This is a genomic window from Campylobacter showae, assembly GCF_963515975.1.
In the GTDB taxonomy this organism is placed as follows: Bacteria; Campylobacterota; Campylobacteria; order Campylobacterales; family Campylobacteraceae; genus Campylobacter_A; species Campylobacter_A showae_F.
Map to the genome: position 1 here is coordinate 57,286 of NZ_CAUPZM010000005.1, position 47,342 is coordinate 104,627.

Sequence of the window (47,342 nt, forward strand, 5' to 3'; positions counted from 1 at the left end):
GCTTTTTTTAGAGCTTCGACGCTAGCTTTGCCGTACGGAGCGGTCTCAGGATTTGCGATCGCGATGGCTTTTAGGCCTTCTACCGCATTTATGCCCTTAGCTAGATCGATATCTCTGATCGTAAATAGCGCAAGCGCGCCCTGGGCGTATACTACGGGCTCTGTTACGGCAAATTTGGTGTCGTATAGATCCTCTACGAATTTCATATTCGCCGCCATGAAAACGTCGGCAGGAGCGCCGTTTTTGACCTGGGTAGATAGCGCGCCGCTAGCTCCTAGAGTGACGGTTACTTTGGTGTCGGGATTTGTTTTAGCAAACTCCGCTTTTAGCTCGTCGAAAGCGTAAGTGACGTTTGCTGCGGCAAATACGTTGATCTCGCCAGCGTTTAGATGAAAAGCCGCGAGAGCCGCGACGACTAACGAAAAAAATGTTTTTTTCATTTTTATACTCCTATTATGATTTGACTTGCTTTGATTATAGCGGTGAGCTCGTCGCCCACGCCGATGCGCATTTGCATCGCGCTTTCTTTGGTGATGATGGAGGTTATCGTCTGATGATTGCTGATTTCTAGCACGATTTCGGCGTTTACGGAGCCGATTTTAGCCTCGATAACGCGTCCTTTTAGTAAATTTGCCGCGCTTAGTTTTAGATTTTCCTCTTTTGCGAGCATTACGCTTGGGGCTTTAAAGATAAATACGACCTTTTTGCCTACCTTTAAATTTAGATTTTTTTCAGACTCGACCGTGACGTTGGCGCGTAAAATTTCGCCGTTTGAGAGTTTGGCGCTTATTTGCGAATTTACCGCGCCCGTTTTTACGTCCGTGATCTCGCAGCTTAGCTGGTTTCTGGCGCTTAGACTCATGCTCATGCGTTGTAAATTTAAAATTTCGTTCGTATCGACGTTTATATTTGAACAAACTTTTTCTAAAAATATCTTTTGGCTCTCTAGCATCGCGTCGTATAGCGCGATCATCTTTTTGCCGTATGGCGTGAGTTCCGAGCCGCTGTTTTTCTTGTTGCCTTCGGCTCTTGCGATTAGCGGTTCATCCGAGCGGTTATTTAGCGCGTCCAGGCTATCCCATGCGTTTTTGTACGAGATGCCGACGTACTCGGCGGCTTTGGTTATGCTTTTAGTGTGTTCTACGGCCTTTAAAAGCTCTATATGTTTAGCCAGCACCGATACGCCGCTATCTAAAAATAGCTCTAAACTAACGTCTGCTTTCATGAAAATCCCCCAAATTCTATCAATATAAAAAAATAATTTGCTAGGAAGTATATTTAAATATATATGAAAAATAACTTAAACAAACTTCGTAATACCGGGCATTTTGAAATTTATAAATTTAAAAGCTACATTGAGATAAAATCTCAGGTTACTGCCTTTGCAGACTTAAAATTCGGAGATTTGATGAGAAAATTTTTACTCTCTTTTTTGCTCATTTTTAGTTGCGTTTTTGCCGAACAAACGCAGGAAAAGAGCGAATTTGACGACGAATTTACGCAGCCTAGCGAGATTTTCGATCCGCTTAACGGCTATAATAGAATGATGACGGGGTTTAATGATTTTATGTACGTAAACGCCATCCACCCCGCGATAAAAGGCTATAACTACATAGTGCCCGAGGCCGCAAGAACCGCTGCTGGAAACTTTTTTGACAACCTTTTATATCCCGTTCGCTTCGTAAATAATCTCTTGCAGTTTAAATTTAGCGAGGCCGGTGAGGAGACGCTGAGATTTTTGGCAAATACGATTATCGGCTTTGGCGGGCTAACCGACGGCGCGAAATACTACAATCTGCAACGCCACGACGAGGACTTCGGTCAGACGCTAGGCTACTGGGGCGTAGGTAGCGGCTTTCACGTGGTGCTGCCTTTTATCGGACCCTCAAATTTACGCGATATCGCAGGCCTAGTCGGCGATTATTACCTTGATCCCATCAGCTACGTAAAGCCGGCGCTAGACTCCTTTGCTATAAAAACATTCCGTCAGGGTAATCTTTTGTCTTTGCATCCAGACGCTTACGACAAGCTTAAAAAAGACGCGATCGATCTGTATCCGTTTCTACGCGACGCATATGAACAGCGCCGAAATCATTTAATAAAGGAATAAAATGAAGTTTTTAAAAATCATCCTACTTGCGCTTTTTAGCGCGGTTAGCCTCTTTGCGATCAGCGAAGAGCAGATAAAGCCTACGATGCAAAAAGCGACGCAAGACGCCATCGAGGTGCTAAAAAATGCAAATTTGAGTAAAGACGAGAAAATAAGCAAAATTTTCGCTGTTTTTGACCCGTATTTCGACTACGAGCAGATGTCTAAAATTGCTCTAAGCAAACGCTATAACAACCTAAGCGCCGAGCAAAAGGTCAAATTTAACAAAGCTTTTGAAGAGAGATTGAAATCAAGCTACGTCGATAAGCTTTTAAGCTACAAAAACCAAACTATAAATTTTAAAGACGTAACCAAGCCGAACGAAAATCGCTACTTTCTAAACGCAGATTTAGTCGGCGAGGACGGCAAAAACTACGGCTTTACGTATAAATTTTACAATGCTAAAGAGCGCGGTTGGCTCATCTACGACGTCGAAATTTTAGGCGTTAGTATCATTCAGACCTACCGCAGCCAGTTTGACAGCCTGATGGAAAACGAGAGTTTTGAAAATTTGCTTAGCAAGCTAAACTCCGTCCAAGCTCCGCAATAAGGCGCTGATGAAGCGGATTTTTAAATTTATCGTCGACTTTCCAAAAAGCGTTATCGCGGGCGTACTAGCCGCGACGCTGGTTTTTGGATATTTTAGCGCCAAGCTCGAGGTGGACGCCTCTACCGAGACGCTGCTACTTGAAAACGATAAAGATCTAGCCGTCTTTAGAGACGTTTCTAAACGCTACGTTAGCCCAAACTACCTAGTCATCGCCTATACGCCAAAAGACGATCTGCTCGCGCCTTCCACGCTTAAAAAGATAGAAAATTTAAGCCGCGAACTTGAAAAAAACGAGCTCGTCTCAAGCGTTATTTCGGTACTAAACATCCCGCTGCTTCAAAGCGGGACTAGCGATCTTAGCGAGCTGGTTAAGCATGTACCGAGCCTCGCCGATGCCGATATAAACAAAACCTTGGTGCGCCGCGAGTTTGAGGATAGCCCGCTATATACGAACAACCTCGTTAGTCGCGATCTAAAAACTACCGCGATCGTGCTAAATTTAAAGACCGACGAGAAATATCAAAGCATACTAAACGAGCGAAACACCCTGCTAAACGCCAAACTCGACGGCAATATCACGAGCGAGCAAAAACAGCGTCTAAGCGTCGTAAATGCTCAGTTTAAGGCTCACCGCGACGAAGCGCGTATAAAAGAGCACGCCGCGATCGAGCAGATCCGCGAGACGATAGCGAAATTCGGCGGGGGCGAGAGTCTGTTTTTAGGCGGGGCAAATATGATCGCCGATGATATGGTGAACTTCGTGCGCTCGGATCTTGCTACATACGGCATCAGCGTGACGCTGCTTTTGGTCTTTTGCCTTTGGCTGTTTTTTAGGCAGATTCGCCACATCGTTATGCCGATTTTTATATGCGTGATTAGCGTTATTTGGGCGAGCGGGCTGTTTGGGTTTTTTGGCTGGGAGATTACCGTCATCAGCTCAAACTACATCGCTCTTCAGCTCATCATCACCATCTCCGTCGTCATCCATCTGATCGTGAGCTACCGCGAGTTTTGCATCACAAAACCGCATCTTAGCAACCGTCAGCTAGTCTATCTCACGCTGCGCGATAAGGCCAGTCCGTCGTTTTTTGCGATATTTACGACCGTTATCGGCTTTTTGTCGCTTGCGCTTTCTGATATCAAGCCTATCATAATGCTAGGCATCATGATGAGCGCGTCGATCTCCATCTCGCTCGCGCTCGCGTTTTTGCTATTTGGCTCCGCGATGGCACTGATGCCAAAGCTTGCTCCGGTTAGGACGTTTGAGGATAAATTTAGCTTTACTAAGCACTGCGCCGCATTTGCGCTAAATCACAGCCGCGCGGTTTACGCAATCAGCATTGCGGTGCTTATTTTCGGGCTTTACGGTATCTCAAAGTTAAAAGTCGAAAACAGCTTTATAAGCTACTTTAAAGATACGACCGAAATCCACAAAGGCATGCAGGTGATCGATACGAAGCTAGGCGGCACGGTGCCGGTCGATATATTGATCAAATTTAATAAGCCTAAATTTGAGCAAAGCGCGACCAAAAACGAGCCTAAAGACGAATTTGACGACGAATTCGCTGCTAGCGCGAACGAGGATAAGTATTGGTTTAATCAGCACAAAATCGACGTCGCGAAAAAAGTACATAACTATCTAGAAAATAAGCGCTTCGTCGGGCACGCCAGCAGCCTAAATACCGTCGTAAAGATCGTCGAGCGCATCACGCAAAAGCCCGCCGACGGCCTCATGCTCTCGATCCTATACGAACAGATCCCGCAAAAATACAAAGACATCATCCTAAGCCCCTACGTAAGCATAAAAGATAACGAGCTTCGCTTTACCGCGCGAACTCTTGATAGCGACGACGCGCTACGCAGGGACGAGTTTTTGCGCGAGCTTAGAACCGATATCGCAAATTTGATCGCAAACGACAATGCAAGCGTTCAAGTTAGCGGCGCGATGGTGCTTTATAACAATCTCCTTCAAAGCCTCATCGCCTCGCAGGTGGATTCTTTCGGTTTCGTGATCTTGTCGCTTTTTATCGTTTTTTGCATTATTTTTAAAAGTGTTAAGCTCGCCGCCATTGCCATCGCGTCAAATTTGATCCCGCTTTGCGCGGTGTTTGGCGTCATGGGCGTGATGGGTATCCCGCTTGATATCATGAGTATTACGATAGCAGCTATCAGCATAGGCATCGGCGTGGACGACATCATCCACTACATACACCGCCTAAAAATCGAGCTTCGCAGCAAAAACGTCGCCGAGTCGATCAAGGCCTCGCACGCAAGTATCGGCTATGCGATGTACTACACCTCGTTTGCGATTATCCTCGGCTTTAGCATAATGGTAACTAGCAACTTTATCCCGACGATATATTTCGGACTTTTAACAGATCTTGTTATGATAATGATGTTGCTGGGGGCGCTGGTGCTGCTGCCGACGCTAATCAAAACCTTTTACCGGCCTAGAATTCCCCGCTGATTCCCCGTAAACGACGGATTTCTAATAATTTTTGGCTAGGGTGCTCAATCATGTATTTTATATACACTCATATCGCACCCGCCAAAAATTATTAAAACTACGCCTATTCCGTCTGGAATATTTTTCTCTTGTCCTGGTAAATTTGCAAATTTGGCTTCTAATTTTAAACGTGCGGTGTGTGCCTTGGATGATAAAATCTTTAAATTTAACTCAAATTTGAAGGAGAAAACTACTCTTTCATGACCTTAAGAAAAGAGTAAACGTCTCTCACCCCGTCGATGTGCTTGGCGTACCAGATCGCGTGTTTTTCCTGCTCGATATCGGTGATGATGCCCGTAAATACGACGTTGCATTGTACTACGCTTACTCTTACGCTTGTGCCGCTGATTATGCTGTCTTTAAAAAAGCTATTTTTTAGTTTTAGCATTATGGCGAGGTTGCTTTCGCATTCGCCGCCGTCGCTAGGAAAGCGAATATAGGTGTAAATTTTGCTCACGCCGTCGGTGTTTTTGGCTAGCTCTACGAGTTTGGTTTTGTGCTCGGCGTCAGGCACCACGCCGATGAGATACACATCGCCGTAAAAGCTCTCGACATCCACGTTTAGGTTGCTAAGCCCGCTTGAGGCTAAAATTTTAGTCTGGATTTTCGTTTTTATAAATTTATCTTTCGTTATCGAATAGATACCGCGCTCGTCTTTGCTGATCTGGTAGGCGTCGTAGACGTTTATGCCCGTTAGCGGCGTCACGGTCGTAAAGAGCTCGAGGCAACCGCCAAGGAAAAAAATCGGTGAAAAAATGAGAAGGTTTTTAAAAAAAAATCGCGCAAATAGCTTTTTCATCGCCGACCTATAAAATTTTCTCCAAATACTATAAAAATCAAACTAAAATTTATATAAATTTAGCTATAATCGCGCTCATCATCCAACGACGCGGAGGATAAAGCGATCTGGTGGCGCTCGCGGACTTCAAATCCGATGGCGGGGCGGTTGACCGCTTCGCGGGGAGTTCGATTCTCTCATCCTCTCGCCAAAACTTCTACGTTTATTATCTTAAAACAAGCAAAATTCAGCTACAATAAGCCGTTTATATTAAATTAATTTAAGGTTTTTCTTTTGGCTAGTTCATCCGCCTCTAAATTTCCTCTCGCACGCGCCGTTTTAGGCAGGATATACGTGGTGCTTTTTGCTACCGCCGTATTTCTCATATGCGCGGCAAGCTTTGGGTTAAATTTAAAATTTGAAGGCGTAAAAGAGGATATTTACGCTGCGAATTCTAACTTTAAAATTTTCCTCAAAGAGCGCGCCTCAATCATAAATAACGAGCTAAGGCTCATCGAAATCTACATCGACGCGCCCGAATTTGACGCAAACGTTATTTTCGACTTTGCCGTAAAAAATAATAACGAATACATGGCCTTTTTCGTCGTAAACGAACGCGGCGAGATAGAGTTTGTCAGCGATGAAAATTTGCGCGATACGTATTCCGCCTTTTTCCTATCAAAGCCTTGGGAAAACGAGCCTGAGGATAAAATTTTAAGATCAGAGTTTATGTTTGACAAAAGCGACGTACCGACGAGACTCGTCGCAAAAAAGATGAAAAACGGCAAAATGGTGGCTACGCTCATACGCTTTACGGCGATTTACGAGGAGTTTGCGCGCGGATACGAGAGGATCGGCGTAAATTCGTTCGCGATAGACAAAAGCGGCAGAATCGTATTTCACCAAAACCCCGAGCTAGTTTTAGAGCGCAAAAATATCTTTGATCTTTACGACGTGGACGTTGATTATCTAGACAGCGACGAAGTAAAATTTGCAAATTTAGGCTCGCTAAATAGCGAGATTTATTATATCCAAAGAGTTCCCGGGATCGGTTTGGCCGTGGTTTCAAGCTATTCTATGGGTAAATTCGTAAAAGAAAATTTAATATTTTTACTAATCTGCGTCGCATTTTTGGCCGCGGGCGCTATCTTTACGATTCGTTACGTCAAATTCGTCAAAAACTCCGTCATAAAGCCCGTTTTATCTATCAAAAATTTAGTCGCAAAAGCCGGCGACGGCGAGGAGATCAAGACCTACGCGAAGTTCGGCTCGGTAGAGGAATTTGATCAAATCTCGGACGAGATCGTCAAATTTTACGGAGATTTCGGCGAGAAAAAGGCGAAATTTGAAGAGTACTCGCGCAAATTCGGATTTTTGTTTGAAAAAGGACCTTTTATCTTGCTGCTAATCGACGCAAAAAGCGGCAAGATCGTCGAAGCAAGCGCAAGGGCGTGCGAGTTTTACGGATTTAGCGAGGAAGCGATAAAAAGCAAAAATTTAGCCGAGCTAAACGCGTCAAATTTGACCGATATGAAAACGCTGCAAGAAGACGAAGGCGAAATTTACGAAACGAACCATTTTGTCGCGGGCGGCGAGATAAAACAGGTGCGCATCTACAAGCAAAACTACGAGCTATCTAACGGCGAAAAGATCGGCTTGTGCGTCGTAAAAGACATTACGAAGAGCAATACTCTAAAGAAAAACGCGCAAAAACAAAGCGAGATAGACGCCCATTCACCGCTGTTTAGCGTAGTTTGGAAGGACCGCTTTATAGGCGATATATCAAGCGTTTCGGACAATATCGAGCGCGCGCTGGGATACAAAAAAAGCGAAATACTCTCAAACGAATTCGAGTTTAAAAACATCATCCATCCAGAAGACCGAGATAGGCTCGCGAATGAATTTAACATCAAATTTAGCTTATTTAACGCGGCTTCGCTCAAAAAAGAGAACGAGTCGCTGCAGTCTTGCAGGCTGATAAGGAAAAATCTAGAGGTCATAAACTGCAGCGTATTTATCAAATTTATCTCAAAAGACGGCAGAACCGTGGACGAGGTGATCGGGTATTTTATCGAGAGCAAGCTAGCGGCAAATTTGACCGCAAAAACCGGCATGGAGATAGCGCGACTAAACGATAGCAAAGAGTACGCGTATAAAAATACCATTTTAAGCCTATTTGCAAACGCGCAAGAAGCCGTCGCCGTAGTCGGGCTAGACGGAGTATTTTTAGACGCCAACGAAGCATTTTGTAAGATGAGCGGCTACACCAAAGAAGAAGCCATCGGCAAGCCGTCGAATTTACTAAAATCAGGCGTGCACGACGCTAAATTTTACGAGCACATGTGGCAAAGTTTGCTAACGAAGGGCTTTTACAGCAGAGAAATTTACAACAAGCGCAAAAACGGCGAAATTTATCTTGAGCAGCTTGACATCGCGACCGTTTATAGCGGCTCAAAGCCTAGCTACTTCGTGGCGGCGTTTCACGAGCTGCCGTGGAGAGAGCCGGAGGCAAACCCGGACGAATCAAAAGCAAAGGAGCAAGAGTGAGCGAATTTGACGCAAACGTTTACGAACACGAGATACCGAGCGGCACGAGGCTGTATTTCGGGCAAAGCGCGAAACTAAAAAGAAAGATCGAGCGCACGGCGAGCGAAATTTTGGAAAAAAACGGATTTCACGAGATCGTGACGCCCTTTTTTTCGTATCATCAGCACCTAAGCGTGCAGCCCACGGCTCTGGTACGCTTTAGCGATCACGAAAATCACCAAATCAGCCTGCGCGCCGATAGCACCGTAGACGTCGTTCGCATAGTGCTTAGGCGCCTAAAAGACACCGAGCCTAAACGCTGGTTTTATATCCAGCCCGTTTTTAAGTACCCGAGCGCCGAAATTTATCAAATCGGCGCCGAGCTAATCGGCGAAAGCGATCTGGCTACTAGCGTCAAGATCGCAAAGGAGCTTTTTGAGTCGTTTGACCTCGCGCCCGTGCTGCAAATCAGCCACATCGCGATCCCGCAGATCGTGTGCAGGCTCTTAAATTTACCTATTTCGATATTTGAGCACGGCGAGATCGAAAAAATCCTAAATCAAAACGAGGAGTGGCTAAAAAGGCTAGCCTTCGTAAATACCGTCGCGGATATCGATGAGATTTTGCCGCTAGTGCCGAACGAGATAAAAACCGCGCTACTTGAGATAAAAGAGCTGGCGCAGGCGGTAAAATATGAAAATTTAAGAATTGTTCCGTTATATTATTCAAAGATGAGGTATTATGACAAGCTGTTTTTTAGATTTTTAGACGGCAACGCCGTGCTAAGCGGCGGCGGCAACTACGAGATAGAAGGCATAAAAAGCAGCGGCTTTGGCGTATATACCGACGCGTTAATCGAAAATTTAGATCAAAAGGAGAGAGAGTATGAGCAAGGCTGACGTGATAGTGGGCGTGCAGTGGGGAGACGAAGGCAAGGGCAAGATCGTAGATCTGCTAAGCGGCGGCTACGATATGGTGTGCAGGTGTCAAGGCGGGCACAACGCGGGCCACACGATCGTCGTGGATGGCGAGAAAATCGCGCTGCATCAGGTTCCTTCGGGCATACTTCATAAAAACATAATCAACATCATCGGCAACGGCGTCGTGCTCTGCCCGGCCGAGATAATCGAAGAACTAAAGCAGTTTGGGGATGTCTCGGGGCGGTTATTTATCAGCGACAAGGCGCATTTAAATTTGCCTTATCACGCGCAAATAGACCAAGCCAAAGAAAAGGCTAAAGGCGTACACGCTATCGGCACGACGGGCAAGGGCATAGGGCCTGCGTATAGCGACAAAATCAGCCGCAGCGGACACCGCGTAGGGGAGCTAAAAAACCCCGAAAAGCTTTGCGACGCAATTTTGGCCGATTTTGCGGCAAATAAAGCGTTCTTAGACGTTTTAGGCGTAAAAGCGCCCGCGCGCGAGGAGCTTTTGGGCGAACTAAAGAGCTATGAGGCGGCGCTGGGTAAATTTATAGTAGATACCACGCACATGGTGTGGGAAGCTATAGACGCGGATAAGAAAATTTTACTCGAGGGAGCGCAGGGTACGCTGCTAGACATCGATCACGGCACCTATCCTTTCGTAACCAGCTCAAACACCGTAACAGCAGGCAGCTGCAGCGGTATCGGACTAAGCCCTAAAAACGTCGGCGAGGTAATCGGCATCATCAAAGCCTATACGACTAGAGTCGGCAACGGCGCCTTCCCGACCGAGGACATGGGCGAAGACGGCGAAAAGATACGCGATATCGGACGCGAATACGGCGCAACGACTGGCAGACCGCGCCGCACGGGTTGGTTTGACGCGGTCGGCGTGAGATATGCCGCTAGGCTTGATGGCGTGGATAAATTTGCGCTGATGAAGCTTGACGTTTTAGACGGCTTTAAAAAGGTAAAAATCTGCAAAGCCTACGAGAAAAACGGCAAGATAATCGAGTATTTCCCAAGCGATTTGGAGGGCGTAAAGCCGGTCTACGAGGAGCTTGACGGCTGGGATAAGGTAGCTGGAGCGCGCAAATTTGACGATCTACCCGCAAATGCCAAGGCCTTTATCAAACGCATCGAGGAGATCACGGGCGTAAAGGTCGGCATAGTATCTACTAGCCCGGAGCGCGAAGACACGATAGTTCGATAAGATGAAAAGCAAATTTACGCAAATCGTAAATATAAAAAAGCGAAATTTAGACAAAATCGAGCTAAATTTGGCAAGAACCAGAAACGAAGCGGCGATGATAGAGGGCTTCATAGCGCAGGCCGCCGAGCAAATTTCAAAATTTGAAATGCCTTCAAGCGGCTCTGCGGCCGATCTGCGCGGTTCGCTAGAGCTTTTGGGCGCTATGCGGCGAGAGAAAAATCTGCTAACCGAGCGGCTCGAGCTAACGAAAAAAAGCATCGCGCACCTCGAGCGGCAGTACAAGGCGGCCAATCTGGAGTACGAAAAGATGAAATACCTGCAAACGCAGGACTTTAGCGCGCAAATAGAAAAGATAAAAAAGGCCGAAGCGGCGGCTCTGGACGAGTTTGCGACGATGAATTTTACTAGGCAAAAAGAGGCGAAGGCTTGAAAAAATTTTTGATTTTACTAACTTTAAATTTATGCGTTTGGGGCGCAAACGACGTAAACGCTCAAAGCGCGAGCCAAAGCGGCTTTAAGATCCCGGTGGACTGCGTTTCGATCTTTGAAACCAGAAAAGACGAGCTAAAAAGAGAGCTTGCTAAAATAGACGAAGCAAGGCAGGCTTTGGAGGCTTTTAGAGCGAGTTCGGCGGCGCTTTTTGAGGAGCGAAACGCCAAACTAGCCGCCAAAGAGGCCGAGATAAACGCGACTCTAGCCCGCGCGCAAGAGGAAAAAAAGCAGACCGAGCAGCTGATAAAGAAAAACGACGAAATCCTAAAAGAGCTAAAAGCGATGACTAGCGACAAGGTCGGCGAGACCTACGGCAAGATGAAAGACCAAGCCGCCGCCGACGTGCTAAGCGCGATGGATAGGGCGGACGCGGCTAGCATCATGTACTCGCTAAGCCCTAAAAAAATCTCCGCCATAATGGCTAAAATGGAGCCTGCCGCAGCGTCTGAAATCACGCTTTTAATCAAGCAGGGCCCGCCGTTTATAAAGGCTGAGAAAAACGTAACGCAAGAAGTCTCTCCAACCTCGCCAGACGGCCCTGCTGGAAATCTGCTAAATTTGTAAATTTAGAGCCACGGCGCTCTAAATTTATCTTGGCTTGCGTCTAAATTTGACCTCAAATTTACTGCGGTCAAATTTAACGCTAAAGCCTAAATTTAGCTAACATCCAGTCTTAAAAACACCAAAAATGCTTTTATCCGCGCGTAAAATTTGGATTTGAATTTTACTAAAAACAAACGCCCGCCAAAACAAAAACGCCGTGAGATTTTAGGTATTTCTTACCAAATTTTGGTTAAAATCAAGCCCAAAAAGAGAGGTAAAAATGCGTATAAAACTCCCACACACACCCTACATCGCGCACAAAATCGCTATTGATTTATTGAAGTCCGGATTCGTAAATTTAACGCGCGGAGTAGAGCCCGTAGCGGCATGCGCGAAAGAAATTTTAGATAACGATTTACAAAAAGAAAAATCTCTTGAAGAGCGCGTAAACGAGGTGCTTGCCGAGAACGAAGACGATATGGAGAGCATGCAAGTCGATAGAAAAAATATGTTTTGGCTCGTAAAAAAGAAACTCGCCAAAGAGTACGGCGTGATACTTACGTACGAAGACCGCTTTAGCAACGTCGCCCACCTCGTGCTTGAAAGTGCTTGGAAAAAGGGACTCATCGACTACACGGTCTCTGAAAACCGTATCAAAAACATCATCTACGGCTCGATCGAAGAGTATCTAAAAACGTATGAAATTTTACAAGACGTGGTCATCGACAAGATCGACGGCTACAAGCGCAAATTGATCCCGGGCACCGAGGAGTACGACATCGTATTTGAGCGGCTGTACGAGGACGAGCTAAGAAAACGAGGCATGTTGTGAGAGCTTATATCTACCTTGAAAACGGCGTTTTTTTGCAGGCTAAGGCCTTTGGCGCGAGCGGTACGGCTAGCGGCGAAATGGTCTTTAATACAAGCCTAACCGGCTATCAAGAGATCATGAGCGATCCTAGCTATGCGGGGCAGTTTATCGTCTTTACGATGCCCGAGATCGGTATAGTAGGCGTAAACGAAGACGATATGGAGAGCGCCAAAATCCACGCTAGCGGCGTTTTGATGAGGGATTTTAACTCTACCGCGTCAAATTTCCGCTCACAAAAAAGCTTGGAAGAATTTTTCAAAGAGCAAGGTAAATTCGGCGTTTACGACATCGACACGAGATTTTTAACCAAGATGCTACGCGATAACGGTGCGTTACATGCAGTGATCTCGACTGAAATTTCAGACGAAAAAGAGCTAAAAAAACTGCTCAAAAACTCGCCTAGAATCTCAGAGATAAACTACGTAGCAAAGGTGAGCACCGAGCAAATTTATGCTCACGAAAAGGGCGGTTGGGATCACGCGAGTAAATCATATGCTCCGCTAAAATCAAATGGCAAAAAGATAGCCGTCATCGACTACGGCGTAAAGCGCAACATCCTAAACGAGCTTTGCGAAATGGGTCTTGAGACGCAAATTTACCCGCACGACGTGCAAGCAGACGAGCTCATCGCTAAATTTAAAAGCGGCGAGATAAACGGCGTGTTTCTCTCAAACGGTCCAGGCGAACCAAAGGCCCTAAAAAACGAGATCGCGCAGATAAAAAAACTGATCGAAGCAAGGGTGCCGATTTTCGGTATTTGCCTCGGCCATCAGCTACTTAGCAACGCATTCGGCTTTGAGACGTACAAGCTAAAATTCGGTCAGCACGGCGCAAATCACCCTGTTTTAAATTTGCAAACCAAGGCCGTCGAGATAACGGCGCAAAATCACAACTATAACGTTCCAGAGGAGATCGCGCAGGTCGCCGAGATCACGCATAGAAATCTTTTCGACGGCACGATCGAGGGCGTGAAGTACAAGGATTATCCCGTATTTTCGGTGCAACACCACCCCGAGGCTAGCGGCGGACCGAGCGAGAGCAAATATATTTTTAAGCAATTTTTAGAAATTTTATAGTTGCTAGTTGCGGTCAAATTTGAGCAAAATTTAGAGTTAAATTTGCGAGTCAAATTTAACTCTAGCGCGGCTAAAATTTATAAATGAAATTTTACGGTCAAATTTGATGAGCGGTGCGGAGTTTGTTTCGATTTTGAGCGTCGCGGCGCTTAGCTCGGTGGGCCACTGCGCGGGTATGTGCGGCGGTTTTGCTATCTTGCTCGCGCGGTTTTTGAGCGGTAAAGGTAAATTTTTTAGCGCGGCGATGATAGCGGGATATAACCTGGCTAGAATTTGCGCTTATATGCTACTTGGCTTTATTTTCGGGTCGTTTGGTGGCGTATTTACGCTATCTCTTGCGGCGCGAGGCTACTTGTTTTTTGCCGTCGGCGTTTTTATGGCGGTTTTGGGCGTCGCGCTCATTAGACGCGGGACGCTACTTAATTTCATCGAGAAAAACGCGTTTTTATCCAAAATTTTAAACGAAAAAATGAAATCCGCGATCGCGAAAAATAGCGTGCTCGGGTTTTTAACGCTTGGGTTTTTAAACGGACTGCTGCCGTGCGGAGTGGTTTATTATTTTTTAGCTTTGGCCGTAGCTAGCGGCAGCGGGGCAAAGGGCGCAGCCATCGCAGCGACTTTCGGCGCGGTTAGCTTTTTTGCGATGAGTTTTTACGCGCTGGTTTTAAAAGCCGCGAGTGAAAAATTTAAAAAACACGCGCTAAATTTAAGCGGCGCGGCGATAATAATTTACGGAATTTATCTGGCTTTTATAGGATTTACGGCGAGCAATGGATAACATCAAAGCAAGATTTAAGCAGTATCAAGAGGCTATCGAGGCTAGCAACATCGTCTCAAAGACCGACACCAACGGTACTATCACCTTCGTAAACGACGAGTTTTGCAAGATGTCGGGCTTTACGCGCGAGGAGCTAATCGGTGCAAATCACAACATCGTGCGACACCCTGAGGTGCCAAAGGACGTTTACGCGCGGCTTTGGGAGACGATTTTAGCTAAAAAAGTGCACAAAGGCACGATAAGAAACCGCACCAAAGACGGCCGCGACGTCTATCTAAACACGACCATCATACCGATTTTAAATTTAAGCGGGCAGATCGAGGAGTTTCTTGCGATCAGGCATGACGTGACGGACGTGATAAACCTAAACAACGAGCTTGAAAAGGCGAAAAAAGAGCTGCTAAATTTAAACGAAAATCTCGAAAACAGAGTCGCCGAACAGACGGCCAAGCTCGTAAATTTAAACCAAAATCTAGAAAATTTGGTAAAAGCCGAGATCAAGAAAAACGAGGAAAAAACCAAAATGCTCTTTTTGCAGTCGCGTCTAGCCTCGATGGGCGAGATGATCGCAAACATCGCTCACCAGTGGCGCCAACCGCTAAACGAGCTTAGTATCACGCTTTTTAAACTAAAAGAGGGCGTCAAAACAAACGAGAAATTCGAGGCTGGCTACGAGCACGCAAAGCGCGTGATAAAGGGCATGTCGCAGACGATCGAGGATTTTAGGAACTTTTTTAACGTCGAGCGCGAGAAGGAGACTTTCTTGCCCTCGGCCGCGATAGAAAACGCGCTAAAGATGGTGCAGGGAACCTACGAAAAAGAGGGCATAGACGTAAATTTGGAGCTAAAAAGCGAGGGTCAAATTTACGGTTTCGAGTCGCAACTTTGCCAGGCTGTGATCATACTGCTTTCTAACGCCAAAGATGCGCTGGCAAATAAAAAAAGCGATAAAAAAGTAACGCTAACGTTAGAAACAAAGGATAAATTTGCTATCATAAGAGTAACGGATAATGCAGGCGGCATAAAAGAGGAGATAATGGATAAGATTTTTGAGCCGTATTTCACTACCAAGCACCCAAGCTTAGGCACCGGTATCGGCCTATATATGCTAAAAAGCATAGCCAAAAATCACGGCGGAAGCGCCGGCGCTAAAAACGTAAAATTTGGAGCGGAATTTGAGATAAAGCTGCCGCTAAAGGATGAAAAATGAAAAATTTTAAAGAGCTAACGCTACTGCTAGTTGAAGACGAGGATAGCATAAGAGAGTCGATGCAAGAGGTTTTCGCAGGCGTATTTCAAAAGGTCATATCGGCCTCAAACGGCGACGAAGGTCTTAAGAAATTTAAAAAATTTAGCCCCGATATCGTGATAGCCGATATCATGATGCCTATCATGGACGGACTTGAGATGTCAAGGCAGATAAAAGAGTTCTCAAAAAACACGCCCGTAGTAATCCTAAGCGCGTATAGCGAAAAGGAAAAGCTGCTAAAAGCTATCGACGTGGGCATCGATAAATACGTGATCAAGCCAATCGACATGGACGAGCTTTTTGCCCTGCTGGAGCAGATCGTAAAAACTAAAATCATAGGCGCCGATATCATCGAGATTTCGGGCGGATATTCGTTTAATCAAACCAAAAAAGTGCTCGTAAAAAACGGCGTCGAGATCGCGCTAACCAAAAAAGAGCTGGCCTTTATCTCGCTTTTAGTTAAACGCATAGGTACGCTCGTTTTAACCGAGGAGATCAGAAACGTGGTGTGGTTTGGCGAAAAGGTAAACGATCCGGCCGTTAGAACATTTATCAAGCGAATACGCGATAAAGTAGGCGCCGGTCTCATCAAAAACTCGCCCGGCCTAGGCTATAAAATCGAGCTGAAAAAGTAAAATTTAAAGTAGCGTAAATTTAAAACGATTAAGCGATTTTGTGGTTAAATTTTAATAAAATAACATTTTCGTAATAAAATAAACAAAGGAGGATATCGATGCGACTAGACAGGGCGCTAAGCTACGACTACACGGTCGCCAAGTATTTTATGTTCGCGACGATACTGTTTGGGATAGTCGGCATGGGCATAGGCGTGCTGATAGCCTTTCAGATGGCATATCCCGATCTAAACTATCTCGCGGGCGAATACGGCACATTTAGCCGCCTAAGACCGCTACACACGGCGGGCGTGATATTCGGATTCATGCTTTCGGGCGTTTTTGCAACGTGGTACTATATCGGACAGAGGGTTTTGAAGGTCTCGATGAGCGAGTCGCCGTTTTTGATGACGGTGGGCAAGCTACACTTTTGGATATATATGCTCGTGATGGCCGGCGGCGTGTTTAGCCTCTTTGCCGGCGTTAGCACGTCAAAAGAATACGCCGAGCTAGAGTGGCCCCTAGATATCGGCGTGGTCGTGCTTTGGGTGCTTTGGGGCGTTAGTATATTCGGCCTTATCGGTATCCGCCGCGAGAGGACGCTTTATATCTCGGTTTGGTACTTTATCGCGACGTTTCTGGGTATCGCGATGCTTTATTTGTTTAACAACATGGCCGTGCCGACTAAGCTGGTTTCGGGCTACGGCAACTGGTGGCACTCGGTCTCGATGTACGCGGGAGCTAACGACGCGCTAGTGCAGTGGTGGTACGGGCATAACGCCGTGGCGTTCGTGTTTACCGTGCCGATAATCGCTCAAATTTACTATTTCCTTCCTAAAGAGAGCGGTCAGCCGATATTTTCTTACAAGCTTTCTATTTTCTCGTTTTGGAGCCTCATGTTCCTTTACCTTTGGGCGGGCGGACACCATCTGATCTACTCTGCGGTGCCTGACTGGATGCAGACGATGGGTTCTGTGTTTTCGGTGGTTTTGATACTACCGTCTTGGGGATCTGCGATAAATATGCTTCTAACGATGCGCGGCGAGTGGCAGCAGCTTAGAGAAAACCCTCTTATCAAATTTATGATTTTAGGCTCGACATTTTATATGTTTTCAACTCTTGAGGGGCCGATTTTAGCGATCAAGTCCGTAAACGCCCTAGCGCACTTTACCGACTGGGTGCCGGGCCACGTGCACGACGGTACGCTAGGCTGGGTCGGCTTTATGACGATGGCGGCGCTTTATCACATGACGCCTCGCGTATTTAAACGCGAAATTTACTCGAAATCCTTGATGGAAACTCAGTTTTGGATACAGACTATCGGCATAGTGCTTTACTTTTCGTCGATGTGGATCGCGGGCATCACTCAGGGTATGATGTGGCGCGCGACGGATGAATACGGAAATTTAGCCTACTCGTTTATCGATACGGTGATAAACATAGTGCCGTACTACTGGATCAGAGCCGTGGGCGGGCTGCTATATCTGCTTGGATTTTTTATATTTGTTTATAACATCTACAAGAGTTTTGGCGCCAAAGCGCTCGTAAAAGAGCCGCTAAGCGCGAGTCCTGCGGGCGTAAAGGAGGTTGCTAATGTTTAGTTGGTTAGAAAAAAATCCCTTCTTTTTCGCGGTTATGGTTTTTATATTTATCGCCTATGCGGGCGTGATTGAGATTTTGCCTGATTTTGCCAACAGAGCTAGGCCGCTTGAGGGCACCAAGCCGCCGACGGTTTTACAGCTTGCGGGCAAACACGTGTATATGAAAGATAGCTGTAACGCCTGCCATACGCAGCAAATTCGCCCTTTTAAGGCAGAGACCGACAGATACGGTATGTATTCGCTTAGCGGCGAGTATGCGTTTGACCGCCCGCATCTTTGGGGTTCAAAGAGGACCGGCCCCGACCTTTGGCGCGTGGGTAACTACCGCACCACCGACTGGCACGAAAATCACATGAAAGAGCCGGCCTCTGTGGTGCCCGGTTCTATAATGCCTGCTTATAAGCATCACTTTAGCAACAACGCCGACATCGAGACGGCATACGGCGAAGCGGTAACGACGAAAAAGGTATTTGGCGCACCGTACGACGTAGAGGGCATGCCAAAACTCGGCACCTACGAGCAGGCACAAGCAGCCGCCAAAGAAGAAGCCGCCGCTATAGTTGAAGAGATGAAAGATGAAGAGGTCAAAAAGGCCTTTGAGCGCGGAGAGATCCGCGAGATAGTGGCGCTCATCGCCTATCTAAATAGCTTAAAATAGGCAAATTTATGGACGCGCAAACTCTAAGAGAGCTCCAAGGATACGGAGCTTTTATCTTTCTAGCCGTGTGCGCCGCGCTTCTTTACGGGTACTATTTTCATCTGTATAGATCCGAAAAGAGCGGCAGGCGAAACTACGAAAGATACTCCGACCTCGCCCTAAAAGACGGTATCGACGAGGAAATTTTAGAGTCTGCGTCCATAGAGCAAAACGCTAAAAAGGAAAAATAATGCAATGGTTTAATTTAGAAGATAATGTAAATTTACTGGGGCTTATCGGAGCTATTGCTATCGTTTTAGCCACGGCTTTCGTCGTAAGTCGCTTGGTCGGGCAGATGAAGGTAGCAAAACCTAAGGCCGAGCTAAGCGAGCATAGCTGGGACGGCATAGGCGAGTACAAAAATCCTCTGCCGCTGGGCTGGGCGATAGTTTATGCGATATGTATCGTCTGGGCCTTGTGGTATATGATCGCCGGCTATCCGGTAAACTCCTACTCGCAAATCGGCGAATACAACGAAGAAGTCGCCGCCGCAAACGCTAAATTTGAAAAACGCTTCGCAAACGTGGACGCCAAGACGCTTCACGCCATGGGCGAAAGCCTGTTTTTGGTGCAGTGTTCCTCCTGCCACGGCATAACGGGCGACGGTATAAACGGCAAGGCCGCAGACCTTTCCAAATGGGGTAGCGAAGAGGGGATATATGATACGATAATGAACGGCTCAAAAGGCCTAGAGTATCCGATGGGCGAGATGCCTGCCGGTATGGCCGACGAAGAGGGCGCAAAGGCGATCGCGGCCTACATCGCTAAGGAAATTTCCGGTATAAAAAAGACTAAAAACGAAAATTTGGTAGCTAGCGGCAAGGAGCTATTTGCGACCTGCGCAGCTTGCCACGGCGAGGACGGCAAAGGCATGGAGGGCAACTCTCCCGATCTATCTAAATACGGCACAGCCGAGTTTGTCGAGGACGTGTTGCAGCGCGGTAAAAAGGGCGCTATCGGTACGATGCCTAAATTTAGCGACGGCAGGCTAAACGCCTTGCAGCAAAAAGCCGTCGGCGAGTACGTCATCTCGCTTTCTAAAGGAGAATAAATGGAAAACACGAATCGAAATGTTTTTGGCCTACACGGCGTGACCGGGCTACTCATCGCGACCGGGCTACTGCTAGCGATCCTGGCGGCACTCACGTACTACGCGATCAAGCTGCAGCAAGAAGTCGCGCAAAAGCCTTACTCGCTAAACGCCTCCGAGCTAAAGATGAAAAGCGCGGATAACGCCAAACAAGTGCGCGTAAAGGAGTAAATATGCAAGCGATTTTGGAGAAATTTATCGTCGCGGGACTCATTGCGGCGGCGGCATTTACGGCGTGGGCAGTGCTAACGCCAAATCACCTTTTTGTAGGATGAAAGTTGATAAATCAAAGAGCGCAGAATTTGCCGCTCTTTTTCAAATTTTAAGCTTAAACCATAGAGGCGCGCTTTGCTTTTTGCTCGAAAATGCTCAACTTGGCCGATGCAATTTATAAATTACGCTCGCTCAAATTTAACTATCCTTTGCCGCTTCCTCGCGCTCAAATTTTCAAATTTAACCCGCGCATTTTTTATCTTTTTGCTTTTTATTTACGGCGCGGCGACTCTGTATGGCTTAAATTTGCCCCGCGAGATAGTTTTAGTAAATCAAAACATCCTAAGCCCGGCCGTAAGCGAGAAAGTCGCGGTTTTAGGCGAGGAGCTAGCGAGTAAAAGCGGCGTGTTTGCAGGAGTCGCGGTTTATGAGAGCTTGGATGGCAAAACGCTAAAAGAAGCGGCCGCGCAGTTAAATTTGACTCCGCCTTACGCTCTTTTGATGCTTGCTAAAACGGAGCATAAGGTGGAAATTTTTGCCGACCCGCAGACGCTTAAGCTTTTTGATAAAGAGAAAATTTTAAGCCCTTATCCTAGCTCGGGCTCGATTTTACCGATACTAGCGTCCAAAAACGGCAAAGATATCTTTAACGCTGCCGTACTAAACGGCTACGCGGATCTTGCCGAACAGATCGCCGCGAGCAAGGGCGTGAGCTTGCAAAACGCTATCGGTAGCCAAAATCGCCGCACGCTTGATGCGTTTAGGATTTTTATCTACGGCTCTATCGTGCTTGTCGTTTGCGTCGCCGCGTTTAGAAAATTTAGGAGGAAAAATGGCTAAAAACTACTGGCCTCACGCTATCGTTATATCGCTTATTTTGATAGTCGCCTCCTGTGTAGCGACGGTCGCCCTGGCCGTGAAAAACCCCGTGGAGATGGACGAGTTTTACTTCGAGCGCTACCAAAACGTCGATGAAAATATAAACGAGATCGAGGCTAGCCAGCGCAGGTTTGACGCCAAGTACGCCCTTAAATTTGAGCCGGAATTTGACGGATTAAGCGGATACTTTAAGATCGCCGTCACGCCAAAAAACGGCTCGCTAGCGTCAAATTTCACGCACGAGATGTTACTAACCAGACCCGCTACGAACGAGCAAAATCAAAATTTAAACGCCAAATTCGACGGGCAAATTTTAAAAACTCAGCCCGTAACGCTCCCAAAAAAAGGCAAATGGCAAATTTTGCTAAAAATCTCCGACGCAAACGATACGGGCTTTTATAAATTTAGCTTCGAAGCGCGCTAGTTTTCTTTGATTTTCAGCCGTTCTGGGTTATCATTGCGCCAAAAAACAAAGAGCCTCTATGCAAAATTTAGACAAACTTTATATCTTTACCAACTCCCGAAAGATCCGCGAATTTAACGCGAAATTTCAAAACGAACTCGTGCCAAAGGCCATGACGATAGCGCAGTTTGAGCAAAAGGCCGTGCTGGTGCCGGGGCGCTTTGAGGCGGACGAGGCGTACGCGCTGGTGCTGATGCAGCGAGCCTGCGCGAGCGTGAGAGAGGCCTCCGAGCGGCTGCGTATCCCGTCCGAGTTCTTCGCGTTTTTAAAAAACAACGACTATCTTTTTAGCTTTTTTAAGGAGCTAGCCATCAGCAAAAAGAGCGTGGCGGATCTGAAATTTAGCGATATTTACGCCGATTACGAGGAGCATTTGGGCATCCTCGAGGTGGTGCTTGCGCGATATAAGGAGCTGCTCGCGGCCGAAAATCTATACGACGGCATCGCGCTGCCTGAAATTTACGAGTTAAACGGCGGATTTGTAAAGGAATTTCGCGAGATTTATCTTGAAGTAGACGGCTTTTTGAGCGAATTTGAGTGGGAGCTGTTTAGCGAGATCGCAAAGCTAACGACGCTAAAAATCATCTTTCAAACCAGTAAATTTAACAAAAAACTGATCTCAAAACTGGCTGAAATTTCCGGCATTGAGGCGAGCGAGTTTAGCCTATACGGCGAATTTGAGCTAAATTTGAGCTCGCGCGAGCTAAAAAAAACGGGCGCCGTGCGCAAAAATCCGCTCGTTTTAAAAAGAAGCTTTAGCGCTAGAAGCTTGCAGGCGGCCTACGCGATGGCAAAGGCTAGCGAGTTTGTGGCTGATGGCATCAAACCCGAAAACATCGCCGTTATCCTACCCGATGAGAGCTTTGCCGAGATATTGCGCCTGCACGACCGCGGCAAGATGTTTAACTTTGCGATGGGCGAGAGCTTCACGCGCACGCGATTTTTTCAAATTTTAAAGTGCCTGGCAACCGCGATAAACGACAAAATCCGCGTAAATTTGAACGAAGATAACTATAAAAATTTCAACGAATTTGAGTTTAATCTAAATGAATTTGGCGTTAGCGGCGAGCTGTTTGCGAAATTTAAAAACGGCTTTGAGGTGCCTTGCTCGTTTGAAGATTTTAGGGCGCTTATGGAGGAGATTTTGGCGCTTGAGAGCGATCACGCCGCCGCGCAAAAAGCGCGCGAGGAGCTATTTTACGCACAGAGTTTGGCGCGATATTTTAGCTTTACGCTGCGTCAAATTTGCGAGATATTTTTGATAAAGCTAGCTAGGCTTAGGCTTGATCACGTAGGCGGCGGTAAGATCGGCGTTATGGGCGTTTTGGAGAGTCGCGGGCTTAAATTTGAAGGCGTCATAGTGCTTGATTTTAATGACGATTTGGTGCCAAAGCGCAGCGTAAACGAGATGTTTTTAAGCTCGCGCGTGCGCCAAAAGGCGGGGCTCATCGGCTACGTAGACCGCGAAAATTTGCAGAGATTTTACTACGAGAGCCTAATCGGCGGCGCAAAAAAAGCGGCGATATGCTACGCGGCAAACGAGGAGAAAATCGCGTCGAGATTTCTCGGCGAATTTAACGCCGTGGAGGACGCGAGATTTAGCGACGAGAGCTATGCGGCGCTGTTTAACGGCGAATTTGCGGACGAGCAAAAATTTGAGGCCGAGACGAACCCGCATCTTGACGAAAGAAACGAGGCTAAATCTAAACAAGCAAAAACCGCCAAGGAGCGGAGTTTGTTTGAATTTGATGCGCAGGGCGAGCTAAATTCGGACGCAAATTTAGTTAGTAAATTTGACGAAAACGCCGCGCAAAACGAAACGTCGAGCCAAAATCCGCGAGCGCTAAATTTTATAAAATTTACTCGAAAAACGCCCGCAAAACCTAAAATTTTCGAGCAAGACATCATCGTCAAGCACGATTTTTTCGCTATCCCGCTCTCTTTTAGCAGGCTAAACACCTATTTGCAGTGCCCGCGGCGGTATTATTACAGATATATTTTAAACGTAAATCCGCCCGTTATGCCGCAAACGACGTCCGCGGCGGACTTTGGTAACTCGCTACACAGGGCGCTTTTTGAGTATTATTCCAAATTTGAGCGATTTGACCTCGCTAAATTTGAAACGGTGCTAAGAGAGCTAAATACTCCGCCGCTAGAGCGCGAGATAACGATGATAAAGATGGAAAAATTTAAGGCCATAGAAGATGCGAGATATGAGGCGGGATGGCGCGTGCAGGGACTTGAAAAAGAGCTTGATAGCGTGTTTGCAGGCGTGCGCATAGCGGGTAAAATCGACCGCATAGACGGGCGCGGCGGCGAGCTAGCGGTGATTGATTATAAAAGCGGAAAAATTGACGCAAAATCCTTGCAATTGCCGTTTTATGAGGCGCTCGTTGGTAGGCCTTGCGAGGGGTGCTTTTATGATCTAAAAGATAATATGAACTTGGTGGCGGGCGAAGCTAGCACGGAGACGCTTGCAGAGGCGATCGAGCAGCTAAAATCCATCAATAATACGCCGATAAATTTCGGGGAGGCCAAGGGCGCGATGAGCGAATACGAAGACTATAAAATTTTAGTGAAAGGTGAGCTATGAAGCCGTTTTTGGCCCTCGAGGCGAGTGCGGGTAGCGGCAAGACCTTTGCGCTTAGCGTGCGTTTTATCGCGATTTTGCTATCAGGCGCCGACGCGCGCGAGATCACGGCGCTGACCTTCACCAAAAAGGCCGCTAATGAGATGAAAGAGCGCATCGTGCAGACATTTTTGCGGCTCGAGGAAAAGGGCGCGGAGCTAGCCGAGCTGGAGCAAATTTTGGGCGCGGGCAGGGATGAAATTTTAGCTATGCGCGATGCTCGGGCGACGCATTTTTTAGAAAGCGATCTAAAAATCGGCACGTTTGACTCGTTTTTTGTCGGTATCTTGCGCAGCTTTTGTTTAAATTTGGGACTAAGCGCGGATTTTGAAGTGAGCGAAAATTTAAACGAACTGCAACGAGGCGAGTTTGTCGCGAGCGTGAGCAAGGATATGCGGCTGCTAAAAGCGCTTGCGAATTTGATAGCGACGGCAGAGCGCAGTCAGAGTAGCTTTTTTGAGAGTTTGGAGATGTTTTACGAAAATTTCGGCGAGCTTAAAAGCAGCGAAAATGCGGCGTTTCCAAACGAAAGCGGCGTCGCAGAAGCGCTAAAAAATATGCGCGAATACGTCCTAGCTAGAGGCGGCGGCAAAGACGCGCAAAGCGCCGTGAAAGAGGGCAGCCCGAGCGAAATTTTAGCTCGCTCTTTTATGTCGCGCGCGAGCCTTGATTATCGCACGTTTTCTAAAATTTATACGTCGGAGCTTGACGAGATGTTTCTTGAGTTAAAAGCGCGGCTAAAACGCTATTTTGACGCGCTTGAGGAGTATAAAATCGCCGAGCTGGCTAGGTTTTTAAAAATCTACAAAGAGTGCAAAATCTCGCTAAATAAAAGGCTAAATTCGCTCGCCTTTAGCGACGTGACGCGCCTAGTTTACGAGCTTTTAAGGGGCGGCGAGACGGACGCGCAGATGCTTTATTTTAGGCTCGACGGGCGTATAAATCACCTGCTCATCGACGAGTTTCAAGACACCAACGTAGCGCAGTACGAGATCATGCGTCCACTCATCGAAGAAATCGTTGCCGGATACGGACAAAACGGGCTTGGTAGCTTTTTTTACGTAGGCGACGTAAAGCAGAGTATTTACCGTTTTCGCGGCGGCAAAAAGGAGCTTTTCGGCAAGCTGATGCGAGATTTTCCGCAGATCAAAACGCAAAATTTGGAGGTAAATTACCGCAGTAAAAAGGCGCTGGTTAGATTTACGAACGCCGTGTTTGCGGGTAAAATCGAAAATTTTAAACCGCAAAGAACGCCGCAAAAAGAGGGCGAGCGGGTAAATTTGGTAGGGCAGATGCCGTATTTTGAGGCACAGGAGGACGATCTTGGCTTCGTGCGGGTAAGCAGCGGCGATGACGTGGCGATGGAGGCTGCGCAGCAGGTTAAATTTCTCCTGCAAAAAGGGGTCAGCAAGGACGATATCACCGTGCTTTGCTGGAAAAACGACGATATAAATAAAATCGCAAATTTGCTGAGCGAGGCGGGCGTAAAAAGCGTGAGCGAGGGCGTGATGCCGCTACTAGCGAGCAAAAACGCGCGCGCGGTAGCGGAATACGCTAAATTTTGCTTATTCGGCGAGCGAATTTACAAGCTAAATACCGAAGCGATCCTAGACGTAAACGCCGTAAAACTAAGCGTAAATCCGCAAAAATCGGCGCTTGAGAGCTTGCACTATCTAGCGGTCAGGCTCGGCGTAGATATGAGCGATGCGGACGTTTTGCGACTACTTGAGCTGGCGCAGCCGTATTCAAATTTGACCGAGTTTGTCTATAATCTTGATAGATTTGAAGCCAAAGCAAGCGCAAAAAGCGGCGAGGGCGTGAAAATCATGACCGTGCACAAGTCAAAGGGGCTGGAGTTTGAAAACGTGATCGTGTGCGATAAAATGGGCGCAGGGCGGCACGACGGGTCAAATTTTATCGCGGAATACGATGCGGATACGGGCTCCTGGCATGTGCGCCATAACGTCAAAAAACAGTGTATCGACGAGGATTTTGCAAGGTTAAAAGAAAAGGCGGCGCGGCTCGAGCGCGAAGAGGATATGAACAAGCTCTACGTCGCGCTAACTCGGGCGATTGGCGGGCTAATCATCGTAAAAAAAACGGGTGCAAACGGCAGAAATCCGAGCTTTTTTGGGGCGTATGAGAGTAGCGGCGAGGTTATAGAGTATCTTGATTTGGTCGATTTTAGCTTTGGCGAACCGACTCCTAGCAAGGCGCGAAATTTGACGCCGGCGGGCAAATTTGAGCCTATAGTGCTAGTTCAAATTCCAAAGCAAATCGTAGATGAAACGCCAAAATCCGAGGGCAAAAATCAAAAGGCGATTTATTTTGGTTTGGCGCTGCACTATCTGCTCGAGATGGCGGAAAAATTTGACGAGGACTCGCTAAAAACGGCGCAAATTTCGATGCGAAATGCGTTTTATAAATTTTTAGACGAGGGCGAGCTGGATGAAATTTACGCTCGCGGGCTAAATTTGATAAACGAGCCTAAATTTAAGCAAATGACGCAGGCAAAGAGGGTGTTTAAAGAACAGCCTTTGCGTTATGAAGGCATGCTAAAGCAGCTTGACCTGCTCTGTTTGGACGAGACCGAAATCTGCGTGATCGACTACAAAACGAGCGATAAAAATATAGATGAAAACATCGCGCAAGTAGGTGAATATAAAAAAATACTAGCTCAAATTTATCCGAATTTGAGCGTGAAAGCAGCGATATTTTACGCTTTGCGGGACGAAATTCGAAGCATTGATATTTAAATATAGCTTAAATTAAGCTATCTGTAAGGTGCATTTGAATACAATCACGACTTAAAATTATCTAAAGGGTAAGAAATGACGAAAATAACAAAACCAAACGAAGTGGAGCGCGAGTGGATCGTGCTTGACGCGGCAGGCAAGCGTTTTGGTAGATTGCTAACCGAGGTAGCTACGCTGCTTCGCGGTAAGCATAAACCAAATTTCACTCCGAATGTCGATTGCGGCGATTACGTTATCATAATCAACGCTTCTAAAGCCGAATTTACAGGCAACAATAAAGCCGAGCAAAAGCTTTATCACCGCCATTCAGGATATTTCGGTAGCACAAAAAGCGAGAAATTCGGCGAGCTTTTGGCCGATAAGCCGGAAAAACTGTTTAAGCTAGCCGTTCGCGGAATGCTTCCAAAAACAAAACTCGGCAGAGAGATGATAAAAAAACTAAAAGTTTACGCCGGCAGCGAGCATCCGCACACGGCTCAAATAGCTAAAAAAGAAGGAAAATAATCATGGCGAAAGTTTATGCAACCGGTAAAAGGAAAACTGCCGTAGCAAAAGTCTGGCTAAAACCGGGCAGCGGTAAAATTTTAGTAAACGGGCTTGATCTAAACACTTGGCTCGGCGGACACGAAGCTATCAAGCTAAAAGTGGTTCAACCTCTACTTTTAACAAAACAAGAGGGTTCTGTGGATGTAACCGCAACGACTCTAGGCGGCGGATACTCTGCTCAAGCTGAGGCGCTAAGACACGGCATATCAAGAGCATTGGCTCTATTTGACACCGACTTTAGAGCAACTCTAAAACCAAAAGGCCTACTAACTCGCGACTCACGCGTTGTCGAGCGTAAGAAATTCGGTAGAAGAAAAGCTAGAAGAAGCCCGCAATTCTCTAAACGCTAATAGTTTTTGGGGTAGCGCGAATTTAAGGTGCATTGATATTTGCGGTTGGTTTTTTGTAAACTCGCAAATATCAAATGTTTAAACGAAATTTATAATTTTTGTGTTATCATTGAAACATACATTTCACTTGAAAGGATTTTCTATGAAAAAGATTGCTATTGCTTTAGTTGCTGCTACAGCTCTTTTTGCTGCTGATTCAGCTTACAAATATGAATTAACTCCAACCATCGGCGGAGTTCATCCTGAGGGTAACCTTGGAATGAACGATCAAGCTGCTATCGGTTTAAGACTTGGTAGAAACCTTGAGAATTTCTTCATCAACCAAGTAGAGCTAGGTTTTAGCCATGCAGATAAGGTTAGAGAGTACGGCGTAAAAGGCAAAGCTACTAGATATTTCGTAAATGCCATCAAAGATTTCGGTATCACTGACAATCTTTCACTTTATGGATTACTAGGTGCTGGATATGAGGATGTTTCAAAAAGATTCGTTAAAAATGACGACGGCGGCTTCGGTCAATACGGTCTTGGTTTAAGATACCAAATCACCGACAACTTTGCGTTGCGTGCTGAAGCTGTTGATGCTATCAAATTTAACCACGGAGATCACAATCTATTCTATACTCTAGGTTTTGCAGTAGGTTTTGCTCCTAAAAACGCTCCTGTAGTTGCAGAAGCTCCAAAAGTTGAGCCTGCTCCTGCTCCTGTTAGCCTTGACGATGACAATGACGGCGTTTTAAACGATGTCGATCAATGCCCAAATACACCGGCAGGCGTAGTGGTTGACGAGACTGGATGCGAGAAGGTTATCGTTCTTAGAGATATCGGCGTAAACTTCGCATTCGATAGCTACAAAATAACTCCAAAATATCTTGAGGAGATCAAAAAAGTAGCTAACTTTATGGGTGAAAATCCAGGTTACCGCGTAGTTCTAAGCGGACATACAGATAGCGTAGGCGCTGAGGCTTACAACCAAAAACTATCTGAAAAAAGAGCAAACGCAGTTGCTAAAGCTCTTGAAGAGCTTGGCGTAAGCGCAGACAAGATCACATCTATCGGATATGGCGAGCTTAAACCTATCGCTTCAAACAAAACAAAAGAAGGACGCGCTGAAAATAGACGCGTTGAAGCTAGATTTAACAAATAATTAGCCTAGCTTAATTAATGCATGGACGAGATTAAATTCGAACTTATTTGGTCGTTAATCTCGTCCTATTCTTTAAAAATTTTAGGCTCTATCACCATATTGCTTATCGGCAAATGGCTAGTAGCTAAAATCTCAAATCTTATATCAAAATTAATCATTTCCTCTCGACTTGACGAAACTCTTTCGAATTTTTGCTAAATATCATCAAAACGCTTCTTATGGCTTTCGTAATCATAGCTGCGATTGCAAATTTGGGCGTCGAGACGTCTATGTTCGTTGCTGCGCTAGGTGCCATCGGTCTTGCTATCGGTATGGCGTTTAAGGATACTTTTTCAAACATCGGCGCAGGATTTTTGATAATATTTTTTAGGCCGTTTAAACTCAAAGACCACATCGAAGTCGCAGGCGTGCAAGGCGCGGTCAAAGAAATCAATATGTTTAGCACTGTTTTGCGTACGACCGATCACAAAACCATCATTATCCCAAACGGACGTATCATAAGTAGCAATATAATAAACTTCTCAAAAGAGGGCACTAGGCGGGTTGAGCTCGTATTTTCCATAGATTATAAAGACGATTTAAAGCTTGCAAAAGAGATTATTTAAACCTAGCTGACAAAAACAAAAAGATCCTAAAAGAGCCAAAGCCATTCGTCGGCGTCGGAAGTTTGGGTGAAAATAGCGTAAATTTGACCGCTAGATTTTGGTGCGCGAGCAGTGATTTTTCGGATGTGCAGTTTGCTATTCTAGAAAGCGTCAAGCTCGCATTTGACGCTAAAGGCATCTCTATACCGTCGCCGCAGCTTAGCATCCGCTATCAAGACAAAAGACAAGACTAGCAAATTTAATCACTCGGTTTTCTTGTATATTTTATACTTATTTGCTTGTATGGTTGATAGGTTAAATTTAACCTGCAATTCCGTGCTGTTAAATTTGTGTAAAAGTATATAACTATCATAAATTTTGCCTGCAATATTTTAAACAGTATCCTTACATAAAAGTTAAATTTGACATCATGGTATTTTAAGAAAACCGTAATTTCAGTACCTAGCCTACAATAAGGTAAAACGAAATAAAAACCCATAATGATTAAAATTTGAAATTTTGAAAAGCCGACTTAAGGCAAATTTTAAAATACAAAAAGTAAAATCAAAGTTTATTAAATTGTAAATTTGACGCGAAAATGCCGTCAAATTTGCTATATCACAATCAAAAAAACGAAAGAAGCAAGATGAAAAAAACCATATTTTTTGACCTAGACGGTACGCTTATCGACTCGACGCCCGCGATCCTTGATGGATTTGGCGCGGCGTTTCGCGCTCACGGTGAGCCCGCTCCAAAGCCCGAGGCGGTCAAGGCTCTAGTCGGCCATCCGCTTGACGTCATGTTTGCCGGACTTGGAGCGCCGATGCAGCTCGTGCCTGATTATATCGCCGCGTATAAGGCGCGTTATGAGCAGATTTTTTTGGAGCAAACATCGCTGCTTGAGGGCGCGGCTGGCGCGTTGTCGCTTGCTAGCGAGGTCGCGGACGTGGGCGTCGTTACGACGAAAACGTCGAAATTTTCGGTCATTTTGCTTGAGCACTTGGGTGTTATGAAATTTATCAAAACCGTGATCGGCAGAGACGACGTCGTAAATCCAAAGCCCGACCCTGAGCCCATAAACAGGGCTCTTGAGCGCCTAGGTAACACAAGCGCGCAAGATAAGGCAAACGCCTTTATGATCGGCGATACGACGATGGATCTGGAAGCAGCGAAGCGTGCGGGCATCGCGGGCATCGGGCTGGTTTGCGGCTACGGCAATGAGGCTGATTTGCGCGGGCACTCAAATTTGATCTTTAAAAATGCATTTGAGGCGGTTAAATTTATAGCGGGCAGATGAGGCTAGCCGATAAATTTAGAATTTTAGCAGCGATCAAAACCTGTAGCTAGATCGCTAAACGGTTATTTTTAGCGTTTGTTTGAGTTGTTAAATTTAATCACTTATAAAACGTAGCGACAAGTATGACAAGTCAAATTTAAATCAAATTTGTCGCAAGAACCAGGGCAAAGAGGCAAATTTGACTTGCCGATGCGCTCCCTTTTTCTCAAAGGGCTCAAGCGCATCGATTGTATTAAGATAAACGCCGTCAAAATTCGCATCTAAGGCTTTTTATACGAGACTCAGTGCCCAGATAGCCGATAATGGCTCGTTTTCTACCGAACCGTCTTTAGCAATAACCTCAAGCCTTTTTTGAGCGATGATGATAAAACCGTATCGCGAGATAGCAATGAAGAAGCAATATGTCTTCTTGCGCTAGTCTATCACAAATTTTGCTTCGTTCGTGATTTTTTCATTCGCCGCGACATAAAAGCATAAGACGAAAATTGCGGCTAACGCAGATAAATTTTTACGCATAGCTTCTTTGTTTTTTAAATTTATCGCTTAAATTTGAGCGGTTTTTAAAATCGGCCGACAAAACAAATTTGGGGCTTAAGATTATTAAATTTAGGCCTTTTTGAAAATGTAAAGCGACGGATTAATGATAGATTTTGGAATTTAGCTCTATAATAAAAGATTTTTAAAAAACATAAGAAAATTTAAGGCGGAAAAATGGCTAAAATAATGAAAACTATGGACGGAAACGAGGCTGCGGCGCACGCATCGTACGCATTTACCGAGGTTGCGGGCATATACCCGATCACTCCTAGCTCGCCGATGGCCGACTACACCGATATGTGGGCGGCTCAGGGTAAGAAAAATCTATTCGGTATGCCGGTTAAAGTCGTCGAAATGCAAAGCGAGGGCGGGGCTGCGGGCACCGTGCACGGCTCGCTGCAAGTAGGTGCGCTAACCACTACATACACGGCTTCGCAAGGCCTTTTGCTAAAAATCCCGAATATGTACAAAATCGCAGGCCAGCTACTACCCGGCGTTATCCACGTGAGCGCGCGCTCTATCGCGGCCCAGGCGCTTTCTATCTTTGGCGATCATCAGGACATTTATGCCTGTCGCCAAACGGGCTTTGCGATGCTAGCAAGCGGCTCCGTGCAAGAGGTCATGGATATCGCGGGCGTCGCGCATCTAGCGGCGATCAAGGGTCGCGTACCGTTTTTGCACTTTTTCGACGGATTTCGCACGAGCCATGAGATACAAAAGGTCGAGGTGCTTGACTACGCGTACTTTGATAAGCTTCTTGACCGCGAGGCGCTACAAAAATTTAGAGACGAGGCGCTAAGTCCCGAAAGCCCGAAAACTCGAGGTACGGCGCAAAATGACGATATCTACTTCCAGACGCGCGAGCTAGCTAACCGCTACTACGACGCGGTGCCTGATATCGTGGCCAAGTATCTAAAAGAAATTTCAAAAATCACGGGACGAGATTATAAACCGTTTAATTATTATGGCGATCCGCAGGCTACACGCATCGTGATCGCGATGGGCTCCGTTACGCAAACTCTAGAAGAGGTCGTCGATCACCTGCGCGCAAAGGGCGAAAAAGTGGGTGTGCTAAAGGTGCACCTATACCGTCCGTTTAGCCTAAAATACCTCTTTGACGTGATGCCTGAGACGGTAGAAAAGATCGCCGTGCTAGACCGCACGAAAGAGCCAGGAAGCCTCGGCGAGCCGCTATATCTGGACGTTAAGGCGGCGTTTTACGGACGCAAAAATCAGCCCGTGATCGTGGGCGGTCGCTACGGTCTAAGCTCAAAAGACATCGATCCTGCTCAGATGCTAGCCGTCTTTGAAAACCTAAATTTAAGCGAGCCCAAAAACGGCTTTACCGTCGGTATCGAAGACGACGTGACCTTCACCTCGCTAAAAGTCGGCGAAAAAATTTCGCTAAGCGACGCAAGCGTGAAAGAGTGCCTATTTTATGGCCTTGGCGCGGACGGTACCGTTGGGGCGAATAAAAACTCCATTAAAATCATCGGAGATAAAACCGAGCTTTACGCGCAGGCGTATTTTGCCTACGACAGCAAAAAATCAGGCGGCTACACTCGCTCGCATCTGCGCTTCGGTAAAAACCCGATCCGCTCGACCTACCTCGTCTCAAATCCGCACTTCGTAGCCTGCTCTGTCGCGGCGTATCTTGAAATTTATGACGTCATAGACGGTATCCGCGAGGGCGGGACATTCCTGCTAAACTCGATCTGGGACGCCGAGCAGACGGTTGCTAAACTACCGAATAAAGTAAAGAAAATTTTGGCCGCTAAAAAGGTAAATTTCTACATCATCAACGCTACTAAGCTAGCTCGCGAGATCGGGCTAAAAAACCGCACGAATACCATCATGCAGTCGGCGTTTTTCAAGCTAGCCGACATCATCCCGTTTGCCGACGCGCAAAAATACATGAAAGAGTACGCGCACAAAGCCTACGCCAAAAAGGGTGAAGCGATCGTGGAGATGAACTACAAGGCTATCGACATGGGCGCTGACGGACTGGTTAAGGTCGCGGTCGATCCTAGCTGGGCAAATTTGACGGATGACGCCGCTAACGAGGAGAAATACGTCGGCGACGAATTTATAGAAAAAATCGTTAAGCCTATCAATGCCGCTAGGGGCGACAGCCTGCCCGTTTCGGCGTTTGTTGGCTTTGAAGACGGACACTTTAAGTCAGGCACGACGGCCTACGAAAAACGCGGCATCGGCGTAATGGTGCCTAAATGGATTGAGGAAAATTGTATCCAGTGTAACCAGTGTGCTTTCGTTTGCCCGCACGCGGTCATCAGGCCGTTTCTTATCGATGAAAACGAGCTCGCCGCCGCGCCTCAAACCGTGCAAGATCACGTCCTAGACGCCAAGGGCAAAGAGGTAAAAGGACTAAAATACAAAATCCAAGTAAGCCCTTTAGACTGCACGGGCTGCGAGCTGTGCGCTCAAAACTGCCCGAGCAAGGAAAAATCGCTCGTCATGGTGCCTTTGGCCGAGGAGATGGAGCGGCACGAGCAGGAAAACGCCGATTATTTGTTTAAAAAAGTAACCTACAAAGACGACCTGATGAGCAAAGAAAGCGTCAAGGGCGTTGGCTTTGCGCAGCCGCTATTTGAGTTTCACGGTGCGTGCCCTGGTTGCGGCGAGACGCCTTATATCGGGCTTGTTACGAGACTATTTGGCGACCGCATGATAGTGGCAAACGCCACCGGATGTAGCTCGATCTACGGCGGTAGCGCGCCTTCGACGCCTTATACGACGAACAAAGAGGGCAAGGGCGTAGCGTGGGCGAACTCGCTGTTTGAGGATAACGCGGAGTTTGGTATGGGCATGAACGTTGCGGTAGAGACGCTTCGCCACCGCATAGAAGACGTCATGCTACGCACCAAAGATGACGCGCCAAATGCCCTAGCCGCGCTATACTCCGACTGGATCGCACATAAAAACGACGGCGAGAAAACGACGCAAATCGCTAAAATTTTGACCCCTCTTTTGGAGCAAAATTTAAGCATCCCGGGCGTAAAAGAAATTTTAGAGCTAAAAAGATACCTCGTCAAAAAATCCCAGTGGATCATCGGCGGCGACGGCTGGGCGTACGACATCGGCTTTGGCGGGCTTGACCACGTGCTAGCTAGCGGCGAGAACGTAAACGTGCTCGTGCTTGACACCGAGGTGTACTCAAACACCGGCGGCCAAAGCTCAAAATCAAGCCGCGCTGGCTCTATAGCACAGTTTACCGCTAGCGGCAAGCCGATGCAGAAAAAAGATCTGGGCTACATCGCGATGACCTACGGAAATATCTTCGTCGCGCAGATCAACTCAAACGCGAGCCAGGCAAACACGATAAAAGCCATCGCCGCAGCCGAGGCCTACGACGGTCCGAGCCTCGTGATCGCGTATTCGCCGTGTATCGCGCACGGTATAAAAGGCGGTATGGCCTACTCCGGCGATCAAGGCGAGCTAGCGACGAAATGCGGTTACTGGCCGACCTACGTCTACGATCCGCGCCTAATCAAAGAGGGCAAAAATCCGCTCAAAATGACCTCAAAAGAGCCGGATTGGTCGCTTTACGAGGAGTTTTTGCTAAACGAGGTTCGTTACAACTCTCTTAAAAAAACTAACCCGCAGCACGCAGACGAGCTGCTAGCTAAAAACAAGGCCGACGCGCAAAGACGCTACCGCCAGCTAAAACGCCTAAGCTTGGCTGACTTTAGCGATGAGGTCGAGTCTAGCTCGGAACAGGCTAACGAAAGCGCCGAGTAGGGCGCAAATTTCTCTCGCTCAAATTTGACGGGCGGGAGAAAATATCTGTAAATTTAGCCGCTCGTTCGGGCGGTTAAATTTGCTTTCAAATTTGAAATTTTAAATTTAACGCGGCAAATTTAAAAGGCGCAAAATGAGCCAAACCCATCCTTTTAAACCTATTTTCGATAAAAACTCTAAAATTTTAATCCTCGGATCCTTTCCTTCCGTAGTTTCTCGTAAATCTGGCTTTTATTACGCAAATCCGCAAAATCGTTTCTGGCGTGTTCTGGCCAGGATTTTAAACGTTCCGCCGCCTGTTAGCACGGATGAGAAGATAAAATTCCTGCTCGCTCACCGCATCGCCATCTACGACGCCGCGATCTCGTGCGAGATAAAGGGCTCGAGCGATGCCAAAATGACCGCCGTCGCACCTGCAAATTTAGAGCCGATTTTTAGCGGCGCGTGCATCGTGCAAGTATTTTCAAACGGCGGCAAGGCGCACGAAATTTGCGAAAAATACCTAAAAAATCAAATTTTAAACGCAACGGGTAAAGAGCCCGCCAAGCTACCCTCTACTAGCCCGGCGAATGCAAATTTTAGCTTTGAAAGGCTCATGCAAGAGTGGACGATCATCGCGGAAGCACTAAAAGACGGTTAAATTTGGCAAGAGCCCTTAAATTTAACTCATCCAAAATAAAAATAATCGCGCCTTCATCTTAAATTTAGCTTTAAATTTTAAAATTACCCAAATCAAACAAAACAGGAAAAACCATGAAAATCCTAAAATTTCTATTTTTACTTCCGCTTCTAGCCATCGGTGCGCAAGCTCTAGAGCCAAAAGTCGTAATGAAGCCCGAAGCGAGCCTAAAAAACGGGCTTTACTACGTAAAAGGCAAGCTCTACGACGGCACGCTAAAGATGCTTCGATACAGCGTCGAGGACCTATATGACGTAAATGCTATGGGCATGGTCTATCCGAGGCTAAAACCTCTGCCGCCCACGCTCATACGCGAGATCGACGTGCAGGGCGGCACGGCGGTGCGATATAGAGACTATTTTGACGGTAGGGACAAGCCCTCAAACGAATACCCCCTAAAAAACGGCGTCCGCGAGGGCACAGCGAAGCACTACCACGCAGATAGCGGCGCTCTGATGGGCGAGAGCGAATACAAAAACGGCGTCCGCGACGGGCGCTACCGCCGCTACTACTTTGACGAGGGTGGCGCGTTAAAGCAGGAGGGCACCTACAAGGCGGACAAGCGAGAGGGCGTGTTTACCGATTATTACGTTAGCGGCGAGGTTAGCGCACGCAGCCCATACGTCGGCGGGCTGCGAAACGGCGAGGACTTCGACTATTACAAAAGCGGCAAAATCCGCGGCGTGCGAACCTACAAAGAGGGTAAGCGAGAAGGCGCGGAGATGTGGTACTACGAAAGCGGCGCCGTGGAGGAGACGGGCGAATACAAAAACGACCGCAAAAACGGCGTTTGGAAGCGATTTTATGAAAACGGCAAAACGCGCGTGGTAGAAAATTACAAAGATGGCGAAAAGGACGGCGTCGTGCGCGAATACTACCCAAGCGGCAAGCTACGAGGCGAATACGAGTACAAAGACGGCCGCCAAACGGGCGCGGGGCTGGACTACTACGAGAGCGGGGCGCTAGCGGCGAAAGTGATGTTTAAAAACGGGCGCTATCACGGGCTATACGAGGAGTATCACGAAAACGGCAAGCTAAAAGCCAGAGTGATGTTTGAGGACGGGCTGGAGGTCGGCGAGGCGCGCCACTACTACGCAAACGGCAAACTCGAAGCCGAGGGGGAGTTTGAGCGCGGCAGGCTCATCCGCGCCAAAAAATACGACGAATCGGGTAAGCTAATCAGCAATAAGTCCGATAAAAACGGACTTCCACGGGAGTGAGGTTGGATAAAATCTAAATTTGAGCGGAGCTAAATTTGATCTATGCGGCTTAAATTCGTCGCTTGGTAAAATTTGGCTTTATAGCTTTTTAAAATTTTAAGCACATACGAGACGTCAAATTTGATCTGAAACACGCCGCATTAGTCTAAAATTTTAATAAAAATCAAAGTTACATAAAATAAGAGTAGTCTAAAAAAACTAAAAAATAATTTTTATTTTAGCTTAATATATCAGTATTTGTAGTAAAATTTGCTCTGGATTTAATACACAAAAACACTAAAAAGGAGCAAAATATGGCTGCTACAGGTATTATTATCGGCACGGTAGTGCTGTTTATCGTGGGCTGGGCGATAGTGCGGGGTAAGTACGCGCCGCTCGTGCTTTTTCTTTCGGGCGTTTTTATGTTGATTTGCTCGGTCGCGCTAGGCACGGGGAATTTTATGCCTAAACAGGCCGTAGCGACGGGCAACGCCTACCTAAACATTATCGAGTTTATACGATATATGTTCTCAAACAGATTTGCAAATTTAGGCCTTATCATCATGTTTATGGTGGGCTTTGCGAGCTATATGACGCATATCGGCGCGAACCACGCTTTCGTCTCTATCGCTACGAAGCGCTTTGCTAGGATCAAAAACCCATATGTCATGGTGTTCGTCGCATTTGCGGTGGCTAAACTCATCAGCATGGTTATCACTAGCGCGGTGGGGCTTGGCGTGCTATGTCTTGCGCTGCTAGGGCCCGTGCTCATCTCGCTTGGACTAAACAAGCTCACCGTAGGCTCGATCTGCGCGATGTCGGGAGCCGCCTCGATGGTGCTCATCGGCGCATCGACGGCCGCAGCGGCGAAGGCTACGCAGCTTAGCATTTTAGATTACGTTTTCGTCTATAAGATCCCGGCCGCGCTTCCGACCTCGATCGTGATGGGTATCGCGCTCGTTTTTTGGAACAGATATCTGGATAAAAAAGAGGGCTGGGTGTGCAGCGAGCACGTGGGCGAAGTGATGGAATTTGACGGCGCCGTGCAAAATCCCGAAGCCGCCGCTCCTAAAATTTACGCGATACTGCCGTTTTTACCGATGATTTTGGTGGTCGTATTTTCGCAGTACTGCATCGCCTCTATCAAGCTTGACATCTCTGCGATCATCATCCTATCAGTCGTCATCGCGATGCTTTTTGAAGCGGTTAGGTATAGGTTTAAATTTGACCCGATTGCCGAGGGGGTCAAGGTATTTTTCCAAGCGATGGGTAAGAGCCTAAGCGGCGTCGTGATCCTTATCATCGCAGCGGGCGTATTTGCAGAAGGCTTTAAGGCTCTAGGCATGCTCGATAGCATCGTAAAACTCGCAAATTCGCTTGGCTTTGGCGGCTTTGGCATGTCGGTGCTTTTCGTCGTCATCACGACGCTAGTTACGATCATCTCTGGCTCAAACGGCGCGAGCTTCTACCCTCTCATCGAGATGGTGCCGCATATCGCGGCTAAGCTAAACGTGAGCTCCGTGATGCTCGTGCTACCGATGCACCAGGCCTCGACTATCGCTCGCCCTCTCTCGCCCGTCGCAGGCGTGGTCGTCGCGATAGCAGGCATGCTAAAATGCAGTCCGCTCGATATCGTCAAACGTTGCAGCGTGCCGGCGGTCTTGGGCCTCGTTAGTCACCATATTTTCGTATTTTTACTCTCATTGTGAGGCGTAAAATGGAGCTTCCTAGATGGACGTTTGAGGACGCGTACGGCGACTTTGACGACGCGAGGTTTACGGACGCGCTGTCAAATTTGGACGAAATTTTAGGCGAGATAGAGGAGCTGCTGGGCTCTAGCGGCGGGCTAAATTTGCTGATAAACGCATATGAGTGCGGCTTTGAGGAGGTAAATTCCTTGCTCGCGTTTTGCCGCTGCAAATCAAGCGACGATACCAAAGACGAGCGAGCAGGCGCGGCCGAGGCGAAAATCAGGGAGAAATTTTTGCGTCTTGAGCAAACGAAAGAGATCATTTTTGAAAAGATAGACGCGCTAGATCCCTCCGATACCGCGCGCCAAACGCAGGAGTTTGCGCGGATAAAATTTCTTTACGACGAGCGCAAAAGTAGCTGGCGGGCAAAATTTGACGCAAAGGAGCGTAAAATTTACGAGGATACGGCGGCTAGCAGTTTCGCTCCGCTTTACGACGTATTTAGACATCTAAACAACCTCATCGCTGTGCAAGCTACCGATAAAAACGGCGTAAAAAGCATCTACAATCTCTCAAAATGCGCGGGCGTTTTAAAGGGCTCGCCCGATGCTGCGCTGCGAAAGAGCGTGTTTGAGGGGCTAGCGGAGCATTACGATAAGCACGCGAGCCTGTACGCCGACGTTTTAAATTTGCTTCAGGGCTTTAGGTTGGGCGAATTTAGGGCGGCGGGGACGGATATCCTCACGCCTAGCCTGCAGCAAAATAAAATCAGCGAGCAGGCCGTAACGGCGATGTTTGCGGCGCTAGATCGCAGATCGGACAAGATCAGAGAGTGCGTGAGCTTGCGCGCGAAGTACTTCCCGCAGGGTAAAATTTACGCCTGCGATCTGCTCGCGCCGTCTCCTTTCACTAGCACGGAGGAGATCCACTATGAGCGGGCGATAGAGACGATCTGCGAGGCTCTGGGCGAGGTTGGCGAGGAGATACCCGAATTTATCAAAATGATGCTGCAGAAAAACTGGATCGAGGCGCAGGTGCGCGAAAACAAAGCAGGCGGGGCGTTTTATACGAGATTTGATAAATTTCGTCAGCCGCGGGTATTTTCTAGCTACATGGGCACGCAGGCGCATATGATCCAGCAAGCGCACGAACTCGGGCACGCGTGGCACTACTGGATCATGCGCGATCTGCCCGCGCTGCAAACGCAGTTTCCTATGACGCTAGCCGAGGCTGCGAGCACCTTTAATGAAGCCGTACTGCGAAACTATCTGCGAAAAAATAGCGCGGATAAAAATTTGACCTTCGACATCTTGTGGCAGGAGCTAAAATCTGCGGCAAATTTCATGCTACACATCGGCGTGCGGTTTGATTTTGAGATCGCCTTTTTAAAGGCTAGGCTAAAGGGCGCGGTCAGCGCTGCGCAGATAGAGGAGCTCATGCAAAAGGCGTGGCGTGGACGCTACGGCGATACGACGCAGGACGCGGAGGGCTTTTTGCCATACTTTAAGCTACATTTTTACAAAACCGATCAATACATCTACAACTACCCCTACACTGTCGGCTACCTGCTCTCGCAGTTTTTGCTGGGCGAGTTTAGGCGCGCGGGCGATAAATTTATCGGCGCGTACAAGGCGTTTTTGCGCGAGTGCGGCGTGATGAGCGTTGAAACTTTGCTACAAAAGCACTTCGGCAAGGACGCGCGAACGCTGGAGTTTTGGCTCGAGTGCGTCGATAATGCGCTAATTTATGCTGACGAGTTTAAGCGGCTCGAAAAGCAGATGGAGCTTGATAAGGCGGCAAAATCGGACGGGTAAAATTGAACCCAAATTTGATTTATTTTCTACCAAATTTAAGAGCAAAAACGTCGAGCTTTTTGCTCTTGTCGTCTATTCGTCAAATTTGAGCGCCGTTTCTTGATTCTAAAAGATAAATGAGTAAGTCAAATTTAAAATTTCCTCACAAAATTTGACATGCGTTACAAATTTGCACTTAACTGATAACAACTATCATAACTAAGCTATTTTTTAGCTAATCTATTTTATAATAATCACAATCAAATAAACAGGAGCCAGAAATGTCAGTTTTAGTTATCGGAGCCGACGAAATAACGCCTATAAAAGCAGTCCTAAAAGACCTCGGCGCGGAAGCGATCGAACACTGGGACGCGCGCAACGAAAACCGCGTAAATCGCAAACCGATCCCGCAAGATACCGAGTGCGTCGTGATGCTAACCAGTTTTTTAAACCACAACACGATGAAAACGATAAAAAACCAAGCTAAAAAGCGCAATATCCCGATCGTTTGCGCCAAAAGAAGCGTCAGCTGCGTGTTTAGCGAGTATTGCAAAGTCTTTGGGCTAGATAAGGAATTTGGATGCTGCAAGGTAAAAGACTAATAGATGAAATTCGGCTTTTTATCAGGTATTGGAGAAATAACTCCAAGTATTTTTTCAGGGCTTGATGCGGTAAATAAAGCCCGAATTTTTATAAATTTATACAACTGTTGCGCAGGTCGCGAGCTAAAAATTCCTCTTATTTATGCGTATTCGGGCTTAAATTTGGAGGAAATTTTTTTAAAGCGCATAGAGGATCTATGCGAGTTTAAAAATCCTAGCCGAAGTAAAATTTCAAGCTTTTGTATCGCCTCAAACGCCGTCATCTGCGCCTATAAAACGGGCAAATTCGACGCCGTTCCGCCGCTAGCCGTCTCCCCCAAACACCCAGCCGCCAAGCTAATCCTCATGCTAAAATCCCAAAACGGAATATGTTTTGACGCGGACATAATGTTTTCTCAGTTTGTTTATGATAAAATACGCGCCAAACATTTTGATAAAAACGTTTATTTTCAAGACGGGATTATCTTTGCCGAGCAGGGCGGGCGCAAGCTTTTCGGCGTTATGCCGTGCTTTAAGGAGATAACCAAAGAGCGGTTTCATCTGGCTAACTGCGAGATCGCTAGAGGCTTTGAGGCGCTTAGCGGCGGGGAGTTTGACAGGATGTTCATCGTAGCTCCGAGAAATGCGAATTTCTCGCGCTACATCGAGGTTAAACGGGAGTGCGGATGCGGCGGATCGCTGCGACTGGTGCCCTACACGATAAGTCATCATATTTTTTAAAGGAAATTTAAATGATAGGTATCATTTTTGGAAGCAGTATGGGAAATACTGAGGAGGCGGCGAGCTTTTTAGCCGAGAATTTGGGGCTAGAAAACGAGCTTTTAAACGTAGCAAACTGCGACGCGGCTAAGCTAAACGGCTTTGACAAGCTGATTTTGGGCGTTTCGACCTGGGGTACGGGCGATCTTCAAGACGACTGGGACGCGTTTGATTTCGGCGGGCTAAAGCTTAGCGGTAAGACGGTTGCGATATTTGGTACGGGCGATGCCGAGAGCTATGCGGATAGCTTTTGCGGCGCGATGGGCAAGCTTTACGATGAGGTCGTAAAAGCGGGCGCAAACGTCGTAGGCGCAGTGTCCGTGGACGGATATAAATTTGACGAATCGGAAGCCGTAAGAGACGGTAAATTCGTCGGCCTGCCGCTTGACGCCGATAACGAAAGCGAAAAAACCGAGCCTAGAATCAGCGCTTGGATAGAGCAGATCAAACCTCATTTTGCTTAAAATTTAATACTTCTAGTCGGGCCTTTTGCCCGATTTTTCTTTCAAATTTAACTCTTTTTTGTATCAAATTTGACTTTGTCGTACTAGAGCATTAAGGCGATTTTGGCGCGTGGCGGCTGCGCAAATTTTATCAAGACCGCTTAATAGCTAACCGAGCAAATGCGGGCTTTTAATCAACTCAAATTTGAGCTAAAATTTAGCAAATTTAGCTAAAATCACGCCGAATTTATGTTAAAAATAAGGAGAAAGTATGCCTCTACTAGATAGTTTTTGCGTCGATCACGTGAGGATGAACGCGCCTGGAGTGCGCTTGGCAAAGACGATGAAAACGCCAAAAGGCGATGATATAAGCGTGTTTGATTTGCGTTTTTGCAAGCCAAACGAGGAAATTTTGCCAGAAAAAGGCATCCATACGCTAGAGCACCTATTTGCGGGCTTTATGCGTGACCACCTAAACGGCGAAGGGACCGAGATTATCGACATCTCGCCGATGGGCTGCAGGACGGGCTTTTATATGAGCGTGATCGGCGTGCCGAGCGAGGAGGCGGTCAAGGCCGCGTGGACGGCGTCGATGAAGGATATCCTAGGCGTCAAAAACCAAGAAGACATCCCCGAGCTTAACAAGTACCAGTGCGGCACGTATAAGATGCATTCGCTTGATGAAGCGCATACGATCGCAAGCAAAATTTTAGAGCGCGGACTAGTCACGATAAATAACGAGCAAATCGCGTTAGACGTCGCTGCGATGGGGCTTAAAAAGCACTGATCGCTCTTTAAATTTAGCCGCCGTTTGTGCGGCTTTGCTCTCGCGGTAAATTTGAGCAAATTTTAAATTGGCTAGGTTTGCCGCTTTCTTGCTTCAAATTTTATCATTTTTAATATACAAAATCCGCTTCGTAATAAAATATAGCGATGTAATTTTAAGCAGCAAATTTATAAAATTACATTAATAATTTTTCTTAAGGAAGTGCGATGAAAAGTTTTAAATTCGTTTTGGTCGCGGCCTGTGCGGCGGCGATAAGCTTAAACGCCGAGGTTTTAACAAAGACGACCGACATATCGCTAGACGGTAAAAAAGTCGGCAAGATCGAGGTTTTGACGCCGGTTGAGGTTGTTTCTAAAGAGGGCGCAAAAGCCAAAATCAAGGTAAAAGGCGCGGTTTCGGCAAACTACCTAGCTCAGATACAGCGAAGCGTCAAAAACGCCGAGATTTTCACGGTTTTTGATGTCGAAAGCGAGGCGAACTTTAAGAAAATAAAAGAGGTCGAGGACGACTACGGCGAGCTTTGGTATGAGGTCGAGGGCATGTACGAAGTCGCCGCGGACGCGCTGGGTAGCGACGCAAACGCGCTATACAAACAAGCTCAGCAAAAGTACGAGGAGACCTGCTCGGCGTGTCACCGCTTGCACGAGCCAAATAGCTTTACGGCGGCTCAATGGCCGGCAAATTTGCAGTCGATGATCGATACGAACTACGTCGCGCTGGAGGAGACGGAGCTAAATTTGATAGTAAAATACCTGCAGCATAACGCAAAAGCGGTAGAATAGGGCTTTGCGCGGATCAAATTTGCCTGTCGCTTAAAATGTAAAATTTAGCGACGTTTGTTCTTTAAATTTGGATTTTATGTTTTACGGCGACAAATTTAACGCTAGCGGCTTAAATTTGCGGCATCTTGCTCGCTAAAGAGCCGCGTTACAAAAAAAGCGAGCGCCGCTAATAAAATATAGTTTTAAAAGTAAATAACGGAAAACGAGTCGCCAAATCGCGCCGGTGCCGCAAATATCGGCGATTTGGCTTTGCTTGGGTCTGCGACTTCGCGACTGCAAGCGCAAGGCGCGGGGGCTTGCTCCTGCGAGAATTAAAATAAGGGAGAAACCGATGAAAAGACGAGATTTCATCAAATTTTCGGCATTGGCGGCTACGGCTGCGCAGGCTAGCAGGATAGAAGGCGTTACGCAGACGATTTTCGATAACAAAAAGGTATTCGGCGCGAACAGATTCGGGCTTTTTTGGGCAAATACCAACTCAAATCAGATAGTTTCCGTTAGCGATTTCGAGGGCGATAAATTTCCTAATACGATGAATTACAGCCTGCCTGATTCCGTGCAAAACGAGGCTCGCGTGCTGTATCCGATGGTGCGCAAAAGCTATCTAAAAGCCAAGGGCGCGGCTAAATCCGAACTGCGAGGCAAAGAGGAATTCGTGCGCGTTAGTTGGGACGTCGCGCTTGATCTTGCCGCCAAGGCGTTAAAAGAAGCCCACGAGAAATACGGCAGCGAAGCGATCTACGGCGAGTGCTACTGGTGGGGCGGCAGCGGTAAGATCAGCTGGGGTAGGACTGTTGGTCACAGGATGCTAAAAGTGCTTGGCGGATATGTAGAAGAGAGCGGCGACTACTCAACGGGTGCTGGCCTTGTTATCATGCTTCACGTCCTAGGCAACAGCGCCGTTTATGACGCGCCGACAAAGTGGGAGGCTATCGCTAAAAACGCTAAAAACGTTGTATTTTGGGGCACTGACCCACTTGTAACTGATCAAATTTCATGGCAGCCACCAACACATGATGGCTATCTTGGCATCAAAAAGATAAAAGAGGCAGGCATAAAAACTTATAGCGTTTGCGTCTTTAAAAACGACACCACAAGATACCTTGACTCTGAAGCTATCATCGTTCGTCCAAATACCGACGTAGCAATGATGCTTGGCATGTGCCACTATCTATATGAAAACAAGCTTTATGACGAGGAATTTATCAAAAAATACACAGTTGGCTTTAATAAATTTAAAGACTATCTACTTGGCACAACCGACAAAGTGGTCAAAGATATCAACTGGGCGAGCAAAATTTGTGGCGTAAAAGCCGAAGATATCGCTAAATTTGCAACAGCACTTGCAAAAGAGCCAAGCGTCATCATCGCAGGCAGATCACTTCAAAGACAAGATCACGGCGAGATGAGCTTTTGGGGTATCGTAACACTTAGCGCGATGTTAGGTCAGATCGGCAAAGAGGGACTTGGCTTTGAGTTTAACCTCTACCACTCAAATGGCGCTACAGACAAGATCGCTCCGTCACTAAAAGGCATCAGCACTAGCATAAGCGAGAAATACGACAATGTAGATGGCGCTCCTTGGAAGAAATTTAAAAACGTCACCATCCCATCTTCAAGATCGATCGAGGCTTTGCAAAACCCTGGCAAAGAGATAGACTATGACGGCTCAAAAATCAAACTCCCACACATGAGAGTGGCTTACATGGCGTCTGGATCGATGTTTACAAGGCATCAGGATGTAAATAACGCCGTAAAAGCGTGGCGTAAATTTGACACCGTAATAACAGCTGAGCCATTTTGGACAAGCACAGCAAAACTAAGCGACATAGTCTTGCCAGTAGCCCTTGAAGTCGAGAGAAATGACATCAACCAAAGCGTGCCTACAAACGAGTACATCGTGGCTTACAAGCCTGTCGTAGAGCCTATGGGCGAGAGTAGGAGTGACTACTGGATCTGCTCACAAATCTGCAAACGCTGGGGCAGAGAAGAGGTCTTTACAGAGGGCAAAGATGAGCTTGGCTGGGCGAAAGAATTTTACGCAGACGCGGCTGAGCAAGCTAAAGGCATAAATGTCAAGATGCCAAGCTTTGATGAGTTTTGGAAAGAGGGATATGTTAGATTTGAGCAAGATGACGAAGCTAGCAGATACTACACAAGACTTAGCGCTTTTAGAGAAAATCCTCACAAAAACCGCCTAGGCACGCCATCTGGCAAGATAGAGCTCTACTCTCCAACTATCGCTAAATTTGGCTACAAAGACTTTGCGCCACACGTTGCTTGGATCGAGCCATTTGAGTGGCTTGGCAGCGAAAAAGCCAAAAAGTATCCATTTAGCGTCACAACCCCGCACTCAAGATACCGCCTCCACTCACAGCTAAATAACTCAATAATCAGAAACTACGCTGAAGTATGCGCAAGAGAGCCAATGCTCATAAACGTAAATGACGCCAAAGCAAAAGGCATCGCAACTGGCGACGTGGTGAGAGTATTTAACGACAGGGGCGAAATTTTGGTCGGCGCGCTTGTCACTGACATCATCCCAGAGCACGTCATCGCCATCTGCGAGGGTGCGTGGTACGATCCTGAAGTGCTAGGCGAAAAGAGCCTTTGCAAGCATGGTTGCGTAAATGTCCTAACTCGTGACAAAGGCACATCTAGCATCGCTCAAAGCAACTGCGGACACACGATCCTTGTAAATTTAGAAAAATACAAAGGCGAGATCAAGCCGATCACTGCATTTTCTAAACCAAAAATTTTGCAATCTTTGTAGAATTTATATAAATTTAGCCCTCGTTTGGGGGCTAAATTTGATCATTTGCTGTTTTTAATCAAAATCATCTTGTGGCTTAAATTTGATCCATAGTTAGTCTAATCAACCTGCCCTAAGGCGCTAAATATCACTTATCAGAAATAACAACTGGCGCTAGAATTTATCTATGAAACCAAAACGATCGCTACTAAATTTACATTTTCGTAAATTTAGGCACGCTTTATCGCCTAGTTAAAAGATACAAAGCAAACAAATTTCTATATCTTTAAAAAGGCAAACTACTATCTAAAGGCGCTTTTAGATCAAGCTGATTGCTGAGTAAATTTCGAAGCAAGTGTAAATTTGGCTAAAAATTTGCTAGTAAAATTTTAGATTTAAGTCCGATACGACTAAATTTCATCGTAAATTTTCATGCTGCTAAGTTTTTTCGTTAAATTTAATTAGAGCAGAGCAATCAACCAACTCCATTATCGCTAGCCCTTAAAACACTGCCACCAGCTAAAGGCAACCATTTTTCTAACAGCCCAAATTTATAATTAACTCTGTTTTTACTCTTTAAATTTAACTCAAGATACAAATTTACTAGTAGGATTTGGCTCCAAAAATGTTTAAATTTAGGCGCAAATTTCTATTTATGGTCAAATTTAGTAAGCGCTTATCAACCGTAACTCCTACGCCCCCCCCATTTTTTATTAACACGTGCCATTAGGGCATTGCCAATAAATCCTATATCTTCTCAACATTTTAAAAGCCAACTTATCACATTTATATCAACCGAACTTTCTGCCCAAGCCGATCGATCTTGTTTAACCCAAAAGTGCGTTATCAAACTTGTCAAAAATGGCTCATCAAGCCCGATAGCGCGCGCCTTTAAGCGTTACTAAAAGCGACAGCCAGCAACGCTACTACACTCGCTTTTAAATTTTTATTACCAAAAGTGTAAATTTAAGATTTTGATCTATAAATTTTATAAATTTAATGCGGATCATTTGATAAATGAAAATTTCTACTAAATTTTGAA

At 46.6% G+C, this 47,342-nt stretch carries 43 protein-coding genes and 1 tRNA gene (1 of these 44 running past the window's edge); 41 read left to right on the forward strand and 3 right to left on the reverse strand.

What is annotated here, in order from left to right:
* Window positions 1-440 carry the 5' portion of a molybdate ABC transporter substrate-binding protein gene (gene modA / locus RWM02_RS02880; RefSeq protein WP_314069000.1) on the reverse strand. 307 nt of this gene lie to the left of the window's left edge, so the window shows 440 of its 747 coding nt (coding positions 1-440); its start codon is at window positions 438-440; the stop codon falls past the left edge of the window.
* A gap of 2 nt (window positions 441-442) precedes the next feature.
* Window positions 443-1,225, reverse strand: a complete 783-nt coding sequence (locus RWM02_RS02885; RefSeq protein WP_122863693.1) for a TOBE domain-containing protein — start codon at window positions 1,223-1,225, stop codon at window positions 443-445.
* Between the two features lie 63 nt (window positions 1,226-1,288).
* Here RWM02_RS02885 and RWM02_RS02890 point away from each other — a divergent pair, with 63 nt between their 5' ends.
* The 3 genes from RWM02_RS02890 to RWM02_RS02900 are packed head-to-tail and all read left to right on the forward strand — an operon-like array spanning window position 1,289 to window position 5,166.
* A complete protein-coding gene (locus RWM02_RS02890) occupies window positions 1,289-2,110 on the forward strand; it encodes an MlaA family lipoprotein (RefSeq protein WP_314069003.1) in 822 nt (273 codons plus the stop codon).
* A 1-nt stretch (window position 2,111) separates the two neighbouring features.
* Window positions 2,112-2,699 (forward strand): Tgt2/MlaC family protein, encoded by a 588-nt coding sequence (locus tag RWM02_RS02895; protein WP_314069005.1) that lies wholly within the window; start codon window positions 2,112-2,114, stop codon window positions 2,697-2,699.
* 7 nt (window positions 2,700-2,706) lie between these two features.
* Window positions 2,707-5,166 (forward strand): efflux RND transporter permease subunit, encoded by a 2,460-nt coding sequence (locus tag RWM02_RS02900; protein WP_314069007.1) that lies wholly within the window; start codon window positions 2,707-2,709, stop codon window positions 5,164-5,166.
* A gap of 229 nt (window positions 5,167-5,395) precedes the next feature.
* Here the strand turns inward: RWM02_RS02900 and RWM02_RS02905 are convergent, their stop codons facing one another.
* Window positions 5,396-6,004 carry a BON domain-containing protein gene (locus RWM02_RS02905; RefSeq protein WP_314069009.1) on the reverse strand — a complete coding sequence of 203 codons (609 nt, stop codon included), beginning with the start codon at window positions 6,002-6,004 and terminating at the stop codon, window positions 5,396-5,398.
* Window positions 6,005-6,096: 92 nt separating this feature from the next.
* Here RWM02_RS02905 and RWM02_RS02910 point away from each other — a divergent pair.
* The 38 genes from RWM02_RS02910 (at window position 6,097) to RWM02_RS03100 (ending at window position 46,321) form a co-directional block, all read left to right on the forward strand.
* Window positions 6,097-6,194 (forward strand) — tRNA-Sec (locus RWM02_RS02910).
* Window positions 6,195-6,277: 83 nt separating this feature from the next.
* Window positions 6,278-8,530 (forward strand): PAS domain S-box protein, encoded by a 2,253-nt coding sequence (locus RWM02_RS02915; protein WP_314069011.1) that lies wholly within the window; start codon window positions 6,278-6,280, stop codon window positions 8,528-8,530.
* Window positions 8,527-9,408 carry an ATP phosphoribosyltransferase regulatory subunit gene (locus RWM02_RS02920; protein WP_314069013.1) on the forward strand — a complete coding sequence of 294 codons (882 nt, stop codon included), beginning with the start codon at window positions 8,527-8,529 and terminating at the stop codon, window positions 9,406-9,408. Before RWM02_RS02915 ends, RWM02_RS02920 begins: the two co-directional genes overlap by 4 nt.
* Window positions 9,395-10,645: an adenylosuccinate synthase gene (locus tag RWM02_RS02925; protein ID WP_314069015.1), complete on the forward strand. Its 1,251-nt coding sequence runs from the start codon at window positions 9,395-9,397 to the stop codon at window positions 10,643-10,645. Before RWM02_RS02920 ends, RWM02_RS02925 begins: the two co-directional genes overlap by 14 nt.
* Before the next feature lies 1 nt (window position 10,646).
* Window positions 10,647-11,075: a flagellar export protein FliJ gene (locus RWM02_RS02930; RefSeq protein ID WP_122862534.1), complete on the forward strand. Its 429-nt coding sequence runs from the start codon at window positions 10,647-10,649 to the stop codon at window positions 11,073-11,075.
* A complete protein-coding gene (locus RWM02_RS02935; RefSeq protein WP_314069017.1) occupies window positions 11,072-11,701 on the forward strand; it encodes a MotE family protein in 630 nt (209 codons plus the stop codon). Before RWM02_RS02930 ends, RWM02_RS02935 begins: the two co-directional genes overlap by 4 nt.
* Window positions 11,702-11,960: 259 nt before the next feature.
* Window positions 11,961-12,512, forward strand: a complete 552-nt coding sequence (locus tag RWM02_RS02940) for a DUF507 family protein (RefSeq protein ID WP_314069018.1) — start codon at window positions 11,961-11,963, stop codon at window positions 12,510-12,512.
* A complete protein-coding gene (gene carA / locus RWM02_RS02945) occupies window positions 12,509-13,627 on the forward strand; it encodes a glutamine-hydrolyzing carbamoyl-phosphate synthase small subunit (protein WP_314069020.1) in 1,119 nt (372 codons plus the stop codon). Before RWM02_RS02940 ends, carA begins: the two co-directional genes overlap by 4 nt.
* A gap of 106 nt (window positions 13,628-13,733) precedes the next feature.
* On the forward strand, window positions 13,734-14,405 hold the full coding sequence (locus tag RWM02_RS02950) for a sulfite exporter TauE/SafE family protein (protein ID WP_314069022.1): 672 nt from the start codon (window positions 13,734-13,736) through the stop codon (window positions 14,403-14,405).
* A complete protein-coding gene (locus RWM02_RS02955; protein ID WP_314069023.1) occupies window positions 14,398-15,615 on the forward strand; it encodes a PAS domain-containing sensor histidine kinase in 1,218 nt (405 codons plus the stop codon). Before RWM02_RS02950 ends, RWM02_RS02955 begins: the two co-directional genes overlap by 8 nt.
* Window positions 15,612-16,289: a response regulator transcription factor gene (locus tag RWM02_RS02960; protein WP_297969692.1), complete on the forward strand. Its 678-nt coding sequence runs from the start codon at window positions 15,612-15,614 to the stop codon at window positions 16,287-16,289. Before RWM02_RS02955 ends, RWM02_RS02960 begins: the two co-directional genes overlap by 4 nt.
* A gap of 98 nt (window positions 16,290-16,387) precedes the next feature.
* Window positions 16,388-17,869 carry a cytochrome-c oxidase, cbb3-type subunit I gene (gene ccoN / locus RWM02_RS02965; RefSeq protein ID WP_298789607.1) on the forward strand — a complete coding sequence of 494 codons (1,482 nt, stop codon included), beginning with the start codon at window positions 16,388-16,390 and terminating at the stop codon, window positions 17,867-17,869.
* Window positions 17,862-18,527, forward strand: coding sequence for a cytochrome-c oxidase, cbb3-type subunit II (gene ccoO, locus RWM02_RS02970; protein WP_297938912.1), 666 nt, complete (start codon window positions 17,862-17,864; stop codon window positions 18,525-18,527). Before ccoN ends, ccoO begins: the two co-directional genes overlap by 8 nt.
* Before the next feature lie 8 nt (window positions 18,528-18,535).
* Window positions 18,536-18,757, forward strand: coding sequence for a cytochrome c oxidase, cbb3-type, CcoQ subunit (locus RWM02_RS02975; protein ID WP_297938909.1), 222 nt, complete (start codon window positions 18,536-18,538; stop codon window positions 18,755-18,757).
* Window positions 18,757-19,617 carry a cbb3-type cytochrome c oxidase N-terminal domain-containing protein gene (locus RWM02_RS02980; RefSeq protein WP_314069026.1) on the forward strand — a complete coding sequence of 287 codons (861 nt, stop codon included), beginning with the start codon at window positions 18,757-18,759 and terminating at the stop codon, window positions 19,615-19,617. Before RWM02_RS02975 ends, RWM02_RS02980 begins: the two co-directional genes overlap by 1 nt.
* Window positions 19,618-19,827, forward strand: a complete 210-nt coding sequence (locus RWM02_RS02985) for a DUF4006 family protein (RefSeq protein WP_295143959.1) — start codon at window positions 19,618-19,620, stop codon at window positions 19,825-19,827. It abuts the gene before it with no gap.
* Window positions 19,828-20,037: 210 nt separating this feature from the next.
* Entirely contained in the window at window positions 20,038-20,709 is a 672-nt protein-coding gene (locus tag RWM02_RS02995) for a hypothetical protein (RefSeq protein ID WP_314069028.1), read from the forward strand.
* The gene (locus RWM02_RS03000) at window positions 20,702-21,172 is read left to right on the forward strand and encodes a FixH family protein (RefSeq protein ID WP_314069030.1); all 471 of its coding nucleotides are present in this window, start codon (window positions 20,702-20,704) and stop codon (window positions 21,170-21,172) included. The genes RWM02_RS02995 and RWM02_RS03000 overlap by 8 nt, the downstream gene beginning before the upstream one ends.
* Before the next feature lie 58 nt (window positions 21,173-21,230).
* The gene (locus RWM02_RS03005) at window positions 21,231-23,804 is read left to right on the forward strand and encodes a PD-(D/E)XK nuclease family protein (protein WP_314069032.1); all 2,574 of its coding nucleotides are present in this window, start codon (window positions 21,231-21,233) and stop codon (window positions 23,802-23,804) included.
* Entirely contained in the window at window positions 23,801-26,596 is a 2,796-nt protein-coding gene (locus RWM02_RS03010; RefSeq protein ID WP_314069034.1) for a RecB-like helicase, read from the forward strand. Before RWM02_RS03005 ends, RWM02_RS03010 begins: the two co-directional genes overlap by 4 nt.
* Window positions 26,597-26,671: 75 nt before the next feature.
* Entirely contained in the window at window positions 26,672-27,100 is a 429-nt protein-coding gene (rplM, locus tag RWM02_RS03015) for a 50S ribosomal protein L13 (protein WP_002949135.1), read from the forward strand.
* A 2-nt stretch (window positions 27,101-27,102) separates the two neighbouring features.
* Window positions 27,103-27,492 carry a 30S ribosomal protein S9 gene (rpsI, locus tag RWM02_RS03020; RefSeq protein ID WP_009492499.1) on the forward strand — a complete coding sequence of 130 codons (390 nt, stop codon included), beginning with the start codon at window positions 27,103-27,105 and terminating at the stop codon, window positions 27,490-27,492.
* A 142-nt stretch (window positions 27,493-27,634) separates the two neighbouring features.
* Window positions 27,635-28,636 (forward strand): OmpA family protein, encoded by a 1,002-nt coding sequence (locus RWM02_RS03025; protein ID WP_122862550.1) that lies wholly within the window; start codon window positions 27,635-27,637, stop codon window positions 28,634-28,636.
* 21 nt (window positions 28,637-28,657) lie between these two features.
* Window positions 28,658-28,834 (forward strand): mechanosensitive ion channel family protein, encoded by a 177-nt coding sequence (locus tag RWM02_RS03030; protein ID WP_314069040.1) that lies wholly within the window; start codon window positions 28,658-28,660, stop codon window positions 28,832-28,834.
* Window positions 28,835-28,854: 20 nt separating this feature from the next.
* Window positions 28,855-29,241, forward strand: a complete 387-nt coding sequence (locus tag RWM02_RS03035) for a mechanosensitive ion channel family protein (RefSeq protein WP_314069042.1) — start codon at window positions 28,855-28,857, stop codon at window positions 29,239-29,241.
* Between the two features lie 23 nt (window positions 29,242-29,264).
* Window positions 29,265-29,474: a hypothetical protein gene (locus RWM02_RS03040; protein WP_390887720.1), complete on the forward strand. Its 210-nt coding sequence runs from the start codon at window positions 29,265-29,267 to the stop codon at window positions 29,472-29,474.
* A 392-nt stretch (window positions 29,475-29,866) separates the two neighbouring features.
* Window positions 29,867-30,517 carry an HAD family hydrolase gene (locus tag RWM02_RS03045; protein WP_314069046.1) on the forward strand — a complete coding sequence of 217 codons (651 nt, stop codon included), beginning with the start codon at window positions 29,867-29,869 and terminating at the stop codon, window positions 30,515-30,517.
* Window positions 30,518-31,228: 711 nt separating this feature from the next.
* Window positions 31,229-34,813, forward strand: coding sequence for a pyruvate:ferredoxin (flavodoxin) oxidoreductase (gene nifJ / locus RWM02_RS03050; RefSeq protein WP_314069048.1), 3,585 nt, complete (start codon window positions 31,229-31,231; stop codon window positions 34,811-34,813).
* Window positions 34,814-34,946: 133 nt separating this feature from the next.
* Window positions 34,947-35,453, forward strand: a complete 507-nt coding sequence (locus RWM02_RS03055; RefSeq protein WP_314069050.1) for a DNA-deoxyinosine glycosylase — start codon at window positions 34,947-34,949, stop codon at window positions 35,451-35,453.
* Between the two features lie 113 nt (window positions 35,454-35,566).
* The gene (locus RWM02_RS03060; RefSeq protein ID WP_314069051.1) at window positions 35,567-36,712 is read left to right on the forward strand and encodes a toxin-antitoxin system YwqK family antitoxin; all 1,146 of its coding nucleotides are present in this window, start codon (window positions 35,567-35,569) and stop codon (window positions 36,710-36,712) included.
* Window positions 36,713-37,005: 293 nt separating this feature from the next.
* Entirely contained in the window at window positions 37,006-38,400 is a 1,395-nt protein-coding gene (dcuC, locus tag RWM02_RS03065; RefSeq protein ID WP_314069052.1) for a C4-dicarboxylate transporter DcuC, read from the forward strand.
* An 8-nt stretch (window positions 38,401-38,408) separates the two neighbouring features.
* A complete protein-coding gene (locus RWM02_RS03070; RefSeq protein ID WP_314069053.1) occupies window positions 38,409-40,196 on the forward strand; it encodes a M3 family metallopeptidase in 1,788 nt (595 codons plus the stop codon).
* A gap of 260 nt (window positions 40,197-40,456) precedes the next feature.
* Complete coding sequence (locus RWM02_RS03075) at window positions 40,457-40,777, forward strand: DUF2325 domain-containing protein (protein WP_002949171.1); 321 nt, start codon at window positions 40,457-40,459, stop codon at window positions 40,775-40,777.
* A gap of 3 nt (window positions 40,778-40,780) precedes the next feature.
* Window positions 40,781-41,497 carry a hypothetical protein gene (locus tag RWM02_RS03080; protein ID WP_314069054.1) on the forward strand — a complete coding sequence of 239 codons (717 nt, stop codon included), beginning with the start codon at window positions 40,781-40,783 and terminating at the stop codon, window positions 41,495-41,497.
* Window positions 41,498-41,508: 11 nt separating this feature from the next.
* Window positions 41,509-42,000: a flavodoxin FldA gene (gene fldA, locus RWM02_RS03085; protein ID WP_009492535.1), complete on the forward strand. Its 492-nt coding sequence runs from the start codon at window positions 41,509-41,511 to the stop codon at window positions 41,998-42,000.
* A gap of 250 nt (window positions 42,001-42,250) precedes the next feature.
* The gene (gene luxS, locus RWM02_RS03090; RefSeq protein WP_314069055.1) at window positions 42,251-42,766 is read left to right on the forward strand and encodes an S-ribosylhomocysteine lyase; all 516 of its coding nucleotides are present in this window, start codon (window positions 42,251-42,253) and stop codon (window positions 42,764-42,766) included.
* Window positions 42,767-42,972: 206 nt separating this feature from the next.
* The gene (locus tag RWM02_RS03095; RefSeq protein WP_314069056.1) at window positions 42,973-43,548 is read left to right on the forward strand and encodes a hypothetical protein; all 576 of its coding nucleotides are present in this window, start codon (window positions 42,973-42,975) and stop codon (window positions 43,546-43,548) included.
* 331 nt (window positions 43,549-43,879) lie between these two features.
* A complete protein-coding gene (locus RWM02_RS03100; RefSeq protein WP_314069057.1) occupies window positions 43,880-46,321 on the forward strand; it encodes a molybdopterin-dependent oxidoreductase in 2,442 nt (813 codons plus the stop codon).
* Window positions 46,322-47,342 lie beyond the last annotated feature (1,021 nt).

Excerpts from the sequence above, each read along its gene's own strand:
- RWM02_RS03080 (WP_314069054.1), top strand. The coding sequence starts at position 40,781 with ATGAAATTCGGCTTTTTATCAGGTATTGGAGAAATAACTCCAAGTATT.
- RWM02_RS03000 (WP_314069030.1), top strand. The coding sequence starts at position 20,702 with ATGGCTAAAAACTACTGGCCTCACGCTATCGTTATATCGCTTATTTTG.
- fldA (WP_009492535.1), top strand. The coding sequence starts at position 41,509 with ATGATAGGTATCATTTTTGGAAGCAGTATGGGAAATACTGAGGAGGCG.
- rplM (WP_002949135.1), top strand. The coding sequence starts at position 26,672 with ATGACGAAAATAACAAAACCAAACGAAGTGGAGCGCGAGTGGATCGTG.
- RWM02_RS02960 (WP_297969692.1), top strand. The coding sequence starts at position 15,612 with ATGAAAAATTTTAAAGAGCTAACGCTACTGCTAGTTGAAGACGAGGAT.
- RWM02_RS02975 (WP_297938909.1), top strand. The coding sequence starts at position 18,536 with ATGGACGCGCAAACTCTAAGAGAGCTCCAAGGATACGGAGCTTTTATC.
- RWM02_RS03005 (WP_314069032.1), top strand. The coding sequence starts at position 21,231 with ATGCAAAATTTAGACAAACTTTATATCTTTACCAACTCCCGAAAGATC.
- nifJ (WP_314069048.1), top strand. The coding sequence starts at position 31,229 with ATGGCTAAAATAATGAAAACTATGGACGGAAACGAGGCTGCGGCGCAC.
- RWM02_RS03060 (WP_314069051.1), top strand. The coding sequence starts at position 35,567 with ATGAAAATCCTAAAATTTCTATTTTTACTTCCGCTTCTAGCCATCGGT.
- RWM02_RS02885 (WP_122863693.1), bottom strand. The coding sequence starts at position 1,225 with ATGAAAGCAGACGTTAGTTTAGAGCTATTTTTAGATAGCGGCGTATCG.
- RWM02_RS03030 (WP_314069040.1), top strand. The coding sequence starts at position 28,658 with ATGGACGAGATTAAATTCGAACTTATTTGGTCGTTAATCTCGTCCTAT.
- RWM02_RS02940 (WP_314069018.1), top strand. The coding sequence starts at position 11,961 with ATGCGTATAAAACTCCCACACACACCCTACATCGCGCACAAAATCGCT.
- RWM02_RS03095 (WP_314069056.1), top strand. The coding sequence starts at position 42,973 with ATGAAAAGTTTTAAATTCGTTTTGGTCGCGGCCTGTGCGGCGGCGATA.
- RWM02_RS02905 (WP_314069009.1), bottom strand. The coding sequence starts at position 6,004 with ATGAAAAAGCTATTTGCGCGATTTTTTTTTAAAAACCTTCTCATTTTT.
- RWM02_RS02955 (WP_314069023.1), top strand. The coding sequence starts at position 14,398 with ATGGATAACATCAAAGCAAGATTTAAGCAGTATCAAGAGGCTATCGAG.
- RWM02_RS02925 (WP_314069015.1), top strand. The coding sequence starts at position 9,395 with ATGAGCAAGGCTGACGTGATAGTGGGCGTGCAGTGGGGAGACGAAGGC.
- RWM02_RS03075 (WP_002949171.1), top strand. The coding sequence starts at position 40,457 with ATGTCAGTTTTAGTTATCGGAGCCGACGAAATAACGCCTATAAAAGCA.
- RWM02_RS02995 (WP_314069028.1), top strand. The coding sequence starts at position 20,038 with ATGCAATTTATAAATTACGCTCGCTCAAATTTAACTATCCTTTGCCGC.
- RWM02_RS02985 (WP_295143959.1), top strand. The coding sequence starts at position 19,618 with ATGGAAAACACGAATCGAAATGTTTTTGGCCTACACGGCGTGACCGGG.
- RWM02_RS03100 (WP_314069057.1), top strand. The coding sequence starts at position 43,880 with ATGAAAAGACGAGATTTCATCAAATTTTCGGCATTGGCGGCTACGGCT.
- luxS (WP_314069055.1), top strand. The coding sequence starts at position 42,251 with ATGCCTCTACTAGATAGTTTTTGCGTCGATCACGTGAGGATGAACGCG.
- rpsI (WP_009492499.1), top strand. The coding sequence starts at position 27,103 with ATGGCGAAAGTTTATGCAACCGGTAAAAGGAAAACTGCCGTAGCAAAA.
- RWM02_RS02890 (WP_314069003.1), top strand. The coding sequence starts at position 1,289 with ATGAAAAATAACTTAAACAAACTTCGTAATACCGGGCATTTTGAAATT.
- RWM02_RS03055 (WP_314069050.1), top strand. The coding sequence starts at position 34,947 with ATGAGCCAAACCCATCCTTTTAAACCTATTTTCGATAAAAACTCTAAA.
- RWM02_RS02900 (WP_314069007.1), top strand. The coding sequence starts at position 2,707 with ATGAAGCGGATTTTTAAATTTATCGTCGACTTTCCAAAAAGCGTTATC.
- dcuC (WP_314069052.1), top strand. The coding sequence starts at position 37,006 with ATGGCTGCTACAGGTATTATTATCGGCACGGTAGTGCTGTTTATCGTG.
- RWM02_RS03025 (WP_122862550.1), top strand. The coding sequence starts at position 27,635 with ATGAAAAAGATTGCTATTGCTTTAGTTGCTGCTACAGCTCTTTTTGCT.
- RWM02_RS02950 (WP_314069022.1), top strand. The coding sequence starts at position 13,734 with ATGAGCGGTGCGGAGTTTGTTTCGATTTTGAGCGTCGCGGCGCTTAGC.
- RWM02_RS03045 (WP_314069046.1), top strand. The coding sequence starts at position 29,867 with ATGAAAAAAACCATATTTTTTGACCTAGACGGTACGCTTATCGACTCG.
- RWM02_RS03010 (WP_314069034.1), top strand. The coding sequence starts at position 23,801 with ATGAAGCCGTTTTTGGCCCTCGAGGCGAGTGCGGGTAGCGGCAAGACC.
- RWM02_RS03070 (WP_314069053.1), top strand. The coding sequence starts at position 38,409 with ATGGAGCTTCCTAGATGGACGTTTGAGGACGCGTACGGCGACTTTGAC.
- RWM02_RS02930 (WP_122862534.1), top strand. The coding sequence starts at position 10,647 with ATGAAAAGCAAATTTACGCAAATCGTAAATATAAAAAAGCGAAATTTA.
- ccoN (WP_298789607.1), top strand. The coding sequence starts at position 16,388 with ATGCGACTAGACAGGGCGCTAAGCTACGACTACACGGTCGCCAAGTAT.
- RWM02_RS02895 (WP_314069005.1), top strand. The coding sequence starts at position 2,112 with ATGAAGTTTTTAAAAATCATCCTACTTGCGCTTTTTAGCGCGGTTAGC.
- ccoO (WP_297938912.1), top strand. The coding sequence starts at position 17,862 with ATGTTTAGTTGGTTAGAAAAAAATCCCTTCTTTTTCGCGGTTATGGTT.
- RWM02_RS02980 (WP_314069026.1), top strand. The coding sequence starts at position 18,757 with ATGCAATGGTTTAATTTAGAAGATAATGTAAATTTACTGGGGCTTATC.
- RWM02_RS03035 (WP_314069042.1), top strand. The coding sequence starts at position 28,855 with ATGGCTTTCGTAATCATAGCTGCGATTGCAAATTTGGGCGTCGAGACG.